The organism is Phocicoccus pinnipedialis, assembly GCF_903994035.1.
Lineage (GTDB): Bacteria > Bacillota > Bacilli > Staphylococcales > Salinicoccaceae > Phocicoccus > Phocicoccus pinnipedialis.
The window spans coordinates 1-57,671 of the sequence record NZ_CAJEWB010000010.1; the positions used below are offsets into that span (position 1 = coordinate 1).

Below are 57,671 nucleotides of genomic sequence, written 5' to 3' on the forward strand. Positions count from 1 at the left end.
ATTTAACAATAGTGTATATTATATTTAACAAATAAAGCAGAGGTGAATTATGAATCATTCCTATACAATAAATGGAGCAACAATGTATATTGGTACAGATGAATCAGCTCAAAATGAAGTGATTACTCAAATCATGGAGTCATCCGGTGAACTTTATAAAGTGAAAAAGACATCTAACAGAATAGTAATGGAAAATTGTCGTGCATATTCTTCAAATTACTCTCACAGAAAAGAAATTACCAAACATTTAACACGTATAATTTCGAAGCAACCAATTATGATAGACTTTATAGGTAGTTATATCTATTTCCCAATGTATTCTGATCGTAATCACATCAATCATTGGTTCAATATAAAATATATAGAAGATTATATTAAAGTAGGGGATATGACACGTATCTCATTTACGAATGGGACATCCATAGATATAGATGTTTCATATTACACGTTTGAAAGGCAATACATGTGTGCGTTGAAGTTGTATTACAAAGCGAATCAAAAACGGGAAAAAATTTTAGAACAAGAAAAAAATAAAGGACCAGACATGAGAAGTGTAGAAGCTGATTTAAAATTTTTAGAAGAATACAGAAGACAGCAATACATTAATTTCATGCAAAATATAGATTTAATGAAATGAACACGTAACTTAGAATAATAAAAAAGTGCCTCTCATATGAGAGGCACTTAATAACGGGTAGTAACGGATTTGAACCGTTGAAACGGGGTTACCGTTTACACGCGTTCCAGGCGTGCGCCTTCAGCCACTCGGCCAACTACCCAAATAAAAATACACATAAACGATTTAGTTTATGTGTAAGATGACCCCTACGGGATTCGAACCCGTGTTACCGCCGTGAAAGGGCGGTGTCTTAACCGCTTGACCAAGGGGCCAGAGCTCCACAGGTAGGATTCGAACCTACGACCGATCGGTTAACAGCCGATAGCTCTACCACTGAGCTACTGTGGAATAATAGAATGGAGCGGGTGAAGAGAATCGAACTCTCGACATCAGCTTGGAAGGCTGAGGTTATACCACTTAACTACACCCGCATAAAAGTAAGGGCGACTGATGGGAATCGAACCCACGAGTGCCGGAGCCACAATCCGGTGCGTTAACCACTTCGCCACAATCGCCAAAATGGTGGTTCTGGACGGAGTCGAACCGCCGACACTCTGATCTTCAGTCAGATGCTCTACCAACTGAGCTACAGAACCTAATACATGATTAACGCTTTAAATAAAAAATGGCGGTCCCGACGGGAATCGAACCCGCGATCTCCTGCGTGACAGGCAGGCATGTTAACCGCTACACCACGGGACCTAAATTGCGGGAGGCGGATTTGAACCACCGACCTTTGGGTTATGAGCCCAACGAGCTACCGAACTGCTCCATCCCGCGATAATAATAGTTAGCGTTTTTTTAACGTCTAGATAATATCTTACACAAAGATTTCAAAATTATCAAGTACTTTTTGATTATTTTTATACAAAACATATAATAATAGGGTAGATATATGTATAATAATCAAAATGAATAGTTTAAGGATGATTTTATGAAAAATGGTAATGAAGAATTTTATAAAAACGGAAGACGTCCATTCAGGAAATATCAAAAGTTAGGACTTCCAGGATTACTTGCTGTTCTAGGTATAATGCTTCTCGTTTACTTTTTTAGTGGTAATGATGAAGATGTGATTCATACTAATGATAGGCATGTTGTCAACTCCTTTGAGAAGTACGAAGTTAAACTTGATCGCCATACGGATGGCGACACAACGCAATTTATTTTTAATGGAGAGAGTCATTCATTTAGATACTTAATAATTGATACTCCAGAAATAGGTCGTAATGGGGATAAAAGTGAACCATATGCTGAAGAGGCTCTTGAGAGGGTAAAAGAAGTTCTAGGAAATGCAGAACATATATATATAGAGTTTGATAATGAAATCAAAGATAAATATGATCGATACCTAGCATATGTATATGCTGATGATGTTATGCTCAATGAGCTTCTCGTTAGAGAAGGGCTCGCGACGGTTCGTTATATTCAGCAGCCAAACGATACGTATTTAGATATTTTGAAGAAAGCAGAGAAAGAAGCAAAAGCAAATAAGCGAGGTCTTTGGTCAAATTAGAATTATAAAATTATAAATAATAGTGATTTATTTGAGAAAAATGTACATTTTTTCTCAATTAGCATTGATTAATTCTCAATTAGATGATAGTATAAATATATCAAATAAATTAATCAGCCCCCCGATTAATTAATGTTTTGAATTATATGCATCTAAAACCCATACTTATAAAAACAACATTACTCAGTAATGTTGTTTTTAAATTTTTTTATTATTAGGTCTTGAAATTTAACAGAGGACTGGTATAATAATAAATGTTGATTGAAAAATATTCCACAGTAGCTCAGTGGTAGAGCTATCGGCTGTTAACCGATCGGTCGTAGGTTCGAATCCTACCTGTGGAGCCATATATGGGAACGTACTCAAGTGGCTGAAGAGGCGCCCCTGCTAAGGGTGTAGGTCGGTTCATACCGGCGCGAGGGTTCGAATCTCTCCGTTCCCGTCACAAACCCATATGTTATCAGTGTTCAATTGAACATGTAGCATTTTGGTGGCAGTTATGAAAATAACTGCCTTATTTTTTTACTTAAATTAAAAAGACTACATATATCCTGGATAATCATATCTCTTATTACTTAACGGTAGTGAGAGATTTTTTTGTTTAACAGCGATTTATTAAAATATAAACTCTAAAATTAAAATATCGTTAGACAATAGTTTATGTAGTGATATAAAATAAGTTTTATAAATATAAAAGAAAGAGGTGTTTGTATGGTAGAGAAAAAGAAAGGTATCTTTCAAAGGATACTCGACGTCATAGAGCGTGTAGGTAATAAATTACCAGACCCGTTTGCTTTATTTGTTATTTTATCATTTATCGTCATGGTTATTTCATGGATATTTGCAAATAGAGGTGCGACTGTTATTCACCCATCTTCAGGTGAAGAGTTGCCCGTTAAAAACTTAATTTCAGGAGAAGGTCTTCAATACATACTCGAAAGTACCTTAACGAACTTCACAGGATTTGCCCCACTTGGCCTAGTACTCGCAATGATGCTCGGTATTGGATTAGCCGAAAAAGTCGGTCTTTTAGACTATGCAATCCGCAAAACAATTTTAAAGTCTCCGCCGTTCTTACTTACATATACAGTTGTGTTTGTAGGTATAATGGGTAATATCGCAAGTGATGCGGCTGTAATCATCATTCCACCACTTGGTGCACTTGTATTCTACAAAGTGGGGAGACACCCATTAGCAGGTCTTGCAGCTGGTTTCGCAGGAGCTGGTGCAGGTTTTACAGCAAACTTATTAATTGCAGGTACAGACGTTTTGCTTTCAGGTCTCACAACTGAAGCAGCAAAAATCGTTGATCCTTCATTAATCGTGTCACCGCTCGACAACTGGTATTTCAACATTGTGTCTGTATTCATGCTTACTATCATTGGCGGACTCGTTACAACACGATTTATTGAGCCACGTCTTGGAAAATACGAAGGTGGAGAAATAGACAATGAGATAGAAGAACAAGAAGATCACCCAAATGCAAAACTTGGTGTAATCCTCGTTGGTGTTTTAACACTTGTATACTGGGGTGGACTATTCGCATGGATGTTATTAGATAAAAACTCACCGCTTACGGGTGAAAATGGTAGTATCATGTCAAGCCCATTCCTATCAGGAATCGTGCCGATTATTCTACTATACTTCATCTTAATTGGTTTAACATACGGAATCACAGTAGGAAGCATTCGATCATCTAAAGATGTTACTGCAAAGATGACAGAAGCAATTCAAGAAATGGCTGGCTACATCGTATTGGTATTCGCAATTGCACAGTTCACAGCGTATTTCAACTGGTCCAACCTTGGTACATGGATTGCCGTTAACGGAGCTGAGTTCTTGAAAGATATTAACTTTACAGGGATTCCGCTTATCATTGGCTATGTCATTTTTACAGCACTTCTAAACTTCCTGATTACGTCAGGTTCAGCGAAATGGGCAATTGAAGCGCCTATTTTTGTACCGATGTTCATGCAGCTTGGATATGATCCAGCGTTTACACAAGCAGCATATCGTATAGCGGACTCGAGCATCAATATTGTAACCCCACTGTTCCCAAGCATGATTATCATCTTAGCATTTATGAAACGTTATGATAAAAATACGAGTATTGGTAGCTATATGGCGCTAATGCTTCCATATTCAATTACATTTTTACTTGCTTGGATCATACTTTTACTTGTATTTTACTTCCTAAACATACCGTTTGGACCAGGGATTTACTCGTTATTAGAAAACTCAACAAGATAGAAAATATATATTCAGCCGTAGCTTTTACGGCTGTTTTTTAAACCTTTTGTTAGGATGTAAATTGAAAGTTTGGTAAAATTCGAATTGAAGTAGTGAAGGAAGGAGAGTTAATGCTTTGGATTTAGATCTAAATTTTATTTCGATTTTAGCATTGATGTTATCAGTTGCTGCAATCTCATTCGTATTCTTTATCTATAAAGCAAAAGGGCGTGGCGAAATATTGCTTACGCAACCTTATTTAGAAATTGATGAGGTTAAAGAATTTGTAAATGATGATGGACGTAAATTAATTCAATTTAGAGTCATCAATAACAATGCAAATCCATTTCAACTTGAAGACTTCACTCTGCAAGGATACGATATGGACACAGATTTTCATTATGGAAAACCTTCAGTGGATAATCAAGGTTTAGTTGAACATGATGTTTTGTATTTAAACGTATATATTGAAGAGAAATCAGCATTCAATGCAAGACTTTTAATCAAATATACAGACTTTAATGGTGAATTGCACCATGCAGCATCCGTAAAAGTGTATGTTGAAGGTGGGGAGATTGCCCATGATGTTACAGGATCGAAATTCATATTAAGAAAAAGAACGGAGATGTTTTAAATGGAAAACGTAAGAAGTACGTATACGCTAAAAAATGGATTAGAGGTTCCTGTAGTTGGATTTGGAACTTGGAAAACACCAGATGGAGACGATGCATACAACGCAGTTCTAGAAGCATTAAAAGTAGGATATCGTCATATAGATACTGCTGCAGTCTACGGTAATGAAGAGAGTGTAGGCAAAGCAATCAAGGATTCAGGACTTGCACGTGAAGAAGTGTTCGTTACGTCTAAAGTTTGGAACACGGAGCGTGGATATGATAAAACAATGGCAGCTTTTGAAGCTTCGTTAGAAAAACTTGGCATGGATTACCTAGATCTTTACTTAATTCACTGGCCAGCAATTGAAATGCAAAACGAAGACTGGATAGAGTTAAACAAAGAATCTTGGCGTGCATTAATGGAACTTTACAAAGGTGGAAGAGTGAAGAGTATTGGTGTATCTAACTTCCAAAAGAAACATATGGAAGCATTACGTGATGCCGAAATTTTACCAATGGTTAACCAAATTGAATTCCACCCAGGTTGGTTACAAGAAGAGTCACGTGCTCTATGTAAAGAACTTGGAATTTTAGTTGAAGCATATTCTCCAAACGGAAATGGTAAATTATTAAACGATGATACTTTACTTAAAATTGCTGAAAAATATGGGAAGTCTGTTGCACAGATTTGTATTAGATGGACGTTACAACACGGCACACTTCCATTACCTAAATCAGTAACACCGCAATATATTAAAGAGAACACAGAAGTATTTGATTTTGAAATTAGTGATGAAGACATGAAGACAATCGATGAGATGGAATATCTCGTGGGCGTACCTACAGATCCAGATAACAGAGATTTCTAATAACAAAAATAAACCCCTAAATCTTAATTAGAATTAGGGGCGTTTTTATATTTAAAGAATGAAAACTATTTAGTTTTAATGATAACATCGAAAGCTTCGCTTTCCATGCCTTCTCTTGATTGTAAGTGAGTCTCTAACTCGTCGTCAATTGGGCCGTATGCAACAAATGCTTTTGTTGATTCGCCTTCTTTAACCATTGTTTCTGAAGAATCTGTGATCATGTCGGCATATTCGCTATCTTCTGGTATATCTAGTGTCATATTGTCAGTAGGATTTACACCTTCTTCAGTAACTTGTCTAACTGCGAAATCCAAGCCAAATGCTTCGGCAGCAGATGTAGGAACTGTCGCTTTATTTGTAAATTGGAATTCAGCAACGACAACTTTTGTTGGACCTGGTTCGTCTTCTCCAGATTCTTTAGCTGCAGATTTAGCCTCATCTGATGCTGGAATTTCTACCGTATCAAATTTAGAGAACTCGTAGGTACCGTATTCTCCTTCGAATGATAGATCAGTTTCTTCACCAGCAGTAACTTCTGATGTTTCAGCTTCCTTACTTACTTCTTCCGTCTTATCTTCAACACTTTTGTTAGAATCCGTATTGGTACACGCAGTTAAAACAAGAGTAGATGCAAGACCAGTCATAATGATAAATCGTTTAAAATCCATGAAATGGACCTCCTAAAAATTTAAAGTCATACAATATTATAAGCCTTTAGAATATTAATCACAAGATAAGGATACATTTAATGTACGATTAAACCGTAAATTAAGAGTCCTATAGATAAAAGAACACCAAACATTGTATTGAGTTTACCCATTGATGCCATTGCTGGAATAAGTTCTATTGGTAAATCTCCTTCTTTAAGAAGTTTCATTGTTTTACGATATTGTTTGATTGATAAAAGAGGTAATAACATAAATAATGATGCGAACAAATCAGTGAAACTCATTACAATGATAAATAAATAACACAGCAATAATAAAAAACTGACTATTTGTGTTGCACGCTGTTTACCTACAATAATTACAAATGTCTTTCGTCCACTCGCAGCATCTTTCACGCGGTCTCGTATGTTATTAAACATATTTAATAGGCCGATAGTAATTGCGACTGGTAACGAAATGATTAATGGAAAGATATTTAGTGTACCAGTATGAATAAAAAATGTAATCATGATGATAACAGTTCCCATAAATAGACCAGCAAATACTTCTCCGAATGGTGTCCAACTAATCGGAAATGGACCACCTGTATAAAAATATCCGACAGCCATTGAGATTGCACCTACAACTATAATCCACCAGCTCGAGCTGTACGCAATATAAAGACCTATAATAGCAGCGATAACATAAAAAACTACAGCATATGTCAAAACGATTTTTGGCTTCATTCCATTTCGTACGATTGCCCCAGCAATTCCAACGGAATCTTCACTATCTAAACCTCGTTTAAAGTCGTAGTATTCATTAAACATATTTGTTGCAGATTGAATTAAAAGAGTGGCAATCAACATAGAAATAAACATTGCCCATCTAATGTCTCCATAAGGAAGTGCTGTTGCAGTCCCTACGAAAATTGGTATAAAACTTGCGGTGAGTGTATGAGGGCGGGTTAAACTAATATATTTTTTATATCCAGTTAAAACTTCGGCATGTTGCATATAAATCTTCCTTTTCTATAAGTACCAGACATATTTTAACACAATTCAATTAGACAATATACAAACTCTGTCTTAAAAATGATAAAATATAAGGAATACATGAGGATTTTTGGAAAAAGGAATGTGGAAGTAATGAACGTTCAGTCTTCACAACAATTGATTGAAGATTTAACACTCGATTCAAATACACCGTATTTAGCCGTTGTGTTTTCATTAGATGGATTTAATCTTAGCGAGGCGAAAATATTGGATTACTTTAAAGAGCACAAAGGTGAACGCTATTGGTTTAAATCAAAAGAAAACGTGTTTAATAAGATCGGAATTGGATATTTAGATGGATTTACACGATCTAATTTTGACTCGGGTACGCTAGACGAATTAAAAACAACAGTTTTTCAAAAGTTACAATATATAAAATTAGATGAATCTATCGACATGAAGGCGGATCTTTTTGGGGGGATGCGTTTTGATGATAAGAAATCATCAGACGAATGGATGGATTTCGATATGGTTGGTTTTCATCTCGCAAGATGGCAATTTGACCTAGAGAAAAACGCCGGTATTTTCATCATTGAGAAAGATGAGTTAGAAAAACAAGGACTTGTTAGGTATATTTTACATACTTTAGAAGGCATCGAACGCTCTTCAGTGAAAGTACGCATTAGCAGTATTAAGAGTGAGCATGAAATTTTTCCAGAAGAGTGGAAAAACCTCGTAAAAGAAACACTTAATGTTTTAGACTCTGATTTCTTAAAAGTTGTACTATCTAGACAGTTGCTTGTTCGAATGGACGAGCATATTGATTTAAACTTCATCATCAATCGCTTATTGGATGAAGCGGGGACGTATATTGTTTATTTCGAAAGAAAGAACTCAGTGTTTGTATCAAAGACACCGGAAAAATTATTCAACGTCTTCAACAATAAGTTACTGACGAATGCGATCGCGGGTTCAATACCAAGAACCCAAGATTACAGAGTTAATGATGCAAACAAGGCCGAATTTTTAAGAGACGAGAAAAACTTGTTTGAACACATCGTCGTACGTGATTCTATTATTGAAGATATTAAAGCTTACACACACGATATAATGTATGACTACAAGCCAAGTATTATGGAGAACCGCTACATCTATCATTTATATACACCAATTGAAGCGGTGTTAAATGAAGACGCAAACCTTTTTGATGTACTATATCAGATGCACCCAACACCAGCAGTTGGAGGTCTTCCTAAGAATCTTGCGCAAGAATATATCAAAGAGCACGAATTTTATACTAGAGGTCTGTATGCTGCGCCACTTGGGTTTATCAGTGAAAATAATGACGCAGAGTTTGTAGTTGCACTCCGTTCTATGTTAATTAAAGGATCGAGTGCGACATTATTCGCAGGTGCAGGGATCGTTGAAGGCTCAGACCCAGAGCTTGAGTATGTTGAGACGACAACGAAATTTAGACCGATGTTAAATGTATTGGAGGCACTCTAATGTCACACACAGAAGCGTTAACTGAACAAGTTTTTACACTTGTTGACGAGCTTTACAAGTATGGTATGACAAGCATGGTGATTTCACCAGGTTCACGTTCTACACCAATCGCTATAGCAGCGGAACTACATCCCAAAATAACAACTTACGTCCATCCAGATGAACGTGGCGCAGCTTTCTTTGCGCTTGGTAAGATAAAAACAAGCAACAGCCCTGTTGGTGTGTTGTGTACATCAGGAACTGCAGCGGCGAACTATGTCCCAGCAGTGAGTGAAGCGGGGCTCAGTCATTTACCTCTAGTAGTGATTACGAGTGACCGTCCATATGAGTTAAGAAACGTTGGTGCACCTCAAGCAATTAATCAGACAAATATGTACGAAAATTTTGTGAGATACCATGTGGAATTTCCAATTGCTGAAGCAGGAGATGTCATAAAAAGAGAAGTGCAAAACCGTGTCTTGCAGGCAAGCATGTATTTCACTGGTGTGAATAGAGGCCCTATCGCAATTAATATTCCCATTCGGGAGCCGTTAATGCCAGATTTAACGCGAAACGATTTATTTGTTAATTCGAAAGTTGAGTTAATAGAAAACATAACGATACCAAAATCTGTAGATGAGATTTCAGGTAAAGTTCTTTTAATTATCGGTGAAACAAACGAATGTTTAGAAGAATTATCTCCATTATTCAACTATAGAAACGTCAGTACAATCATGGATCCACGTCAAAATATGAGAGTAAATCTCGATAATGTGATAACGACACATGACCTTATATTCAGTAATATTTCTAATGATAAAATCAAGAAAATTGAAACTGAGTTCGATTACATCGTAAGAGTTGGGGAACCAGTGACAAGTAAGTCGACGAATCAGTTCTTAAGTAAAGTGAAGTTACCACAAATTCTTGTGAGTGAATTTATAGATATTAAACCATTCCCAGTGACGCCGGAGAAGACATACGTTGGTAATATCACGAACCTTTTGAGTCGTTTGATTAAAGAAAGCGAAGAAGAATCAGTGCTTTTAGAGCTCGACAAAATTATTCGTGAGTTTATCAGTGAGAAAATCGTAGAGTACGATGACGAAGGTCGCTATATGTATGAAATTATAAAGAAACTTATTAATCAACAAGTATTCTTAAGTTCTTCAATGCCGATTCGTGATTTTGAACGATACGACGTTGACCGTAAACTAAAGGTTTACGCAAACCGCGGAGCAAATGGAATTGATGGTGTCGTATCAAGTGCAATGGGTGCAGCAACAGTTGCGCCAACGACGCTGATTATCGGTGATGTAGCAATGAACCATGATATAAATGGCTTGTTGCTTGCAAAGTTAGAAAATATAGATATAACTGTTATTGTGTTTAATAACAACGGCGGCAATATCTTTAGCTACTTACCACAGTATCAAGAGAAGACGCATTTTGAACGATTGTTTGGTACACCGCTAGATTTAGATTTCAAGCATGCGGCAGAGCTTTATGATTTTGAATATTACCGAGTACAATCATATAAAGATTTAACGGATGATTTATTAAACAAACAAGGTAGAGTTTTCATTGAAATCATGACAGATAGAGAAGATAATTTACACCAACATCAACATTTAAGAAAAGAAGTGGAGTTTGTTGTGCAGTCATTTGAATTATAAGTTTTTAGATCATTTTAAGGAAGAGACAGTTTTATTTTTACACGGATTTTTATCTGACCATGGTGCTTTTGATTCATTAATTCACGACTATAAAGATAAGTTTAATATTTTACTTATTGATTTACCAGGATTTGGTAAAAGTAAGAGTGTCGGTTTTGATTATACGATTGATACAATTGCAGACTGGATTATAGAAGTATTAGATGAAGTGAATCTTGAAGCAGTGCACGTTGTTGGTTATTCGATGGGGGGACGCGTTGCAGCATCGCTCCTGTATCATCACGAAGAGCGCATAGGCCGAATGGTTTTAGAGAGTACAACACTTGGTATTAATGATGAGAAGAAACGTCAAGAACGGATTGAGCTCGATGAATATAGAGCATTATCTGTTGAAGGAGATTACGAGCTGTTTTGTGAGAAGTGGTCAAACTTAGGCCTGTTTTCGTCTCAAAGAAATTTAAATGAAGATCAGAAAAAAATTCGAGATGAACTTCGCCTTAGACAAAACCCCGTTGAAGTCGCGGACAGCCTACGTAAATATGGCACTGGCACGCAAACGAACTTTTGGCCTATTATGAAATCGAATAAAAAAGTGCTCATTCTTGCTGGTGAGAGAGATGAAAAATTTGTAAGACTTGGCAATCAAATGCTTAAAATTTTTGATAATGCTACATTTATATGTATTAAAAATGTTGGGCATAACATTCATCTTGAAAATAGTGTAGAATTTAACGATAGAGTAATTAAATTTTTATTGGAGGGACAGTAATGTCACGCGTTTGGGAAACATTAAAAGAATATAAAGAAATCAAATATGAATTTTATAACGGTATCGCAAAAATCACGATTAACCGTCCGCATGTTCATAACGCATTTACCCCACTTACAGTATCAGAAATGATCGACGCAGTGAGTCGTGCGAGAGATGACCAAAGAGTTGGTGTAATTGTTTTAACAGGTGAAGGAGACAAAGCGTTCTGTTCTGGTGGGGACCAAAAAGTTCGTGGACACGGTGGATACGTGGGAGACGACAACATTCCTCGTCTAAATGTTTTAGACTTACAACGTCTAATTCGTGTCACTCCAAAGCCGGTAATTGCAATGGTTGCAGGCTGGGCGATTGGAGGAGGACATGTACTACACGTAGTATGTGACTTAACAATTGCAGCAGAGAACGCAAGATTCGGTCAAACAGGACCTAAAGTTGGTTCATTCGATGCAGGTTATGGTTCAGGATACCTTGCGCGCATCGTGGGTCATAAGAAAGCACGTGAAATTTGGTACTTATGCCGTCAATACGATGCACAAGAGGCATTAGATATGGGCTTAGTAAACACAGTTGTACCTTTAGAGGAGTTAGAAGATGAAACAGTTAAGTGGTGTGAAGAAATCATGCAACACTCACCAACTGCTCTTAGATTCCTAAAAGCTGCAATGAACGCTGACACAGATGGACTTGCTGGGTTACAGCAATTTGCTGGAGATGCAACATTACTTTATTACACAACTGATGAGGCGAAAGAGGGAAGAGATGCATTTAAAGAAAAGCGTACACCTGACTTTGATCAATTCCCTAAATTCCCATAAAACAATAATTGCCTGGACAATGCGTTCAGGCTTTTTCTTTTGAGGTGATATGATGAACTGGCTAGAAGATGCAGCAAATAAGTTTGGCAACAGAGTTGCCGTAGTTTATGCAAATGAATCCCTAACTTACAGAGAATTAAATGAATTAGCAAATCAAGATGCCATTCGTTTAGGTAAATTACCGAATAGAGTCGGCGTCTTCATGGATAATAGTTTAGATAGTTTACGATTAATACACGCACTTATGAAGCGTGGTATTGAAATCGTTGTGTTAAACACGCGTCTCACTAAATGTGAACTTGTGAAGCAACTTGTAACTGTACAAGTAGATACCGTTATATCTACGGTTGAACTAGAACTTGACAATATGTCTGTATTATTCTTTAAAGATATGAATAGTGAAGAAGTAGAGATAAACACAGCAATAGATGAGCATTCGATTTTAACAATTATGTTTACAAGCGGTACTACAGGAAATTCGAAAGCTGTGACACAATCGTATAAAAATCATTTTGCATCACATCAAAAATGTCAATATGGAATGGAGTATGATCAGTTCAGCAAATGGCTGATGGTGAATCCAATTTTCCATATTTCAGGATTCTCAATTTTAATACGTACTGTGTTATCAGGGTCCACTTTAATTATTCATAATAAGTTCAATGCAGAACAAGTCATTAATGAAATCAGAGGTAGTAGAGTAACACATACGTCATTTGTACCACTGATGTTGCGCAGAATTTTAGATGATCTGGACGTTTACCTAGACTCTCTAGAAGGTATATTAATGGGTGGCGCGAACACTACTCCTAAGTTACTTCGTGATGCAATCCAAAAAGGACTACCTGTTTATAACTCATTTGGAATGACTGAAACATGTTCACAAATTATGATGATTAAATACACGGATGACCATATTTTAGCTGGAGCGGTTGGAAAAGTGACTGATCATATTAAGGTCAAAGAAGATGGCACGTTACTTGTAAAGGGTGACAATGTGACAACTCAATATTTAAATGCGGAAATTGAGTACGAAGGTGAATATTTTAATACGGGGGATGTCGCTAGAGTAGATGATGGATATGTTTATATATTAGATCGTAGACAAGATCTTATTATAAGTGGTGGAGAAAACATCTATCCTAAAGAAATCGAAGAAATCGTGGCGAAATATATCGGAACAAGAAGTTGTGTAGTTGTAAAAAAACAAGATGACACGTGGGGCGAAGTGCCAGTACTTCTTATTGACGGTGCGCCTAATAGAATCATCGAGCATGAAATTAAAAGTCATTTTGATAGAGCGCTCGCGAGATATAAACATCCCAAAGAGATTAGATTTGTTGAATCGATCATTTACACGGACACGGGTAAGATTTCTAGGAAGCTAAATCAAGAAAAGTATATCAAATAAAAAAGCAAAGATAATTTTATCTTTGCTTACGCTTGTTTGGTGGTACTGGGTCGAATCCACCTTTATGAAGTGGGTGACATTTTGAAATGCGGATTGCAGCCATTGCTGTGCCTTTTAACGCTCCATGCTCCTCAATCGCTTCGATTGCGTAATTAGAACACGTTGGGTAGAAGCGACACGATGGTGGAGACATTGGCGAAATTTTATTTTGATAGAAACGAACGATTTTAATAAAAAAATTTTTCATAAACACCAGGCTTTCTTTAGTTAAATCTACTATAATATAAATGAAGTACATGTGCAATTTTGAGGTGTTGACATGAAAGTATTTACGGATTCATTAGGAACACGAGTGGAATTAAGATTCGATGAATCAATCGAAGCAAGACACATATTAGTGATTCCTACGTTTAATGGAAAGTATGTGTTTACAAGACATAAAAAACGTGGCGTGGAATTTCCAGGCGGTAAATTAGAGGACCGTGAGACAATATATGACGCGGTATGTCGCGAACTGTTTGAAGAAACAGGTGCAAAAGTTAAAACAATTACGTATTTAGGTACGTATACAGTGTATGATGAAGAACCATTTAACAAGGCAGCTTATAAGGTAGAAGTAGATGCTTTTATCGAAAAATGCGACTACCATGAAACGCTAGGACCAGTACTTTATGAACACCTAGAAGACATTCATGAGAAAGATAAGAGTATCCTACTGAAAGACCCATGCATACAATATTTGTATGATCAAACAAAAACGATGTAACAAAGATTCAAATCTAATCGATTTGAATCTTTGTTACTTTATAAATTAATCATAAATTAAATTTCTATACCTATATATCTAATCTTTATCACAATCAAAAAACACTCAAAATAAAAAGCCTAACTTTATAAGTTAGGCTTTCATTATTAGAATCCGCCTTTTTCTGCGAATGCTTGTGAGTCGTCTCCAAATTTCTTAAAGTTGTCTCTGAATGATTCTATTAGTTTATTTGCTATATTATCGTACGCATCTTTGTTTGCCCAAGTTTCTCTAGGGTTTAACACTTCGCTTGGTACGTCTTTAACAGAAGTAGGGATTTGTAATCCGAATGTTTCGTCAGTTACAAATTCACCGTTTTCTAAGTTACCCGAAATTGCTTCTGTTACCATGCTTCTAGTGTGTTTTAAATTCATACGCTCTCCAACGCCGTACTCTCCACCAGTCCAACCAGTGTTGACTAAGAATACATTTACGTTGTGCTCATCAATTAACTCACCAAGCTTATTAGCATAAACTGACGCGTGAAGTGGTAAGAACGGTGCACCGAAACAAGTAGAGAATACCGGTTCTGGTGAAGTTACGCCACGCTCTGTACCTGCAAGCTTAGATGTGAACCCACTTAAAAAGTGGTACATTGCTTGATCCTTGTTTAATTTAGAGATTGGAGGTAGCACTCCAAATGCATCTGCTGTTAAGAAGATAATTGTTTTTGCGTGACCTGATTTAGATGGAATAAGCGCATTTTCAATGTGCTTAAGCGGGTATGCTGCACGCGTGTTTTCTGTTAAATTTTTGTTGGTGTAGTCTGGTGAGTGTGTTTCATCTAACCATACGTTTTCTAAAACTGTACCGAATTTAATCGCACCATAGATTTCAGGTTCTTTCTCTGCAGAAAGATCGATTGCTTTCGCGTAGCATCCACCTTCGATATTGAAAACACCTTTTTTGTTCCAACCGTGTTCATCATCACCGATAAGTTCACGATTAGGGTCAGCAGATAACGTCGTTTTACCAGTTCCTGATAATCCGAAGAATAAAGCAACGTCTCCATCTTTTCCAACGTTAGCTGAACAGTGCATTGCAAGAACGTCTTGTTCTGGTAATAAGAAGTTCATAACAGAGAATATTGATTTCTTCATCTCTCCACCGTACTCAGTACCACCGATTAAAACAATACGCTCAGTAAAGTTAACAATAATGAATGTTTCTGATTTAGTACCATCTACTGCAGGGTCTGCTTTGAAAGTAGGTGCAGAAACAACTGTAAATTCTGATTCAATATCAAGTCCTTCTTCTCTTGTTGCAGGCTCGATAAATAGATCCTTTGCAAAAAGGTTGTGCCAAGCGAATTCGTTTATTACACGGATGTTTAAGCGCGTGTCTTCGTCCGCACCTGCATATCCGTTGAATATGAATAACTCTTCTCGTTCATCAAGATAGTCCACAACTTTTTTGAACAAGTTATCGAAAACTTCGCTTTCGATTGATTGGTTTACTTCTCCCCAATCTACAGTGTTTTCTGTTTTTGCATCCTTAACAATAAAGCGGTCTTTAGGGCTACGGCCAGTATATTTACCCGTTGTAACAGATAAGGCCCCTTTGTCTGTTAATTTTCCTTCGTTACGTTTAATCGAAGCCTCCACAAGTTGAGCAGTTGAAAGCTGATTGTGTGTTGTTTCTTTATTTACTAATTTTTCTATCAAGGTCGCAGTGTTTTCCATCAGAATCCTCCATAACTTTAAATGTTTCCATATATAATAGAGTATATCATAAAATCAGTGGAGTAAAAGTACGATTCATTTAATAAGTCTTGATTTATATCTATTTCTTTAGTAGGATAAATACAAGTTATCTCTTATCAAGAGTAGGTGGAGGGAACACCCCCAATGAAGCCCAGCAACCACTTTCCATTGAAAGAATGGTGCTAAAGGATGCAGAGTGTTAAAACTCTCTGAGCGATAAGAGGAAAGGTCTGCCTTTTCTCGTGTATTGAGAAAGGCTTTTTTTATTGCTTGTCGAGATAGCTAATATTATTCTAAAGGAGTTTTTTTAATGGAACGTAAATTATTTACGTCAGAATCTGTAACAGAAGGACATCCAGACAAAATTGCTGACCAAATTTCAGATGCAATATTAGATGCGATTATTAGTGAAGATAAAAATGCACGTGTAGCCTGTGAGACTGTAGTTAACACAGGACTCGCTTTAATTGTTGGTGAAATTACAACAAGTACATACGTGGATATTCCAAAAATCGTGAGAAATACGGTTAAAGAAATTGGTTATACAGATGCGAAATATGGATATGACTACAAAACGATGTCAGTATTAACTGGTATCGATGAGCAATCACCTGATATTGCTCAAGGTGTAGACCAATCAATCGAATCTAAAAATAGTAAAAAAAGCTCTACAGGTGCAGGGGACCAAGGTTTAATGTTCGGTTATGCAACAAACGAAACAGAAACATTTATGCCACTTCCAATTCACCTTGCACACAAATTATCAAAGCGTTTAACAGAAGTTCGTAAAGAAGGTACGTTAGATTACTTACGTCCAGATGGTAAAACACAAGTGACAGTTGAGTATGATGAGAATCATAAACCAGTCCGCGTAGATACAATTCTTATTTCTACTCAGCACCATGAAAGAATTGAAAGAGAAGAAATCGAAAAAGACCTATATGAACATGTAATTAGTGCAGTTGTTCCAGGAGAATTAATTGATGAAAACACAAAATACTTTATTAACCCAACGGGCCGCTTTGTTATCGGTGGACCACAAGGAGATGCGGGTCTTACTGGTCGTAAAATAATCGTAGATACTTACGGAGGATACGCACGTCACGGTGGAGGGGCATTCAGTGGTAAAGACCCAACAAAAGTAGACCGCTCAGCAGCATATGCTGCACGTTACATTGCAAAAAATATTGTAGCAGCTGGTATTGCAGCTCAATGTGAAATCCAACTCGCTTATGCAATTGGTGTAGCACAACCAGTATCCATTACTGTGGACACGTTTGGTACAAGTATTGTAGAGGAAGCGAAGGTTGTTGAAGCAATCCGTGAAACATTCGATTTATCACCAGATGGCATCATTGAATCATTAGATTTATTACGCCCGATCTACAAACAAACAGCAAGTTACGGACACTTTGGACGCAACGATATCGAGCTTCCATGGGAAAACACAAACAAAGTGGACGCATTAAAAAGCTATTTAAACGTTTAATTTAGACGGGATTTTGGTATAATTAATGTATTGAAAAGAAGAAATGAGTGAGTATTTATGTCAACAGAAATCTTCACAAATCCATTTTTCATTGCAGTTTCTGCGTTGTTATTAATTCTATTAATTCTATTTTTAATTTACTACGTAAAGCACCGCAACGAAGTGAAACAGGTTGAAGATCGTTATACGAAAGAACGTAATGATATCGTCTCTAAGTACGAAAAAGAGGAAGAAGAAGCAAGACTTTCACATAAAAAAGAAATTTCAGAAATGAACGAACGTTATGTAACTGATACAACGCTTTTAAACAATAAGTTATCTAGTGTACAGCAATTTACTGTAGACCAAGGTGAATACTTAACTGATCTTCTTTTACTGAACTTTAAAAATAAGTTAGTGACCGAAGAGAGAATTAGAGAGTCGGATATGTATATTTTGTCTAACATCTATCTTCCATCAAGAAACTATACGAATACTCGTAAGATTGATCATTTAGTACTAACGAGAACAGGTCTTTACTTAATCGATTCGAAGTATTGGAGAGGGCACATTTTACACGGTATGACTGAAGATCAATTCGACGAAATTCCATATCTAGAAGGAATCTTCCAACTACTTGATTTAGATGAAAGACAAGAACAGACATTAATTTTTGAAAAAGATGACGACAAAAAAGTATCTGTGAACTACTATAATGAGACGATTGAAGAGACTAAGCTTACGGCGGAAAAATTACGTAATGTATTAAAACTTCAGTTTGATGTTGTACCAATTATTTACTTTAATCCAAAAGATAATGGTGGTCATACGATTATGAACTACTCAACGGACTCATCGGCTAAAGTATTAGTTGGACCAGAACAATTAGAAGAATACTTTAATAAACATGTATTCCAAGGACGTTTCCAATATACGGTTAAAGACCTGGATGAAATAGCGGATCGCTTACTAAGCTTAAATCCGTAACATATAAAAAAGGCTATCTCTTTAAAAGAGATAGCTTTTTTTCATAATATTTATTTAACTGTGTTTAAGGTTAATATCCGGACGTTTTTCTCAATGTTTGTTTGCATTCTAACTATAATGTTAAACCACTGGTTTCAAACTTTAGAATATGCCACCAATGATCATACCGAGCGCAAATAAGATGAGGGTAAAGAAAAATGTTTGACCTGTATATTTTAAAAATCTACTGAAATCTTTATCTTCTAATAATCTAAATTGATGTAGGGCAAATGTTGAGAATGTCGTGAAACCACCTAAAAATCCAGCAGTAACAAGTGTGTAAATACTGCTGTTTAAGAGAAAAATCTGGGCAGCGACACCCATCAGGAAAGCTCCTGTGTAGTTTACAAATTTTATACCGTTCGTGCCAAACTTACTATTACCATCCATTATCTCACTAACCATATCACGCGCAATCGCACCGATTCCTGCAGCAATTATTGTCAGAAACATATTACTCATATTTCTTTCCTCCTATCTTAGCACCGAGGTAAACCATGATGAGTCCGCCTAACATATTTAATGCAAGATAAATAACAAAGAATAAGAATTGGCTCGTATAAAGACCGAAATACAGCTCCATCGTGAGTGCAGAAAACGACGTAAACGTTCCGAGCAATCCTGTGATAAATAGAAACTGTGCGTTTTTGCTTTTAAGTTTCATATAGGCAAGTCCTATAAAGAAAGAACCAGCCATGTTTACAATAAACGTACTAGATAAGTAGGGAAGATTAATTCCCATCATCCCGTAATTCATGATCATTCTGAGGGAAGCACCGATAATGGCACCTATAAATATAAGTAGATATCGATTATTTATGAGAGTCACTCCTAACAAATAAAGGTGTGCAAACTTTGCACACCTTCTAATTCCATTTGTTTAATTATTTACGCTTACGTAAGAAGAGTGCGCCAAGAAGTGATAGTGCAGCAACTGCGCCGTATTGGAATCTCTTGCTTGTAGTGACTGATTTCACTACTAGATTAATATTTTGTGGTCTTTCCGCTATTCTTCTCATGAAGTATGCGTACCAGTCTGGACCATATGGGAGATAAACGCAGAAGTTATAACCTTCTTTAACAAGCTCGTGTTGATATTCTGTTCTAAAGCCATATAACATTTGGAATTCAAACTTGTCATTGCTAATGTTGTTTTCTTTAACAAATGCTTTAACTTTATTGATGATGTTATGGTCATGGGTTGCAATAGATGTGAATCCAGTTCCATTAGTTAGATGTGCTTTAATGAGTTCAAAGAAGCTTTTATCGATATCTGTTTTGTCTTGATACGCAATGTTTCCTGGTTCTTTGTATGCACCCTTAACTATACGAAGTCTAACATCTTTATATTTTAATACGTCTTGTGGACTATCAAAAAGATACGCTTGAATAACCGTACCAACGTTATCGTATTCTTTTAAAAGCTCGTCGAGAATCTTCATAGTCTCGACTTTCTTTGGATAGCTCTCCATGTCTAGGTTAACAAACATGTTTGCTTCTTTAGCAGCCTTCATTATTTCACGAATGTTTTCTAAAGCAAAATCGTAATCAATGTTTAGTCCTATCTGAGTTAATTTTACAGAAAGGTGTGCATTGATTTTTGCTTGATTTGAAGCTTTAATCATTTCAATGATTTTGTCTTTTTCTATATTTGCTTCAGAACGTTCTGTAATGAATTCACCTAAGTTATCGAAAGTCACGCTCATTCCTTTATTGTTTAATTCTTGGATTTTCTTAACTGCGTCTTCTGTTGTGATTCCACCAACCACTTTTTGAGCACCAAATCTTAACCCCATTTGTTTAGATGCATCGTTGATTGGTTTAATCTCTGATAACTTGATAAATAAATCTCTTAATACTGGCATTACTACTTCCTCCAATAGCTTAATAATCGCTTTTTTTACCCTTTGTAATGTGGAATGTGATTCACATAAGTCTCATTAATTCGCTTCATTTCTAACTTGTCTTCATCGGTTAATTCTCGTATGACTCGCGCGGGTCTTCCGAAAGCGAGTGTATTTGGTGGAATTTCGGTTCTGCCTGTAACTAAAGAACCTGCACCAACATAAGCACCTTCGTGAATGATTGCGCCGTCTAGTACTGTTGAGTCCATACCAACTAGAGCACCTTTTTTAACTGTACAACTATGAAGAGTAACTCTATGTCCAATTGTGACGTTATCCTCAAGAGTAAGTGGCATATCAGGAGACTGGTGTATAACTGTAAGATCTTGGATATTAGTATAATCTCCGATACGAACGGGTGCTATATCCCCTCGAATACAAGTTCCGAACCAAACAGAACTATGTTGACCTATTTCTACGTCCCCAATTATTGTAGCATTAGGTGCTATAAAAGCACTACTATGAATTTTAGGAACATGACCTCTATAGTCAATTATCATTTGACATCGAACTCCTTACACAATACTGTTATACTTAACTTTATCATATCAAATTTACTTTAATTTGTAAGGAGAAAAATATATGTGGAAATGGGAGACAGACTTAACTCCTAAAGGTGCCGTTGTAATTGTACATGACATGATGGAACACCATGAATACTATTTGAAGCTAATCAGTGATCTAAATAAGCAAGGATATCATTGTTTGATGGGGGATTTGCCTGGTGCAGGCCAGACGACTCGTATCAATAAAGGTCACATTAAATCATTCAGTCAATATACAGAACGTATAAAAGAGTGGGTGGACATCGTTGAAGAATACGGACTTCCTACTTTTGTGATTGGGCAAGGATTAGGCGCTTTAATTGTATTAGAGTTGATGAGAAAAGAAGCGACTAACATAGATGGTGCAGTTCTATTAAATCCGTTGCTCACATTTAAACAATCATTTATGAACCGTAAAAATCTTCTCAAATCAAGTATTCGAATGACGAGTGATGAAGCAAGGTTTAAACTCGGTTTTGATGAGCAAAGTTTTACAACAGATAAAAACTATTTAGAACACTACCAATCGGATGATCTTCTGGTGCGTGAAGTGAGCTACAGTTGGTATCAAAGTGTATTACTTGAAATGAAAGAAATGCGAGAGAATATTGATGAAGTTAAAGATACCCCTGTTCTTGTGATGTATAGTGAGGAAAACGACATCATAGATGTCAGACAATCAATGAGATTGATGAGACAACTCAGAATGAGTTATTATTATTCTGTAAAATTATCTGATGTTGAGCATAGCATCTTCCAGCGTGAAGATACAGAGACACCACTATATTATCTTATGAGATTTTTAGATGATCAGTTATTTTACATTGGATATAACATAAAAGGATGAATCAAATGATTCATCCTTTTATTTTTTCTCAATCACAATTAGGAAAGGCGCATTATTTTTTTGGTTAATAAATTGGTACTGCAATACATTGAACTGTTTTTGATCAAGTTCTGATACATACTTAAGAAGAGCGTCTCTTTCAATCTTTCCATTATCATGACCGTGATACACAGTGATGATGATTCTTCCTCTCTTTGCTAACAACTCAGTAATACTGCTAATTGCGCTAAGTGTTGTTTCGGGCAGAGTAGTGATGTTCTTATCTCCACTAGGTAAATATCCCAAGTTAAAAAACGCGACTTTTACTGTGTCTTGTACATAATTTTTAACATTTTCATGGCCGTCTAAAATGAGTTCAACCTCAGTTGTGGCGATACTTGAGAGATTATTTTTCGTCGATTCGATTGCGGTCTCTTGAATATCGAACCCATAGATCTTCTTAAGTTTATTTAATTTCGATAAGAAGACGGTATCATGACCGTTTCCGAGCGTCGCATCAATGGCGATATCTCCCGGTTCTAGTATCTCTGATGCATATTTTTTACCAGCTTCTAAAACGCTATCTAACATTTTAAATTCTCCTACAAAATTTAATATTCGGACTACTTTAAAACCTATATATATCTATTATACATTCGCCTATAATTAATTCATTAATATATGGGGGGTCACATCATGTTAAATATGCCTAAGAAAGTTTGGGTACTCGTTATTGGTATGGCAATAAATTTTATAGGAATGAGTTTCCTATGGCCGATGCATACAATTTTTATGTCCAAATATCTCGGTCAATCGCTTACCACTGCGGGAATAGTTTTAATGCTTAACTCGTTACTTACTATGGTAGGGAGCATGTATGGAGGCCGTTTATTCGATAAAGTAGGCGGATACAAAACAGTGATGACCGGTGCAATCATCACATTTGTCTCACTTGTAGGACTAGTTTTACTTCATGATTGGCCGTTTTATGCAGTATTTATGATATTAAATGGCTTAGGTAATGGTATGATTACGCCAGCAATTTTTGCGATGGCAGGTGTCGTGTGGCCTGAAGGTGGTCGTAAAACATTTAATGCTATATATCTAGCGCAGAATTTAGGGGTATCTATCGGTACAGCAGTAGCTGGTTTTATTGCAGAAGTGAATATCGAGTTTATATTCTATGGTAACTTGATTTTATTCGTCGTGTTTTTAGTGATTGCATCCACTCAATTTAAATATGATGGAAGAGATAAAGTTACAGCAACGATGCCTGAAACGATTCAGCTCAATACTGAAAGACAAAAAAGATATTTCTACGCACTTCTTACAATTTGTGTGATGTTCTTCCTTGCATGGACCGGTTATGTTCAGTGGATTACAACGCTATCTACTTATATTCAGTCACTGGATATTTCTCTTAGCCAATATGGTTTGATTTGGACAGTAAATGGTTTACTCATTGTTCTTGGACAACCTGTTATTGCACCGATTATTCGACGCTTCTATGACAACTTAAAAATTCAAATGTACATCGGACTATCACTTATGATTGTGTCGTTTATCTTTACAGCATTCCAATCATCGTTTACAGGATTTTTAGTCGGTATGATGATCTTAACGTTTGGTGAAATGTTTGTGTGGCCAGCTGTTCCAACGATTGCGAACCAGCTTGCACCAATTGGTAAGCAAGGGGCTTATCAAGGTATTGTAAATTCAACAGCGACCCTAGGACGTGCGATTGGACCATTAATAGGTGGTATTACTGTAGATTTATTCAATATGAGAGTATTATTTATATTAATCGTAGGCATACTGATCATCGGATATTACTTTATTGCGATATTCGATAGAAATATTAAGGGTGAATTAAATGAAGGCGGTAAAGCAGTTCACAGCGGGTAATTATGAAATAGAATCTAAGGACGGCGCAATTATTTGGATAAAAAGAACAGAGAACAATCCAACAGATGACACGGACGAAGTCATTGAGGAATGCGCCAAACAGCTCAATGAATATTTTGAGGGGAAGAGAAGAGCGTTCGACTTTCCGATTAACTATGACTACGGAACGCCGTTTCAACAAGAAGTATGGGATGCGTTAAGACAAATTCCTTATGGGGAAGTTATTTCGTATAAAGAACTTGCTAAACGAGTTCGAACAGAGAAACACTCAAGAGCAGTGGCTAACGCAAATGGTAAGAACCCATTGTCAATCATAGTACCATGTCATAGAGTCATTGAATCATCGGGTGGACTTGGTGGATATAGCTCTGGACTAGACATGAAACGTCATCTTTTAAATCTAGAAGATATTGAGTTGCAAAAGTAGTATTATTAACTTATAATTACTGAATAGGAAGTAGTAACTTTAAAGAAACTTTTAGAGAGTTAGTGGTCGGTGCAAACTAACAGTGAAATTAAGTGAACTTGTCCAATTAAAATTAAAATCTTATCAATGAAGTTGCACTTATTTAAAGTGAATGCGGGTGGTACCGCGGTCTATAGATCGTCCCATTGTCTTTTTGACAATGGGATTTTTTATTTTTATATAGGAGGAAAATAGTATGTCATTTAACCATCGTGAAATTGAAAAGAAATGGCAAGCGTACTGGGACGAAAACAAAACGTTCAAAACAGATGACGCTGACTTTAACAAAGAAAAGTTTTATGTTTTAGACATGTTCCCATATCCGTCAGGAGCCGGGCTACACGTTGGACATCCAAAAGGATACACAGCGACTGATATTATCGCACGCTATAAGCGAATGAAAGGTTACAACGTAATGCACCCAATGGGGTGGGACGCATTTGGATTACCTGCTGAGCAATACGCAATTGACACGGGTAACGATATCCATGAGTTTAACCAGTTAAATATTGATAACTTTAGACGTCAAATTAAAGAACTCGGGCTTTCATATGACTGGGATCGTGAAGTAGATACGACAGATCCAAGCTACTACAAGTGGACACAATGGATCTTTTTAAAACTCTATGAAAAAGGTCTCGCTTATGTCGATGAAGTACCTGTGAACTGGTGTGAAGCACTTGGAACTGTGCTTGCGAATGAAGAAGTTATTGACGGATTATCTGAGCGTGGTGGACACCCAGTTGTGCGTAAACCGATGAGGCAGTGGATTTTAAGAATCACTGAGTATGCTGAGCGTTTACTAGAAGATTTAGAAGACCTTGATTGGCCAGAGTCATTAAAAGATATGCAGCGTAACTGGATTGGTAAATCTGAAGGTGCGAACATCGATTTCAAAATTGAAGATACAGATAAATCATTTACAGCATTTACAACGCGTCCCGACACAATTTACGGGGCAACATACGCTGTACTTGCTCCAGAGCACAAATTAGTTGAAGAAATTACAACTGACGCACAACGTGCTGAAGTTTTAGCGTATATAGAAAAGGCTGCTCATAAATCAGATCTTGAGCGTACTGAACTGCAAAAAGACAAAACGGGTGTATGGACAGGTGCATTTGCAATTAACCCATTCAACGGTGAAAAGATGCCTGTTTTCGTTGCAGACTACGTTCTTGTAAGCTACGGTACAGGTGCGATCATGGCAGTTCCAGCTCACGATGACCGTGACTATGAATTTGCTAATAAATACGATCTACCAATTAAACGCGTTGTTGAAGGTGGAGAAGAACTTCCATATGTTGGAGAAGGCCCACACATAAACTCTGGCGAACTTAACGGATTAGACAAAGAAGCAGCAATCGAAAAAGCAATCGAAATTATGGAAGAAAACAATTTCGGCGAGAAGAAAACAACCTATAAATTACGTGACTGGCTATTCTCAAGACAGAGATACTGGGGTGAACCAATTCCAATCATTCATTGGGAAGACGGCACAACAACGGCGCTTGACGAGAGCGAGTTGCCTCTTAAACTACCAGTAATGACAGAAATCAAACCATCAGGCACAGGAGAATCACCACTTGCAAACAACGAAGAGTGGGTGAACGTTGTACGTCAAGACGGTGTCAAAGGACGTCGTGAAACGAATACAATGCCACAATGGGCAGGATCATGTTGGTACTACCTTAGATTTATTGACCCACATAACGATGAAGCGCTTGCTGATAAATTCAAGCTAGAGAACTGGCTACCAGTTGATCTATACATCGGTGGAGCGGAGCACGCAGTACTTCACTTACTATATGCACGTTTTTGGCATAAGTTCCTTTACGACATAGGAGTAGTCCCGACAAAAGAGCCATTCCAAAAACTCTTTAACCAAGGGATGATTCTAGGTGAAGGTAATGAAAAAATGTCTAAGTCTAAAGGTAACGTAGTAAACCCAGATGACATCAACCAAACACATGGTGCAGACACATTACGCCTATACGAAATGTTCATGGGACCACTTGATGCCTCGGTAGCCTGGACTACAAACGGCGTAGATGGATCACGTCGTTTCCTTGATCGTGTTTGGAGACTAATCATTGACGAACAAGGGAATGTTAAACCTTCAATTGTAGAGGAAGAAACAAAAGAACTCGAAAAATCTTACAATTTGATGGTTAAGAAGGTCACAGAAGACTTCGAGAACTTACACTTCAACACAGCAATCTCAGCGATGATGGTGTTCGTAAACGATGCTTATAAACAGGATAAAATAAATATCGATTATGTAAGAGGACTGGTACAAATGTTATCTCCAGTCGTTCCACATATTGCTGAAGAACTTTGGAGCAAACTTGGTGGCACAGATACAGTCACTTACGAAGCGTGGCCAATTTATGATGAAGATAAGACTAAAGACGATGAAGTAGAAATTTTAGTTCAAGTTTTAGGAAAACCAAAAGCAAGAATTATGATGGCTGCGGATTTATCTAAAGAAGAAGTAGAAGAAATTGCATTTAACCACGAGGATGTTAAAGCAGAAATCGAAGGAAAGACAGTGCGCAAAGTCATTGTCGTACCAGGCAAACTTGTTAACATCGTTGCAAACTAAACAGATAAAAGACACGCACCCGCCTGGGTTAAGGTTAAACTTAACCCAGGCGGGTGCTCTTTTGTTTTAATTGTTTTATATCTGATCTTGGCACTAAAAATTTCAAAATAAATTAGCAACAATGCAGACCTGCAACGTGCCCAGTGACAAGTGCACTCGTAATATTATATCCACCTGTATATCCATGAATATCAAGGACTTCCCCCGCAAAATGTAGTCCTTTCACTATTTTACTTTCCATAGTCTTTGGTGTGATCTCTTTTAAGTTCACGCCGCCTCCCGTTACAAACGACTTTTCAATTGATTGTGTTCCGTTCACCGTAAACCTAAATGATTTCAAGAAATCTATGATTTTTCTTTTATCTTCATTGCTTAAATTATGGCCATTAGTTGTTTCATTAATACCTAAATGGTGAACCATAAAGTCAATGAGACGTTGCTGACCAAGTGGTTTTAAAATATTTTTAATAGACTTGTCTTTATTTTCTTTAACAAGTTTGTCGAGTTCTTCTAACAATTCACCAGCAGTTTTTTCCGGATAAAAATCAATCATCATAGTGATATCGTCTCGATTCTGTGATTCTTGCTCTTTCAAAACAAACTGTGAACACCGTAGTGCAGCAGGACCACTGACACCAAAATGTGTAAAAATCATATCCATCTGATGCGTGATTCTAGGCTTACCATTCTTCTTTAAAACAGATAGAGCAATGTCTTTCAATGACAAACCTTTAAGTATTTCATTCTTAATAAACGGTTCATCTGAGCATATCGACACTTCCGTTGGGAATAATTTGGTCACTGAGTGACCACACGATTTAGCAAATTTATGTCCGTCTCCAGTTGAGCCAGTCTTCGGCACACTACGCCCACCAGTAGTCACGATCACATTTTCAGCATACATCATCTCACCTGACTCTAAACGAACGCCTTTAATAGTACCGTCTTCGACGACAATCGATTCCACAACCGTGTTAAAGCGGATGTCGACATTGTTTTTATCTAATTCATCTAAAAAGACTTGAAGTACATCTTTCGCTTTATTCGAAACAGGAAACATACGACCGTGATCCTCTTCCTTCAATTTCACACCACGTGACTCAATAAACTCAATAATATCCTCGTTATCGAATACAGAGAAAGGACCATATAAAAACTTACCATTTCCTGGAATGTGTTTAATGATTTCCTCATAAGGCAAACGGTTCGTCACGTTACATCGACCTCCACCGGATATTAAAAGCTTGCGTCCAAGGTTTTTGTTCTTCTCTATTAAAATTGTTTCTTTTTTATTTTTACTTGCAGTGACAGCAGCCATTAAACCGCTTACTCCGCCACCTATTACAACAGTGTGTACCATATGAATCTTCCTTAAAGTTTTAAATTAGTTACATTTCTATTATAATATAGCTTAGTAATTAATAGGTAAGAAGGTATAAACATGTCTGAAAAAAATAAAATGTATCGTGGAACCTTGTTCTTAACAGTTTCCACATTTATTTCTCAGCTGCTCGGAATGCTTTACATCATTCCGTTTTACGGCATCATGGGTGGCGAGGAAAACTTAGCATTGTACGGGTATGCGTATACGCCGTACACAATAATGCTATCCGTCGCATCAGCTGGGGTACCGGGTGCGGTATCTAAGTTCGTAGCGAAATACAATGCGCTCGGAGCATTTAAAACATCTGAGAAACTGTACAAGTCCAGTCTTGTCGTGATGGTTACAAGTGGATTTTTAGTGTTTGGATTATTATGGTTTTTAGCACCATTAATCGCAGACATCCAACTGATTGCACAATCTGACACAGAAGTAGCATGGAACAAAGAAGATATAACCAATATTATTCGTGTGATTTCATTCGCAGTAATCGTCGTTCCTTTCATGGCAACTTGGCGTGGTATCTTCCAAGGTTTTGAAAGCTTTGGTCCAACAAGTGTATCCGGAGTTGTTGAGCAGATCGTTCGTATCACAATTCTTTTAGGTGGATCATTTGTTGCAATCAAAGTATTAGGTGGAAGTATCCAGTTAGGTAACCAAGTGGCAGTATTCGCAGCATTTATTGCTGCAATCTCAGCGGCTCTTGTATTATTCTTCTTCTGGAGAAAAAGAAAACCGCAGATTAATAAACAAGTTGAAAGTGATAATACTGGTATTCGCTTGTCATACAAAACGATGTACAAAGAAATTATTACTTACGCTGTTCCTTTCATCGTCATAGGTATTACTTTCCCAATGACGATGTTCATTGACCAGTTGACTCACAACAACGCACTTTCGATTGCTGGTGTAGCAGAGGAATATCGTGATGCTTGGTTCGGTATGTTAAATATCACGACACAAAAACTCGTGATGATTCCAGTCGGCCTTGCGAGTGCATTTGCAATATCTATACTGCCTTTCATTACAAAGAGCTTCCAACAGAAACGTTTTGATGATTTAGAGAACCAAGTGAGCTCAATGGTAGTTATGCAGATGTTTTTTGTTATTCCAGCAGCAATCGGAATGATGATTCTTGCAGCACCACTATACACAGCGTTCTATAGCTTTAACGAAATGGGAATTAAAATATTAACGTTTTACGCACCTGTATGTATCATTATTTCACTCTTTAGTATGACAGCGTCAATTGTACAGGGAATCGACAAACAGAACTTAACAGTTTTTGTAGTTTTATCAGTACTTTTAACAAAAGGATTATTAAATATTCCAATGATTACGAAGTTTTACACGGTAGGAGCAGTGATGTCGACTATCATCGCACTCTTCATTGGGGTAATTCTGAATTTTATTATCATCAAGAAATACGGCAAGTTCCATTTCAGAAAAATTATGAGTACACTTGTTGACATATTCCTTTACGGAATTGTGATGCTACTTGCGGTTGAAATCGTATATTTAATCTTCATGATGAACTTCGACGTTACAAACAGGGCTGTATCAGTTGCATTACTGGCAGTAGCAGTGCCTGTAGGAGTTATTGTGTACTTCATACTCGCATTTAAATCAGGACTTGCGGATAAAATACTGGGAGAACGCGCAAACGCAATTAGGCGTCGCGTGAAATTCCTATGAGATTAGACAAATTTTTATCTCATGCAGGATTCGGTTCACGTAAAGAGGTAGCTAGGCTTATTAAAGAAAAACGAATTACAGTTGATGACAAAGTTGTTAAAGATCGCAATTTAAAGGTAAATGATAACAACACGGTAACCGTCGACGGTAATATCGTTATTTTGGAAGAGTGGATATATTTTCTACTTAACAAGCCGAAAGGTGTTATATCAAGTACAGAAGAAGGTCCAACAAAGACCGTTATAGACATCATTCACCATCCACAGAGTGATGAGTTGTTTCCAGTCGGTCGTCTAGATAAAGATACGACAGGATTTTTACTCATTACCAATGACGGAAAGCTATCGTATCAACTCTTGAATCCGAAAAAAGATATTTTTAAGACGTATAAATGTACGTTAAAAAACCCAGTGAGTGAAAGTGACTTGGTTAAACTCGAAACAGGAATTCCGTTGAAAGAATTCACGACGAAACCAGCTAAAGCTGAAAAGATTAGTGACAAGGTCGTTCATCTATCGATTAGTGAAGGTAAATTCCATCAAGTTAAACGCATGTTTAGATATTTAGGAAACGAAGTTATAGAACTTGAACGCATATCATTTGGTGGCATGGCACTAAATTCCTCATTAAATTACGGTGAATACCGTCGATTAACAGAAGAAGAGCTCGAATTTTTAAAAAAATTAATTTAATATGTTTATTAAATGCACATATTTGGGTATATAACCTTTAAGTCACAAATTATTAAAAACTTTAAGAGGTGCATTTATTATGAAGAATTTTTTTAAAAATGTTGTTAAAGTCGGTGCGTTATTTGCAGTAGGCTTAGGAGTTAAAAAGTTATCTGAAAATAGAGAAGCTGTGAAACAAGAATTGGAAAAAGCGAAAAATGATCCAAAAGGATATGCGAAGTCAGTTCAATCTATGGCTACTCAAAAAGCTGAAGAAGTATCTGAACAAGCTAAATCTGAAGTTGAAAAAGCGAAAAACGATCCAAAAGGCTATGCTGAAGACGTTAAATCAAAAGCTGTCGACAAAGCTAAATATGTTCAAGCTGATGCTAAAACAAAAGCTGAAGAGTTCAAAGCAAACGCTACTGCAGAATTCGAAAATTTAAAACAACAAGGTAAAGTAAAAGTAGAAGAAGCTAAAGCTAAAGTAGATAAAGTAAAAGACAAATCTGATGACACTTATACGACACCAGATACTGATGTTAACCTAAATGAAAAAGTGGAAAAACAAACACTTGCCAATGAGGGTGGATTAACAGAAGGTGAAGTAAAAAAAGTTCAGGAGAAAGCATTAGATGCAGATGTTGACGTAGTTGACGATCAAGCCAATAAAGACGAAAACTACAATGTCCACGTTGTAACAGATGACAAATAATATAATATGGTATTGAAAAACAAGCAGATTATCTGCTTGTTTTTTTGTGTTCAAATAGACGTTTTTGTATAATTGGTATAAATGGACAAAGTAAAGGAGATAATTATGGACTTTAGAAGTATCGTAAAAGAATATGAACCAAAGATTATGGAAGACCTGTTTGGACTGTTATCTATCGATAGTGTGAGAACAGAAGGTACAAAAGATGCACCAGTAGGGCAAGGGCCTAAAGATGCGCTTCTTTACATGTTGTCACTAGGTGAGCGTGATGGCATGGTAACGAAAATTGTAGACAACTTAGCAGGACACATCGAACTCGGTGAAGGTAAAGATCTATTTGGTATATTAGGGCACGTAGACGTTGTACCAGCAGGCAGCGGTTGGGACACTGATCCATTTACTCCTGAAGTAAAAGACGGTTACATAATTGCACGTGGTGTTCAAGATGATAAAGGACCAACAATCGCAGCATACTATGCAATGAAGATTCTAAAAGATCTAGATCTAGAGTTAAACCAAAGAGTCAGACTGATCATTGGTACAGACGAAGAATCTGATTGGGAATGTACTAAAGTCTATTTCAAAAATGAAGAAATGCCAGGTGCAGGGTTTGCTCCAGATGCTGAATTTCCACTTATTTATGGTGAAAAAGGAATGACGACGTTTGACCTTGTTTTTAAATCTGATATCGAACCAATCGGTGATCATGTTCTTATATCGATAGATTCAGGTGAGAGATACAATATGGTTCCAGAAAGTGCTCAAGCTGTATTGAAATCAACACACGTTGAAGATATCGTGAATACATTTAAAAACTATCTCAATAATACTGGAGAAAAGGGTGATTTTGAAGTAAAAGATAACGAAGTGTCTATAACAATGTATGGTAAAAGTGCGCATGGTTCTACCCCTAGAGAAGGTGTGAACGCAGCAATGCTCTTGAACAATTTCCTTAAAACAATCACTATTGATGATCGTGCTTTAAAATTTATCGCATTTGGCGATCACTTTATTGTTGATAATTATGACGGAAAGCAATTTGGCATTAACTACACACACAACGAAATGGGCGAATCTAGTGTAAATACAGGTGTTGTAAAGTACGCATATGACGGAGAGAGCTACTATGGTGTGAACCTACGTTATCCTGTAGGACTTGATTTCAAAGCAGCACTTGAAGGATTTAAAAAGAAATTAGATATTCATCACTTTGAAGTAGAAAACTTAACACACATGGTGCCACATTATGTTGATAAAAATGATCCATTAGTTAAGACATTGCTCGCATCTTATCGTAAATACACAGATGACGACACAGAGCCATTTACAATCGGTGGTGGAACCTACGCACGTGTTATGGAACGTGGAGTTGCATTTGGTGCGATGTTTAAAGATAGTCTAGACACTATGCATCAGAAGAATGAGCGCATGAAAGTTGAAGAACTTCTATTAGCGACAACGATTTACCTAGAGGCGCTCTTCAGAATATTAGTTCGAGGTGGAAACAATGAAGATTAGTTATTACAATGGTGAATTTTTAGAAGACGATCAGGTTGCAGTTGACTATAATGACCGTGCGGTTTATTTCGGAGACGGTGTTTACGAAGTAGTACGTATTTATGACAACGAAATTTTTACATTTGAAGAACACTTAGAGCGCTTAGTTAATTCAGCGAAAGAAATTCGTATTAAGATCGATAAAGATGAAATCAGACATATCATGATCCAGATGAAAGAGAAAAATAAGCTACCAAACGCTGCACTGTATATCCAGGTATCACGTGGTATTGAAGGACGTACACACTTATTCCCCAAAGAAGGTGTGAAGCCAGTCGTTTTATCTTTTATTAACAAAATTGAACGACCTGTAGATGCGATGAGAGAAGGCGTTAAAGTAGTAACGAGAGATGATTATAGATGGCTGAAATGTCACATCAAATCACTGAACTTATTATCAAACACACTTTTAAAACAAGAAGCGAAAGATAGTGGGGCGACAGAAGCAATTCTGCACCGCGATGGTAGGGTGACAGAAGGAACATCAACAAACGTATTCGCAATCAAAGATGGTGTGCTGCACACGCATGAAGCGAACAACTTAATTCTTAACGGAATTACGAGACAATACGTGATTAAGCTTGCTCAAGCACTCGATATTCCTGTTAAAGAAGAAGCGTTTACAGTAGACTTTCTTAAAGAGGCAGACGAGGTGTTCATTACCTCAACAACTCAAGAAATCACGCCTGTGATATCGGTAGATGAAGTAAATATTGGTGACGGTATAGCGGGAGAAGTTACGAAAAAACTTCAAGATGCATTTGAAAAGGGTATTTAACAAGAACATACATTCGATTAACGATAATTAACGTTTATTAACGTATGTTTAAACTTGTAAAAATAAATGTATGTAGAGTAGATGAGTACGCATTAACATATGTTTTATAAAACTATTCTTTTTTAGCCCTTGAATTAAAGTTAGAAAGACTATAATATTTATATACGAACACAAAAATTGCGCTAATTTTTTGAGATTTTAGCGCACTTTTTTTCTTTAAACGAAAGTAAGAGAGGTGAACACGGTGGACCATTTTTATCAACTGGGCTGGACGCTCGATCCAATAGGTGGGTCTTCAAAGTCAGCGTACAAAGCCGAAATTGATGGCGACAAATTTTTCTTAAAACGCAATACGAGTCCTTTTATTACGACATTATCGGTAGAAGGAATTGTACCCCAACTAGTCTGGACTAAGAGAATAGAAACAGGCGAAGTTGTCACTGCGCAACATTGGAAAAATGGTCGTGAACTTAAGAAAACTGAAATGAACTCTAGCCGTGTTGCACGACTTATGAATAAAATTCATTCCTCAAATAAGTTGTTAAATACACTTGAACAGCTTGGTATGAAACCAATGCTACCTGAACTTTTACTTGATAAAATTCAAACTTCTCTCTCACCAAAAGTGAATGCTCACCATATTGTCCGTTCGTCAATTAAGTACTTAGAAAACAAAGTACCTCAGATTGATGCGGAATTTTGTCGAGTGTGCCATGGGGACGTTAACCATCACAACTGGTTATTAAGTGATGAAGACGAACTCTACTTAGTTGACTGGGAAGGTGCAATGATTGCTGATCCAGCGATTGACCTAGGCATGGTGCTCTATACTTATGTAGATTTTTCAGAATGGGATGAGTGGTTATCTAAATATGGTAGACCACTTAATTTTGATTTGCGTCAGCGTATGAAGTGGTACACGCTTGTTCAAGGAATCACTATGGTTCAATGGTATGAGGATAGAAAACGATTCAGAGAAATGAATGAATGGATTCTTTTCCTAAATGATGTTTTAAATAAAGATAAATTCGTATAAGAGGTAAATACATTGAGAATGAGAAATAAGCCTTGGGCGATTGATTATTTAAATGAACACGCCCATATTGTGGATACTGAAGGAAAGTATACTAAAAACATCAGTGCATTTTTTGATAAAGAACAGCCTATTCATCTAGAAATAGGAACAGGCATGGGAACTTTCATTACAACACTCGCAGAACGCCATCCGGACATTAACTTTGTTGGTGTAGAGGTCGCAAAAGATGTTTTAATCCGCGTATTAGAAAAAGTCATAGAAAAAAATCTGACGAACGTGAGATTATTATTATTTGATGCAACAACACTGACAGATTACTTTAATCCACAAGAAATTGACAGAGTGTATTTAAACTTCTCGGATCCGTGGCCAAAAAATCGTCATGCAAAAAGAAGATTAACACACGAAAACTTCTTGAAACAGTACGAAGTGATTTTGAAGGATGACGGAGATTTGCAGTTCAAGACAGACAATCGCGGATTATTCGAGTTCAGTCTGATCTCGATGAACCAGTATAGTATGGACTTTAATGAAATCAACTTGGACGTACACGCAAACGAGCCAGAAGACAATATAAGAACAGAGTATGAAAATAAATTTTCAGCACTTGGAAACAAAATATATCTAATTAACGTAAACTTTAAATAAGTTGGATGGACACCCCTCAAGCAGAGCCTGAGGGGTGTTTTTGTGTGCGGTATAATTCTGCTTTTTCAAAACATGATGATGATCTTTTCGTTCATAATCTCTATTTCATTTAACATGAAAACCTTTACCTGATGATGCAAATATTTTAATTTGATTTTAAGTTAATGTAGAACTTTGGTAAAATAAAAAGAAATGAAAGATTTGGGGTGCCTGAATGACAAAGTTTAATTTTGATGAGGTAACTTCAAGAGAAGGTACGTGCAGTATTCAATATGACGCGACCGAGCTTATCTTCGGTAAGAAAGATCTCGCGCCATTCTGGATTGCTGACATGGACATCAAAACTCCTGAGGCTATCAGAGAAGCATTAAAAAAACGTATTGATAATGGTATTTTTGGATATACATTATGGCAAACGGACTGTTTCTACGAGCCGATTAAAAAGTGGTGGTCTGAGCGCCACAATGTAGAGTTACATAACGATGACATTCAATACGCAACGAGCGTGCTGTTTGCTGTTGCAGCTGTCTTAAAATCAAAAACAGAGCCTGGTGACGCTGTCATGCTAACTGTACCAACATATAATTCATTTGTTGGGCTTTTAGAAGAAAACGATTTAAAGAGAGTAGAGTGTGAGCTTGATTTAAAAGATGGTCAGTATTCTCTCGATATAGATGTCTTCAGAAAAACAATCGAAGATAATGATGTGAAAGTTTACATTCACTGCAACCCACACAACCCAACCGGTCTAATCTGGACTAAAGAACAACAAGATGAAATGATGCAGATCTGTGAAGAGAATAATGTGTACTTTATCAGTGATGAGATACATAAGGATTTTGTCCGTCCCAAAGAATTGTTCTACTCAGTTGCGAACTTAATTAATAAATATGAGAAATCTATAGTGATTACTGGATTAGGTAAATCATTTAACTTAGCAAGTCTTCCATTTGCATATACAGTTTCTAAAGACTATGAGATACAAGAATCAATCACTAAATTAATGGAACAGCTGCATTGTGGGACTGTTTCATCTCTAGCATTAATCGCATTAGAAACAGCTTATAACGAATGTGGAGAGTGGATGGATGCTTTAAACGACTATATCCATGACAATCTTGTGTATGTAAAATCTTATATCGATGAAAACCTAAGCGAATATATGTCACTTGAAGTTCCGAAGGCAACATACTTAGCTTGGATTGATTTCAGTAAATCTGGATTCGTCGGTGAAGAAGTTCAGAGAGCATTAATTGATGTTGGTGGACTCGCAATCAGCCCTGGAGACTTATATTTAGATCCAGGTCATACACACGTTCGGTTTAACGTAGGATTCAGAAGAGAACTTATTGAAGATGCAATGAAGCGAATCGAAAAGTCATTCAAATACTTAGAAGCGTATAATTAAAAACATGGAGATTACTGAATAGTAATCTCCATGATTTCCCCTGTATATTTGTTAGCAAGGAAGTTATACTTTTGTGTCTCATCATTCTGTTCGACATGTAGCACACCACTGATTACATTTGGTTCAAGACCAAAGCGTTCAGCTTGGTTGTAGTCAAACGATACAAAAGAAATACCGTCAAATTGCATGTACAAGTTGTTTAATACTTTTTCAGTATTTATTGTACGATAAGTGACAAACCATAACACTGCTGGAACAACAAATATTACACTGATTAAAATAGACCAAAAAACACGTTTAGACATAGTTTAGCCTCCTTCGTTTTTAGTCTACCATAATCTAAAATAAATATAAATTTACGAGGTGCAATTTTAATGAATTTAACAGACAAAACTTTAGAACGCATGAAAACATTAACTGAACTCCATGGTGCTCCTGGGTTCGAAGATCTTGTAAGAGACTATTTAAGAAAAGAGTTTGAAGCACTTGGTGCAGAAATAATAAGCGACGGACTCGGTGGCATTTTTGCAGTAAAAAAATCTAAAAATGAAGATGCTCCAGTTACGATGATTGCAGCGCATATGGACGAAGTTGGATTTATGGTTACAGATATCCAAGACAACGGTCTGATTAAATTCATCCCGCTTGGTGGTTGGTCAACAGATGTTTTATTAAGTCAAAAAATGAAATTAAGGACTAAAGAAAATAAAGAAATTACTGGAGTTATCGGTTCGGTACCTGTTCACTTCCGTCGTGGCGATAACAAAACAACAGAAATTAAAGATATGTTATTTGATGTTGGTGCTGACTCTAAAGAAGAGGTGCTCGAGATGGGTATCGAACTTGGAGACTCAATCGTACCTGATGTTAAATTTGAAATCATGGAAAACTCTAAGAAGTTACTCGCAAAAGCATGGGATAACAGATACGGTTGTTTAATTGCATTAGAAGTACTAGAAGAATTAAAAGACACAGAACTGGACTGTCATTTATATGTAGGTGCGAATGTTCAAGAGGAAGTTGGACTTCGCGGTGCAAAGGTGAGCTCTAACTTAATAAAACCAGACGTTGCATTCGTCGTAGACTGCTCTCCAGCAAACGACATGATGGGGAAGAAGAACGATACAGGACAATTAGGAAAAGGAACGCTTATTAGAATCATGGACCGCACAATGATTCTGCGTAAAAACATGCGTGACTTCTTACTTGAAACGGCAAACAAACATAAAGTGAACTATCAATATTACACGTCACCAGGTGGAACGGATGCAGGTAGCATCCATGTATCAAATGACGGTGTACCTTCTGCAGTAGTAGGAATTTGCTCAAGATACATCCACACAAGTCATTCAATCATTAACTATGAAGATTATCTAAACGCAAAAACATTACTTATAGAGTTGGTTAAAGATGTGGATTCTAAGAAAGTAGAAGAATTAAGAGGATAATAGATGATGAAAAACCTACTCAACAGGTGGTTTATTGACGGCATGAGTTTCATGGCGCTTGGACTATTTTCTTCACTCATAATTGGTTTGATACTGAAGACAATCGGACAATATATAGAAGTGTTCAGTGCACTTACGGACATCGGAGAACTTGCGATGTCACTTGCGGGAGCTGCCATAGGGGCTGCTATTGCGGTGGGGTTAAAAAGTCCACCACTCATCATATTTTCATCAGTAATTGTTGGACAAGCTGCCTACATTGAAGGTGGTGTTGCTGGCGCATACATTACAATGATTTTAATTATTGAGATAGCAAGACTTTACCAGAAGAGAACGCCAATTGATATTTTGGTTAGTCCTTTCTTAACAATCGTGAGCGGGGTATACATAGGTAAATTCTTTGGACCATATGTTTCAAAGTTCATGAGTCAAATTGGAGAATTCATTAATTTTGCCACAACACAAAACCCATTCTTAATGGGAATGCTCGTTGCGGTTGTATTTGGTGTGGTACTAACCGCGCCTATCTCTAGTGCTGGACTTGCAATCATGTTGGACATCAGCGGACTTGCAGCGGGTGCTGCAGTTATTGGTTGTTGTTGTCACATGGTTGGACTCGCTGTAACGGGGTACAAGGATAACGGTGTCTCAGGGCTCTTATCAATAGGTGTTGGTACTTCAATGTTGCAAGTAGCTAACATCATACGTAATCCATTTATCATCTTACCTCCTACAATCGCGAGTGCGATTATCGCACCGATCATGGCGGTGTTTTGGCCGATGGAAAACAACAGCGCTGGTGCAGGTATGGGAACGAGTGGCTTCGTTGGTCAAATTATGGCCATAGAGTCTATGGGTCCCGGTACTAAAACGTGGATATTAATAGCAATATTTCATATAATATTACCAGCAGTGGTCACATATATTCTTTATAGAGTTCTTTATACGTACCGTTTAATTAAAGATGGTGACCAAAAGCTTAACTTAGGTAGCTAATGAGCGGAGGATTTAAATGAATGTAGTACAGTTGAAAGACTTGATACTCGAAAAATTAAATGAGCATACTCTCGATTACAACGAGAAATTTGATAGAAAACAGGAAACTCTACGAATAGAACGTAAAGACAATCGTGAGGGTGTAAATATAGAGCTCAATAAATTATTAAACAAGGTTACAAAGGATAAAAAATTCCTAGATGAAGTGGTATACTATATAACTGAAACTTTAAAACGCATGGGGGAAGAAGAAAGTAGTCGTGAGATTACTAAGCATGTTTTTCCAGTAGTTAGAAGTACTAGTTTTCCTAAAGAAATGAAAACAGGCACGAAATTCATTATTGAAGCACATACTGCAGAGACAAACATTTACTATGCATTCGACTTTGGTACAGGATACGAGTTACTAGGCGAAGATAGTCTTGAAAAATATGAACTCACAGAAGAAACATTAAAGTTTCATGCGTTTAAAAACTTAAGCCATTTACCAATCGAAATGAAGATGGAAACAGTTCAAGAGAACGACTTTTATTTCATTAGTCATAAAGATGGATATGATGCATCAAGAATTCTAAACAAAGGGTTCCTAGATGATATGCATAAAAAAATTTTGGGAGAAATGATGATTGGCCTACCACACCAAGACGTACTGATTATTGCAGACGTTAAGAACGAAGTAGGTTATGACATACTTGCTCAGATGATGATGCAGTACTTCGCAGAAGGACTGACACCGATCACGAGTTTATCATTCTCTTATAGAGATAAGAAATTAGAACCAGTGTTTATTTTAGGAAAAGCACGTGATTACAATAAGTATAAAGGTGGAAAATAATGAGACTGACTTACAATAAAAACCATGTGGGAGATGTACTTTTAGTTACATTGAAAGGTGCAAATGACCCTGAATACATACATCTTGATGGTGTAACATTAATCAAAGATAACGGTGAAATAGTTGGCCTTAATATTTTTGATGCGAGTGAGAAATTCAGTGAAGACACTTTAAATTCTGAATTAAGTAATGAAGCGACTGTATCTGAAATTAATAGCGTATTAAAAAAAGCAGGGGCAGAGACAATTGAGCCAGACCTAAGCCCGAAATTTGTAGTTGGATATGTTTTAACTCGTGAAGATCATCCAGATGCAACACGTTTAAATGTTACAACTGTAGACGTAGGTGATGAGACATTACAAATTGTTTGTGGTGCGAAAAACGTGGACAAAGGTCAAAAAGTTGTAGTAGCAAAACCAGGTGCAATCATGCAAAATGGATTATATATCAAACCATCTGAACTACGTGGTGTAGAATCAAACGGTATGATCTGTTCTAAGCGTGAATTAGGACTTCCACAAGATGAAGATGGAATTTATGTATTACCTGAAACTTACAATGTAGGCGATGAATTTAAAGCAGAATAGGTGAGTGAAATGCGTCGAAATAGACCGAACAGAGATCGTCAATTTAATAGTGAAAATGTAGATAATTTACGTCAACGTGAAAGTTTTCCGTTCCCATTTGAAGTGGACGGAGACACAGGAGAAAAAATAGATTTTACTAAAACTGACTCTGTGAGACGTAGGTCTAGTCAAGATGGAAAAACGAAGAGCAACACGCCACAAGACACTTTTTATGAGAGAAGAAAAATAAAGCGTCCGACTAGTCATACCATCACAAAGGCACGACGCGTTCCTTCTGCAATTTATGGAACAAAAAATCCTCACCAAAAAGAGCAAGACCCTAAAGAAATTTATGGAGAAAAGTTTAAAAACTATAACTCCAGTCTTGTAGAATCTATCGTGCGTAAGAGAAAAGAACGTGAGAAACGTGAGTTAGAACGTCAAAAGCGTTTAAGAAAACTTGGACATACGTATAAGTTATCAAGTTCAATTGCACCACTCAATCAAACGAATCAATCCGACGAAGATAATAAAGAAATTCTCGTTCAGGTTGAAAAAGAAAATAATGAAATACCGCTGCCATTTAAAGCGGATCTTTCAAACAGAGATAAGAGACGTGGTCCTTCAATTACACTTCCGCCAATCAACATGCTTGGTAAGGAACAAGATATGTCATTTCTTAAGTACAATACGGATGATTTTCGTGCAATCAATGAAATTCTTGATACTGTTGGAGTGGAAGGTCGTGCAACGGTCTTTGAGTCCAATGGAGTGATTGGTCGTTATGGTATCAAGCTCGAACCTAATTTTAAACTGACACATATAGATGAAGTTAAGAGAGAATTAGAAGCTATTTTAGAAATTCCCAATGTACGTATCTACTCTCAAGTGCTCGGAAACCATAATATTGCGATTGAGTTTCCTATTAAAGAGTCATATCCCATCTACTTTAAATCTGTATTTATGAACTCGGGTTTAAAGCTACGAAAGAATGACTTTAAATTTGTGCTCGGTAAAACTGTGGACAATAAAATCTTCGGTTATGAATTACGTAAAGCAGGGCATGTCTTGATTTATGGAAATGCGGATGGCAAATCTAACGTAATAGACAGTGTATTAATCTCTATGCTGATGAATCATACAACGAATGAATTCCAATTCAAAATTTTTTCAGAAACATTAGCGTTTAAACATTATGAAAAATTACCTCAACATATAGGAAATATTCAGTCTGTTCTAGGAAATAGTGCGCTACATGATATAATAGATGAGTTGAATAAAAGGAATATTCAATTTAGGCGTGCGCACGTGAGAAACATACAGAGCTTTAACACACGTGTGAAGAATGAATCTAAAAAGAGCACTATTATTGTTTATATTGATAATGTGGCTGATTTATTCGAAAGTAACAATATTGAAGCAATGCGCGCAGTCGTACAAATTCTTAAGCAAGGTAAGGCACTGGGAATTCATTTAATCTTGAATCACGACCGAACTGATGTTGGAATTAGATACGAGCTCTTACATATGTTACAAACGAAGATTTCATATTATGACGAGAAATCAACTGTAATTGATGGGGCAGATAAGCTTATAAAAGGTAACGATGTGCTTGTTACTATTCCTACATCTAATAGACCTGTTAGGCTTAATTTAGCGATTGCTGAAGAACGGATGAAACAAGATATAATTGATTATATTTCTAAAACAGATGATGAAGGATAGGTGTAATTGTGGAGAGATTTCATTTCATCGGTATTAAAGGTGCTGGAATGAGTGCGCTCGCACAAGTTTTGTTCGACCTTGGACATGAAGTACAAGGTTCTGACATAACGGGCGAAGTCTTTACTGAATACCAATTGAGAAAGAAAGGCATAAAGATTCTTCCTTTCGATAAAAATAATATAGAAGAAGGCTTCACTTATATTGCGGGGAATGCCTTTAAAGATGACCATGAAGAAATTAGAGAAGCGTTAAATAAAGGATATAAGGTAATTCGCTACCATATCTTCTTAGCTGAGTTTATGAGTAAATTTACATCGATTGCCGTTACAGGGTCACACGGTAAAACATCTACTACTGGGCTTTTATCACACGTTATGAACGGTGATAAAAAGACGACGTACTTAATTGGAGACGGTACGGGATTTGGGGAAGTAGGATCTGAATACTTCGCTTTTGAATCATGCGAATACAGACGACACTTCTTAGCATACCATCCAGATTATGCAATCATTACTAATATCGACTTTGACCATCCGGACTATTTCCAGGATATCCACGATGTTGTTTCAGCATTTCGTGAGATGGGTGCTCAGGTAAAAAAAGCAGTGATTGCGTATGGTGGTGACCAGTATATCCAGGATATTGTTCTTGATGTACCAATCTACACTTACGGAATCGAAGGTGATTACGTTGTAACAGCTAAAAACGTTGAAGTTTTAAACAAAGGTACGCAATTTGACTTGTATATTAAAGGTGAGTACATTGATACTATGCTCATTCCTATGTTCGGTGATCATCTCATTTTAAACTCATTAGCAGTGCTTACTGTATGTTATTTAGAAGGACTAAACTTTGAGAATATTAAAGATGCATTTATGACATATAAAGGAGTTAAAAGACGATTCTCTGAGACGATGCTTCATAACTACATTATTGTTGATGACTATGCACATCACCCTAAAGAAATTGAAGCAACTCTTGAAACTGCACGTAAAAAGTATAAAGATAAAAAAATTGTATCGGTATTCCAACCGCATACGTTTTCTAGAACTGAGAAGTTCTTGAATGAATTTGCAGAGAGTTTATCTAAATCAGATAAAGCATATATCGTAAATATTTTTGGCTCCGCTCGGGAGCAAGCGGGCAATTTATCTAGTATAGACTTAGTTAATTTAATACCTGATGCTGAATTGTTGACTGAAAGTGATTTACAAGACCTTGATAAGCATGAGGATTCTGTAATTATCTTCATGGGAGCAGGGGATATTCAGAAGTATGAGAAGCGCTTTACAGAACTTATTTCATAGACATCAAAATTGTATGTTTAATAACCTCGTATTTAGGTTAATAAATAGTATACACATTTAAGAATAGCGGAGGCGTTAATATGGATTGGAGTATGATTGGATGGATTGCACTTGCAGTTGCAGCAGTAGGTTTTTTAGTACTATGCATTGCACTGTCAGTTGTGTTATTCTCAGTTAAGAAGAATTTAGACTATGTAGCAGATACTTTAAATGGTCTTGATGGTCAGGTACAAGGGATTACGCGTGAGTCAACAGACTTATTGCACAAAGGTAACCGCTTAGTTGAAGACGTACAAGGCAAAGTAGAGAAATTAAACTCTGTTGTAGATGCAGTTCAAGGTGTTGGCTATTCAGTTCAAAACTTAAACTCATCTGTTGATAGAGTGACAAACTCAATCACTACAAATATTTCTCAAAATGAAGATCAAATATCACAAGTTGTACAATGGTCAAACGTTGCAATGGAAATCGCAGACAAGTGGAACCAGCGTCAACGTCAAAACAAAACTGTTAAATCACGTTATTAAGAAGTAAAGGTCGGGATATTCGATGGAACGATATAATCGAGATTTACACACTCATGGTATTGATGAATATAATGAGTATAAAGATACGAGTTCAACAGGAAGAGACTTCTCTTTCGGTTTACTACTTGGTATCGTAGTTGGAACAGTGGCAGGTTTAGTCTTTGCTCCGAAATCAGGACAAGCATTACGTGAGGATTTTAGTGATCCTGTAGGCATGTTTGAAGATGGCAAAGAAAAGCTTGTAGATAGCATTAAACAGAAAAAAGCAGAATTTGAAGAAGTGAGTCGTATTAAAAAAATGGACGACGATACACTTGAATTGCAAAAAGCTGCAATTAGAAGTGAAGCACATGACTCAAACGTCATTGATATGTCGAAGCTATAAAAATTCAGCCACGTGCTGAATTTTTTTTGTGACAAATATGTAAATATTGATAAATATACTATGAAATCTGTTATTATATATATTAACCGTTTTCATAGAGGAGGGAAAAAAGTGGCAATTACAATTTATGACGTTGCAAGAGAAGCAAATGTTTCCATGGCAACTGTATCACGAGTACTAAATGGTAACCCAAACGTAAAACCAGATACGAGAAGAAGAGTTAAAGAAGTGATTAAGCGCCTTAACTATAAGCCGAACGCAGTAGCGCGAGGTCTAGCGAGTAAGAAAACTAAAACAATTGGCGTAATTATTCCAGACGTATCTGATTTATACTATTCAGCAATCCTTAAAGGACTGGAAGACATATCAGAAATGTATCAATATCAAATCATTATTTCTAACACAGATAATGATGGTAATAAAGAATTAAAAGCATTTGAAACGCTCTCATCAAACCAGGTAGACGGAATTATATTATTGGGTGGATCACTAGACGAAGCAACACATGAAGTTATTGAACAATATGATAATCCAATTGTAATGTGTGGATACTCTAAACGTGAAACGATGTCTACTGTAAACATCAACTACCCTGACGCGATTGGAGAAGTAGTACGTGGTATGATTGATCGAGGTAGAAAACAATTTGTGTATGTGAAGAGTGGCTATCACAGCTTCTTAGAGGATGCACTCGGTGAAAGAATTCAAAAAGAATTAGAAGAGAATGGCGTAAATACGAAAGTGGATACTTATAATGCTGTGACATATGAGGAAGGCATTGAACTATACGAGAGACTTGTAGGATCAGACGTTGACGCAGTGATTTCAATCTCAGATGAAGTAGCAGGCGGAATCTTGCACGGAACATTAGACCATAATGTTGAAGTACCGAAAGATTTAGAAGTATTAAGTTGTTCGAATACGAGAATCGCATACATGATGAGACCACAACTTTCAACAATAGCAGTACCACTATATGACATCGGTGCCGTAGGGATGAGACTCCTTACAAAACTGATGAACAAAGAAGAAACAGAAATTACACACGTAGAACTACCATACAAAATTAACTATTCAGAAACGACACTCTAAGCAAGCGCTTGGGGTGTTTTTTTATGTAGAAAAATACGAGTCGGATTTGCACATATAAAAAAGAGTAGGGAAGATTCCTACTCTAAATACATTAATATTCGATCCAAGACTAACTGATTTTTTTCTGTGATTTCTGGTCGTCTTGGTATCTCCATATAGTCGCTTAGATCATCTTCCCAGTTTTCTGGGAACTCTAGCTTCGACAATGGTTTATATTCACTTAAAAATTCTTCTGGTAATCGTCCCTTCGGTGCCTCAATATTATTCATTGCTAACCATACTTGTGCCCACGAACGTGGTACAACTTGCCATATGTTATATCCACCGCCACCTAACGCCAGCCACTTTCCATGCGCATATTTATCCGCAATATCATTCACAAATCTAGGTATTTCTTCATAACTTTTCGATGTCAGTGATAAGTGAGTCATTGGATCTCTATAATGTGCATCGACACCGTTTACACTTACAATAATATCCGGTTGGAATATTTCTGCAGTTCTTTCAAGACTTTCCTTAAACACCTCTAAATATGAATCATCTTCTGTGAACGCATCTACTGGTAAATTCACACTAAACCCAAATCCATTATCTACACCACGCTCTGTCACTAGTCCTGTTCCAGGGAATAAGTAACGGCCTGTTTCATGAATCGAGTATGTCATAATATCTTTATTATCATAAAACGTAAACTGTACACCGTCTCCGTGATGCGCGTCTGTATCAATATATAAAACACGTTGGTTAAATTTTTGTCTTAAGTATTCACATGCAATTGCTGCATCGTTATAAACACAGAAACCACTCGCTTTTCCAGTGAATCCATGGTGGAGCCCACCTGCAAGAGACGTCACTTTCTTCGCGCGCCCATTCATAATAAGGTCTACCGCACGTAATGTCGCTCCCACAAGCATACTGCATTTTTCATGCATATTCTCAAACTGTGGTGTGTCTTCCGTATTTAAACCAAAGTTTATTAGCTCTTCTTCTGATAATTCAAAATGACCTGCACGTTTTACTGCTTCAACAAAATCTTCCGTATGTACGAGTTTAATTTCATCTTCAGTTGCTACTCTCGGGCCAACAATATCGCTATCATTTAAGAATCCTGCTGATTTCAATAAATCGGTCGTCATCTTAAGACGCATTTGGTTAAACGGATGCGTGTCATTAAAGCGATATTTTAACAATTCTTCGCTATACACATATAATGGTTTCATAATTTATTCCATCCTATATGGGTTAACGACGTCAAAGCCCTTATCAACAAGTGCTTCGATTACTCGTTGCGGATTCATCGCATTAATCTTTAAAACGACAACCTTATGATTCGGTTTTTCTCTATTATCATAAATTGTAATCGATACAATTCGTGTGTTTAACTCCTTCATTGTGTGACCAATATCATGAACAATTCCAGGCTTATCAAATACATCAATTTCAATAATTGAACCTGGATGTTTCATTCCTGTGATTTCAATAAAAGCAGACATTATGTCTGTTTGAGTCACAATCCCTATGAGTTTTCTATTTTTAACAACAGGTACTGCACCTAAATCAAACTGGTGGAAATCCACAGCTAATTCCTCTACGAAGTCATATTCACTCGTCGAGATGATGTTCTTTTTCATGATTTCTTTTAAATCATGATCCATCGTAACATTTGTTTCTTTTGAAAGAATTGAAGGTAATGCCAAGTTAATGTCTTTGTCAGTCACTAGACCAACAACATGTCTTTCATCATCAACGATGGGGATATGTCTAATATTGTATGCGTTCATCATTGTAATAGCAGATTCTATTGTGTCTGTTTCTTTAAGTGTTTTTACGTTTTCAGTCATTACTGTTTTAACTAACATAGAATGAGTATCTCCTTTAAATTTAAACTAGAAAAAGAATCTATTTTTGAATCTTATATGGTCAAAAATCATCATTTTTTCATTATCGATATTTTTACCAATACGCGCCATTAGCGTATTAGCTGGATGACTTGTAATCTCAGGATCATTCGTTTGATACACTTCGAATCCTGCCTTCGCCATGAGTCTAACCATAATATCTTTATATTCATAAACACTGAGATTCGTATTTTTAAGATCCCAATGCCAATAATACTCAGTCGTCAGCGTGATGTAGTTTTCCATCTGAACATCTTTAACAGACAACATTAACATTTTTGACGCAAGGCGGGCACCACGATGTTTTTTTGCCACTTCAACTGCACCGAGTTCAAGTATAAAGGGATGATTTCCTTCGCTCCATCGTTCAAATTCGTCAGGGAAGTGGAATGTCACGTAACCGACGATGTGACCATCAATTTGTGCAACGATGATTCGTCCTTCTTCGAGCTCGGAAATTTCAACTAGAGCTTCAAACTGATCTTTTGGTCTTCTAAAGGCAGTTAAGTCAGAATCAAAGGAATAAGTTTTGAGGATTTTAGGAGAAACTGGACCTTCAATAATATACTCATAACCATTGATATCATAGGATTCTTTAAAGTAACTTTTAGGATGAATCAAAAACTCACCTCGTAAATAAATTAATTATTTTGATAATGTTTTCATTTTCATTATATAATAGTTTTATACAAAACCAAAGCATACACAGGAGTGATTCAATGGAACACGAAATCTACAAAGCGGTTGATCAGAATCCGAATATGAAAAATTACGATGAGACAGTCAAAAACTTTTCATGGGACGACATCGAGAAAAACTTTTCTTGGTCTGAAACAGGAAAAGTTAACATTGCTTATGAGGCAATTGATCGTCATGTAGATGAAGGTTACGGCGACAAGGTTGCGTTACATTACCGCGATGATAACGGAACGCGTTCATTTACTTTCAAAGAAATGAAAGAGTTTTCAAATAAAGCAGCTAACGTTTTTAAAGCGCATGACATAAAAAAAGGAGACCGCGTGTTTATCTTTATGCCACGCTCACCAGAGTTATACTTTGCGCTACTCGGTGCCGTTAAAATAGGCGCTATAGTCGGACCTTTATTTGAAGCATTCATGGAAAAGGCAGTATCAGATAGATTAACTGACTCAGAAGCACAAGCTGTTGTAACAACAACGGACTTACTTCCGAGAATTCCAGTTGCTGATATCGATACGTTAGAGCACGTATTTGTAGTAGGTGACCACGAAGAAGGAGACAAGATTGTTGACTTCACACAAGAAATTGAAAAAGCAACTGATGAATTAGAAATTGAATGGGTAGACCGCGAAGACGGACTAATCTTGCACTACACTAGTGGTTCAACAGGTGCACCTAAGGGTGTATTACACGTTCATAACGTGATGGTACAACAATTTATTTCTGCAAAATATGTATTAGACATGAAAGAAGATGACGTATACTGGTGTACAGCTGACCCAGGTTGGGTAACTGGTACTGCATATGGTATCTTCGGACCATGGCTGAACCGTGTAACAAACGTCGTAGTGGGTGGAAGATTCTCACCTGACGCGTGGTATGGTGCATTACAAGATCTTAAAGTTACGATTTGGTACTCGGCTCCAACAGCATTCAGAATGCTTATGGGTGCGGGTGACGAAGAGGTTAAAAAGTATGACCTTTCAAACTTAAGACATATGCTTTCAGTAGGTGAGCCACTAAACCCTGAGGTTATTAAGTGGGCAGACAAAGTGTTTAACTTAAGAATTCATGATACGTGGTGGATGACCGAAACAGGTGCTCATATGATTGTTAACTTCCCATCAATGGATATTAAAGCTGGAGCAATGGGTAAACCACTTCCAGGTATCGAAGCATCAATCATTGATGATAATGGGAATGAATTACCACCAATGCGCATGGGCAACTTAGCCATGAAAGCACCATGGCCAGCGATGATGAGACAAATTTGGGGTAACAGAGAGAAGTATGAGTCATACTTTATTGGTGATTGGTATGTATCAGGGGATTCGGCATACGTTGACGATGATGGATACTTCTTCTTCCAAGGACGTGTGGATGACGTTATCATGACAGCAGGTGAGCGTGTCGGACCATTCGAAATCGAATCTAAACTAATTGAACACGAAGCAGTACAAGAAGCGGGGGTTATCGGTAAACCAGATCCAATCCGTGGTGAAATCGTTAAAGCATTCATCGCGTTACGTGAAGGATACGAGCCAACAGACGAACTAAAAGAAGAAATTAGAAACTTCGTTAAACTTGGTCTTGCGGCACACGCAGCACCTAGAGAAATAGAATTTAAGGATAAACTTCCAAAAACACGTAGTGGTAAAATTATGAGACGTGTACTTAAGGCATGGGAATTAAACCTTGACGCTGGAGACCTATCTTCAATGGACAATGATTAATAAAACTTCTAGTAAAGATAAAGACACGCGTGTCTTTATCTTTTTTTGTGCAAAACATACAATATGCCTAAAACTTTTGATTATAAAACCGTTTTCTATGGTCTAAAATATACAACTATGCAATAATAGGGATTGAAGATAGCTTTATCTAACATAGACTTTAGGAGATGAAAGAATGGCACATTTAACTGACCAGGAGATTGCTTCAAAAGCAACGATCCGTCCAATTGGTGAAATCGCAGAGAAAGCAGGCATTCCAGACGAGGCGCTTGAACTTTATGGTAAATATAAAGCAAAAGTAGATATCAAGAACCTTGATGGAAACGCGGATGACTCTAAACTCGTTCTTGTAACTGCAATGAACCCAACTCCAGCAGGAGAAGGTAAATCAACAGTTACTGTAGGATTAGCAGATGCGTTTAACCAATTAGATCAGAAGGTTATGGTAGCATTACGTGAGCCTTCACTCGGACCTGTAATGGGTATCAAAGGTGGAGCAACAGGTGGTGGATACGCACAAGTATTACCAATGGAGGAAATCAACTTACACTTCAACGGTGACTTACACGCGATCACTGCTGCAAACAACACACTTTCTGCTCTTATCGACAACCATATTCATCAAGGAAACGAATTGAACATTGACCAAAGACGTATTACTTGGAAACGTGTTGTTGACATTAACGACCGTGAACTAAGAAACGTAGTGGTTGGTCTTGGTGGACCTACTCAAGGAGTCCCACGACAAGATGGATTCGACATCACAGTGGCAAGTGAAATCATGGCAGTTCTATGTCTAGCAACTGACTTAATGGACCTTAAAGAAAGAATAGGTAAAATTGTGTTTGGTTACACGTTCGACAAGAAACCTGTAACTGTTGGAGAGCTTGGTGTAGAAGGTGCGCTTACTTTACTTCTTAAAGAAGCAATTAAACCAAACTTAGTACAAACAATGGAAGGCACTCCAGCACTTATTCACGGTGGACCTTTCGCAAACATTGCACACGGTTGTAACTCAATCATTGCGACAAACACTGCACGTAAACTTTCAGACATCGTTGTAACAGAATGTGGATTCGGTTCTGACTTAGGTGGAGAGAAGTTTATGGACATTAAAGCACGCTTTGGTGGATTCAAGCCAGACGCGATCGTTTTAGTAGCAACAATTCGTGCATTAAAAATGAACGGTGGAGTAGCGAAAACTGAATTAGGTAATGAAAACGTTGAAGCGCTTAAATCAGGTATTGTGAACTTAGAGAAGCATATCGAAAACGCACGTAAATTCGGTGTAGAACCAGTTGTTGCTTTAAATGACTTTGTAACAGATTCTGATGCAGAAAGAAACTTTGTATTAGACTGGTGTAAAGAGCGCAATGTTAAAGTTGCTTTAACTCAAGTGTGGGAAAAAGGCGGCAAGGGTGGAATTGACCTTGCTAAAGAAGTACTTGCAGCACTTGAAACAGAAAATAACTTTAAGCACCTATATGAAGATGAGCTCCCAATCGCTGAGAAAATCGAAAAAATTGTGACTGAAGTTTACGGCGGAGACGGCGTAATCTTTACAGATAAAGCGAAGAGACAACTTAAGGAGATTGAGGATAATGGTTGGGGTCACTTCCCAGTATGTATGGCGAAAACGCAATACTCATTATCAGATGATCCGAAAAAATTAGGTAGACCAACTGGATTCACAGTTACAGTACGTGAATTAATCGCGAAGACTGGAGCAGGATTCGTAGTAGCACTTACTGGTGATATTATGACAATGCCAGGACTTCCAAAAGTACCATCAGCGAATGCGATGGACGTTAAAGAAGACGGTACGTCAACTGGTTTATTCTAAAACTCAAAAAGCATACTTCCTTGAAGTATGCTTTTTTCTAAAATTAAGAGGTAATTATGAAGATTAGAAGCAGAAAGTTATTGTACTCATATGCGGCACTGTTGTTTGTCCTAGGGTTCATCTTTGTCTATATGGTAAACAAAGAACGCCTCATCGTTTTTACGTTCCTAGCAGGTGCATTTATCCTACTAATGGTCATCTACGAAGAATGGACGAGATACGTGCTTAGAAAGAATGACAAGAAGTAGAGTATTATTTTATAAGTAAGGACATGCTGTGCGCATGTCCTTTTTTTTATATACACTCTTAATATGATAAAGAATAAGAATCAAAAATAAAACTCTGAAATTCAAAAGTTTGGTGCATTTATGTCAATTTAGAAAGACTTTCTGAAACATGAGCTAACAGAACACTGAGTTTGATAAAATCTTGACTAATCAAAGCCGCATGAGTGACTCAATAGGGCTCAATACATTATTTCAACTTCTCATATGCGCCAATCGTAACAGACATGTCGTAATAAGCTGCGCCTACTGACTTGAATATTGTGATATCCGTGTCGCGACGGTCAATTTCTTTATCTAACATATCTTTTAATGCGACAGGTGTATCCCAAGAAAAGTCCCCAGCCTCGACTGCATGAATGAATTCTCCTGCTTCGATTTTTACAGCATCCAAATCATCAAATATGACATGGCTCGCTACCTTAATTGATTCTTCATTAATTTCCCTCATATGAGGCATATAAGTTCCTAATCCATTAATATGTGTACCTGGCTTCACAAAATTATGATCAAATACAGCTTTAGTACTATTTGTTGCTGTATTAATAATATCAGATACTTCTGTTAAATCATTAACGTTATCTGCGATTTCAATTTTTACGGTTACTCCAAATGCAATTAGCTGATCTTTGAATGAATGTGCTTTTTCTTCAGTTCTATTAAATAGAACGATTCTTTCAATATCTCTTACTTCTAACACACCAAGTGCTTGTTCAAACGCCATTCCACCAGTTCCAATGACCCCTAAAACTTTCGCATCTTTGCGTGCTTGAATGTCTGTCGAAAGGCCAGTCATTGCGCCTGTGCGGAGTCTAGTGAGGTATGATGCTTCAAGTGTTGCAACGTTCTGTCCGGATTCTAGTTCAGTGATCACTGAAACAGCTTGAGTGGCAGGCATGTTTTTATCTTTATTATTGGGAAAAATTGAAATTATTTTTATGGTTGAGTAGAGTGACTCCACATCAGCCGATGGCATATAGAGCATCACATTATCATCACTTACTGGAATGACCGTACGCTCTGGTGTTTTGACCTTACCATCATTAATGCGAAGCAGTGTGTTTTTGACATCATTCATCGCATCTGACATTGAATAAACATCCATAATTTGTTTGTCAGAGTAAAATTTCATTCTATCCATCCTAACTTAGTTAATATCAGCAGAGTCTCTATTCTTATTTGCAACAGTTAATACTGCAATAAATGAGATTACTGCAAGTACCATGATGTAGAGTGCGACAGGTAACCATGAGTTATTAAACTCACTCATCAAGAATTCAGCAACCATTGGTGCTGTACCACCAGCAACCGCAGCTCCAATTTGGTAACCTAAAGTAACACCAGTGTATCGTATTTCTTTAGAGAAGACTTCAGAGAACATGGTTCCAAGAACCGCTGTAATTGGTGACCAAATGATTGATAGACCTATAATTGTTGCTAAGAGCAACATGAACGTTGAACCTGTTTGTAGTAGTAAAAAGTATGGGATCATGTATAAAAACATGAATGCAACTCCAGTTAGGTACAAGTTTCTACGTCCAACCTTGTCAGATAGAGCTCCCATAAACGGAATAAGCAGGGTAGTGAGTATTGCACTTGTCATTACGACTAGCATCACTGTACTGAATGAAAATCCAAGTGTGACTGTTGCATAACTAACAATGAACGTACCGAAGATATAGAATGGCGCTGTTTCTATGAACTTCGCACAGCTCGTCACAATAACTTCTTTCCAGTGCTTCTTAAATGTATCTACGATGGGTAATGCTGGAACTTTGCCTTGAGCTACCGTTTCTTTAAAGTCAGGTGTTTCATCTAAATCTTTACGAATCCACAGACCGAATAATACTAAGAATGCACTTAAAATGAATGGAATTCTCCAACCAAAGCTAGCGAATGCTTCTTCAGATAAAACAGCTGTCATCGTATAGAACGATAGTGATCCAAGAACCATCCCGATTGTTACCCCCATCTGAGGTACAGAACCAAAGAACCCACGTTTTTCTTTAGGTGCATACTCAGTTGCTAATAGTAATGCACCTCCCCATTCTCCACTAATACCGAGTCCTTGAACCAGTCTAAAGAAGAGTAGGAGTAGTGGAGCAAATATTCCAATTTGATTATATGTAGGAAGTAAACCAATGCCAACTGTAGCTACACCCATAAGTGTTAAAGTCAGCACTAGTGTTTTTTTTCGACCAATTTTGTCACCAATATGACTGAAGATAACGCCTCCAAAAGGTCGAATAAAGAATGATAAGGCTAATCCAAAGTATGCAATCATTCGTGATAATGCTGCATTATCAGACACGAAATACTGAGTGCTAAAGATAGTTGAAGCGACTGATGCATATAAGAAGAAGTCGAACCATTCAATTGAAGATCCTACAAGACTTGCGGTTAAAACTTTACGCTGTGTTTTCTTATCCATTAACATTAACTCCTTTTACCATTAATATTTTAAATATAAACGCTTTCATCCGAAAAAACAATCCAACAATTTATTAAACCTTTAAAGATATGGATAATATTGAAATAGATATTGCCTTTATAATCACAAAAAAACGGAAAACTTAAGTTTTCCGTTTTTAAATCTAATCATCTTTATCTTTACTACTTGATGATGTCTTTGGTTTTGGTATATTGACACGTACTGTTTTACCGATTCGGTAATTTTCATCATAGGATCTCTTCACAGTACCTTGTAAGTCTGATTCTGATAATTTATTATCGAAGTTTGCACCATTTCTGTCTAATACTGATTGGTCATTTAAACCGCTCTTCTTACTAAATTTTGTATCATCGGCTACCAATCCACTAATGACTTTGTCTTCAGTGTCTTTACAGTCATCTTTTAGAGACATAAGCATTCCACAGAACTCTTCAGTCTTAACGGATGCTGGCTTCTTATAATCAGTACCATATCCCATTAATTCAGGGTTCGTGTTTTGAAGTGCGTCTGCTAAGTTTCTCCAGTTGTAGATCGTTAAATGGTCATCATCATCAGTACTATACACTTGTGGAATATTACGGTCATAACCCATCCAAATTCCTAACGTTACCTTAGGATTGTAAGCGACCATCCACGAGTCAATGAACTGTTCGGATGTACCCGTCTTAGTTGCCCAAGGGTACGCATCTTCGATTTGTTTATAGTAATCTCTAATATGATACGCAGATCCTGTTCTAAATGTCTCTTGAAGCATATCTGTCATCAGGTAAGCAGTTGAGTTTTTCCAAACACGTTTCTTTTCATTTTCATGCTCATAAATCACATTGCCCTTAGGGTCTGTGATTTTAGCAATCATATAGCTGTCTGACATTGTACCGTCATTCGCAAATGATGAGAAGGCATTGACATTTTCTTCGACTGTTAAGTTGTTCACACCAAGTGGTAGGGATGGGATACCAATACCATTTTCATCAAATAGTGAATTTGTTAGTGGAATTTCCATTTTATCTAAATACGCTTTAGGATTATTTAGACGTACTTCTGACCAAAGTCTAAGCGTACTTAAGTTGTAAGAGTTTGTTAATGCATGTTTTACAGATATTAATCCAAAGTCTTTTTTATCATAGTTTTCAGGTGAGTAGCTTGTTCCTGAAACAGGGTTATAAATTGAGAACTTCTTATCTAGAATTACCGTGTCAGGTACAATTAAGCCACGGTCTATACCTGGGCCATAGACAGCGAGTGGTTTCATAGTCGATCCAGACATTCTTGAGGTTTGTGTCGCGTGGTTCACTTCTGACTTATTGTAATCACGTCCACCAATGAATCCTAGAATCGCTCCTGAATCGTTGTCTTTTAAGACGGCGCCAACTTCATGTTGGAATGTCTGATTTTTTTCGTCTCCTGTTGAGTCAACAGAGTCATATATACTACGGTCACCATAATATGAAAAATTAACGTTCTTAACGTCTTGCATTGTATCGTAAATATCTTTGTTAATCGTAGTCTCTATTTGATATCCGTTGTTTCTTAACGCATCATTTGCTTGTTGAGTGTACTTTTGGTTTAAGAGTGGAGTGAGATCCACATCTTCTTTAGACACATCATCTTTTTCAGCTAAGATATATTTTAATACTTGAACGGAACGACGTTCAATTTCGTCTGTTAAAAATGGATATTTCTGGTTAGGAACCGATACTTCCTTTGTTAATTTACCAAATAAATCATAATCTACCGCTTCATTATATTCTTCTTTATTAATGACGCCTTCTAGTAGCATACGATCTAATACATACAACTGCCTATTCTTTCCATATTGTAATTCTTCTTCTGATTTTACTTCACCACTTTGAGTGAATGGTGTGTATGCATATGGATTTTGTGGAAGTCCTGCAATAAATGCAGATTCTGCAATATTTAAATCTTTCGCATCTTTACCAAAGATACCTTTTGCAGCACTTTGTATACCTGCAATATTTTGTCCATTCGCATTACGTCCGAATGAAACAGCATTTAAGTAGCTTTCTAAGATTTGTTCCTTCGATAGTAATTTTTCAACTTTGAATGCGAGCAGGAGTTCCGAAGCTTTACGTGAAAATGTTGGATCATTGGTTAGCAGTTGATTTTTAACTAACTGCTGAGTCAGTGTTGAACCACCTGTACCAGATTCACTAGCTGTAAGTTCTTGTAAAGAAGCACGTAGAAATGCTTTAGGAACCACGCCGTTGTGCTCATAAAAGTTTTCATCCTCTGTAGCAATAAGAGCTTTCACAACGTTTTCTGGCATATCTTCATATGAAATAGATTCACGAATTAAATCAGATTTTAAAGTACCAAGGTTCTCACCCGAGGCAAAAGTAACGTTTGTACTCTCAGTAATCTGAGTTAACTGTGTATTAATTTCTTCGCTTGTATAATTCACGTCATCATTAACGAGCGCAGCAAAATAACCAAGCCCTATACTAAAAAACAGAATACCGACTAATGAAAAAGCTAAGAACGTAAATAGGAAAACGTTCCAGATTGTATCGTAAGTCGTATTAAATATAAATCTGAAGGGATGGTCAGTTTCTTTAAAGCGTCGTCCAATTGTTTTAAAACGCTCTTTAAATGTATTTCCATGAATTTTATTTTTCTTATTTTCATCATATGTGAATAGCTTTTTAAGGCTATGCACAATGCTTTTTTTCTTTTTCATTTCAACCTCCCAGTTCCTTGAATTATATCATAATTGAGCAAAAATCATACAGTTAAGTACTACTTGAGAGAACTTTGTATTTGACAAAATCATTCAAGAAATATATGATTATTAAGAATTTAATATAATGAACGAGCAAGAGAAGTAATGACGATACTTTGTTCAAGAGAATGTACGGGTGGTGCGAGTGCATACAAAGAACGTTTATGAATACACTTGCATTTTACGCGTTCTTTCTTAATGAGTAAAATAGTTTGGTGGTACCGTGTCCCGCACCCATACGTCTAGTATGGGTGTTTTTTTATATTAAATTTTAATAGATAAATAATAATACTAAAGGAGATTTTTGGATGAGTGAATTAATCAAAGATTTAAAGTGGCGTGGGCTGTTAT

General features: G+C 36.9%; 55 protein-coding genes, 10 tRNA genes, 1 riboswitch and 1 other annotated feature (1 of these 67 running past the window's edge). Of the genes, 40 read left to right on the plus strand and 25 right to left on the minus strand.

Annotated features, from left to right (window positions below):
* Positions 1-49: 49 nt before the first annotated feature.
* Positions 50-637, plus strand: coding sequence for a competence protein ComK (locus tag H9D55_RS04235; protein ID WP_186077173.1), 588 nt, complete (start codon positions 50-52; stop codon positions 635-637).
* 54 nt (positions 638-691) lie between these two features.
* On the opposite strand, the gene H9D55_RS04240 is transcribed toward H9D55_RS04235, so the two are convergent.
* The 8 genes from H9D55_RS04240 to H9D55_RS04275 all read right to left on the minus strand — a co-directional run bounded on the left by H9D55_RS04240 (position 692) and on the right by H9D55_RS04275 (position 1,399).
* Positions 692-779: transfer RNA gene (locus H9D55_RS04240), tRNA-Ser, on the minus strand.
* A gap of 40 nt (positions 780-819) precedes the next feature.
* Positions 820-891, minus strand: a tRNA-Glu gene (locus H9D55_RS04245).
* Positions 892-895: 4 nt separating this feature from the next.
* A tRNA-Asn gene (locus H9D55_RS04250) sits at positions 896-967 on the minus strand.
* Between the two features lie 9 nt (positions 968-976).
* A tRNA-Gly gene (locus H9D55_RS04255) sits at positions 977-1,050 on the minus strand.
* Between the two features lie 11 nt (positions 1,051-1,061).
* Positions 1,062-1,134: transfer RNA gene (locus H9D55_RS04260), tRNA-His, on the minus strand.
* A 5-nt stretch (positions 1,135-1,139) separates the two neighbouring features.
* Positions 1,140-1,215: transfer RNA gene (locus H9D55_RS04265), tRNA-Phe, on the minus strand.
* A gap of 30 nt (positions 1,216-1,245) precedes the next feature.
* Positions 1,246-1,321 (minus strand) — tRNA-Asp (locus H9D55_RS04270).
* A gap of 4 nt (positions 1,322-1,325) precedes the next feature.
* A tRNA-Met gene (locus tag H9D55_RS04275) sits at positions 1,326-1,399 on the minus strand.
* 154 nt (positions 1,400-1,553) lie between these two features.
* Here H9D55_RS04275 and H9D55_RS04280 point away from each other — a divergent pair.
* The 6 genes from H9D55_RS04280 (at position 1,554) to H9D55_RS04305 (ending at position 5,847) form a co-directional block, all read left to right on the plus strand.
* Positions 1,554-2,135: a thermonuclease family protein gene (locus H9D55_RS04280; protein ID WP_186077175.1), complete on the plus strand. Its 582-nt coding sequence runs from the start codon at positions 1,554-1,556 to the stop codon at positions 2,133-2,135.
* A 272-nt stretch (positions 2,136-2,407) separates the two neighbouring features.
* Positions 2,408-2,482: transfer RNA gene (locus H9D55_RS04285), tRNA-Asn, on the plus strand.
* Between the two features lie 5 nt (positions 2,483-2,487).
* Positions 2,488-2,577: transfer RNA gene (locus H9D55_RS04290), tRNA-Ser, on the plus strand.
* A 269-nt stretch (positions 2,578-2,846) separates the two neighbouring features.
* Positions 2,847-4,385, plus strand: a complete 1,539-nt coding sequence (locus H9D55_RS04295) for an AbgT family transporter (RefSeq protein ID WP_186077177.1) — start codon at positions 2,847-2,849, stop codon at positions 4,383-4,385.
* A 115-nt stretch (positions 4,386-4,500) separates the two neighbouring features.
* The gene (locus H9D55_RS04300; protein ID WP_186077179.1) at positions 4,501-4,998 is read left to right on the plus strand and encodes a hypothetical protein; all 498 of its coding nucleotides are present in this window, start codon (positions 4,501-4,503) and stop codon (positions 4,996-4,998) included.
* The gene (locus H9D55_RS04305; protein WP_186077180.1) at positions 4,999-5,847 is read left to right on the plus strand and encodes an aldo/keto reductase; all 849 of its coding nucleotides are present in this window, start codon (positions 4,999-5,001) and stop codon (positions 5,845-5,847) included. It abuts the gene before it with no gap.
* A 65-nt stretch (positions 5,848-5,912) separates the two neighbouring features.
* Here the strand turns inward: H9D55_RS04305 and H9D55_RS04310 are convergent, their stop codons facing one another.
* Both H9D55_RS04310 and H9D55_RS04315 read right to left on the minus strand, forming a co-directional pair.
* On the minus strand, positions 5,913-6,515 hold the full coding sequence (locus H9D55_RS04310; protein WP_186077182.1) for a DUF5067 domain-containing protein: 603 nt from the start codon (positions 6,513-6,515) through the stop codon (positions 5,913-5,915).
* A 77-nt stretch (positions 6,516-6,592) separates the two neighbouring features.
* Positions 6,593-7,510, minus strand: coding sequence for a 1,4-dihydroxy-2-naphthoate polyprenyltransferase (locus tag H9D55_RS04315; protein ID WP_186077183.1), 918 nt, complete (start codon positions 7,508-7,510; stop codon positions 6,593-6,595).
* 132 nt (positions 7,511-7,642) lie between these two features.
* Here H9D55_RS04315 and H9D55_RS04320 point away from each other — a divergent pair, with 132 nt between their 5' ends.
* From H9D55_RS04320 to menE, 5 genes are read left to right on the plus strand one after another with little or no spacing between them, the layout of a single operon-like run.
* A complete protein-coding gene (locus H9D55_RS04320) occupies positions 7,643-8,995 on the plus strand; it encodes an isochorismate synthase (protein WP_208454731.1) in 1,353 nt (450 codons plus the stop codon).
* Positions 8,995-10,650: a 2-succinyl-5-enolpyruvyl-6-hydroxy-3-cyclohexene-1-carboxylic-acid synthase gene (gene menD / locus H9D55_RS04325; RefSeq protein WP_186077187.1), complete on the plus strand. Its 1,656-nt coding sequence runs from the start codon at positions 8,995-8,997 to the stop codon at positions 10,648-10,650. Before H9D55_RS04320 ends, menD begins: the two co-directional genes overlap by 1 nt.
* A complete protein-coding gene (gene menH / locus H9D55_RS04330; RefSeq protein ID WP_186077189.1) occupies positions 10,640-11,419 on the plus strand; it encodes a 2-succinyl-6-hydroxy-2,4-cyclohexadiene-1-carboxylate synthase in 780 nt (259 codons plus the stop codon). Before menD ends, menH begins: the two co-directional genes overlap by 11 nt.
* On the plus strand, positions 11,419-12,237 hold the full coding sequence (menB, locus tag H9D55_RS04335) for a 1,4-dihydroxy-2-naphthoyl-CoA synthase (RefSeq protein ID WP_186077191.1): 819 nt from the start codon (positions 11,419-11,421) through the stop codon (positions 12,235-12,237). The genes menH and menB overlap by 1 nt, the downstream gene beginning before the upstream one ends.
* A 52-nt stretch (positions 12,238-12,289) precedes the next feature.
* The gene (gene menE, locus H9D55_RS04340; protein WP_235963107.1) at positions 12,290-13,648 is read left to right on the plus strand and encodes an o-succinylbenzoate--CoA ligase; all 1,359 of its coding nucleotides are present in this window, start codon (positions 12,290-12,292) and stop codon (positions 13,646-13,648) included.
* A 16-nt stretch (positions 13,649-13,664) separates the two neighbouring features.
* Here the strand turns inward: menE and yidD are convergent, their stop codons facing one another.
* On the minus strand, positions 13,665-13,895 hold the full coding sequence (gene yidD, locus H9D55_RS04345; protein WP_186077196.1) for a membrane protein insertion efficiency factor YidD: 231 nt from the start codon (positions 13,893-13,895) through the stop codon (positions 13,665-13,667).
* A gap of 72 nt (positions 13,896-13,967) precedes the next feature.
* On the opposite strand from yidD, the gene H9D55_RS04350 reads away from it, so the two are divergent.
* Complete coding sequence (locus tag H9D55_RS04350; RefSeq protein ID WP_186077198.1) at positions 13,968-14,414, plus strand: NUDIX domain-containing protein; 447 nt, start codon at positions 13,968-13,970, stop codon at positions 14,412-14,414.
* 146 nt (positions 14,415-14,560) lie between these two features.
* On the opposite strand, the gene pckA is transcribed toward H9D55_RS04350, so the two are convergent.
* Positions 14,561-16,135 (minus strand): phosphoenolpyruvate carboxykinase (ATP), encoded by a 1,575-nt coding sequence (gene pckA / locus H9D55_RS04355; RefSeq protein WP_186077200.1) that lies wholly within the window; start codon positions 16,133-16,135, stop codon positions 14,561-14,563.
* Positions 16,136-16,266: 131 nt separating this feature from the next.
* A riboswitch (SAM riboswitch) is annotated at positions 16,267-16,379 on the plus strand.
* Positions 16,380-16,466: 87 nt separating this feature from the next.
* On the opposite strand from pckA, the gene metK reads away from it, so the two are divergent.
* Complete coding sequence (metK, locus tag H9D55_RS04360) at positions 16,467-17,645, plus strand: methionine adenosyltransferase (RefSeq protein WP_186077202.1); 1,179 nt, start codon at positions 16,467-16,469, stop codon at positions 17,643-17,645.
* A 57-nt stretch (positions 17,646-17,702) separates the two neighbouring features.
* Positions 17,703-18,611, plus strand: coding sequence for a nuclease-related domain-containing protein (locus H9D55_RS04365; RefSeq protein ID WP_186077204.1), 909 nt, complete (start codon positions 17,703-17,705; stop codon positions 18,609-18,611).
* Positions 18,612-18,752: 141 nt separating this feature from the next.
* On the opposite strand, the gene H9D55_RS04370 is transcribed toward H9D55_RS04365, so the two are convergent.
* The 4 genes from H9D55_RS04370 to H9D55_RS04385 are packed head-to-tail and all read right to left on the minus strand — an operon-like array spanning position 18,753 to position 21,054.
* On the minus strand, positions 18,753-19,112 hold the full coding sequence (locus H9D55_RS04370) for a fluoride efflux transporter FluC (RefSeq protein WP_186077206.1): 360 nt from the start codon (positions 19,110-19,112) through the stop codon (positions 18,753-18,755).
* Entirely contained in the window at positions 19,105-19,479 is a 375-nt protein-coding gene (locus tag H9D55_RS04375; RefSeq protein WP_186077208.1) for a fluoride efflux transporter FluC, read from the minus strand. The genes H9D55_RS04370 and H9D55_RS04375 overlap by 8 nt, the downstream gene beginning before the upstream one ends.
* A 55-nt stretch (positions 19,480-19,534) precedes the next feature.
* The gene (locus tag H9D55_RS04380) at positions 19,535-20,515 is read right to left on the minus strand and encodes a proline dehydrogenase family protein (protein ID WP_186077210.1); all 981 of its coding nucleotides are present in this window, start codon (positions 20,513-20,515) and stop codon (positions 19,535-19,537) included.
* Positions 20,516-20,550: 35 nt separating this feature from the next.
* Positions 20,551-21,054 carry a gamma carbonic anhydrase gene (locus tag H9D55_RS04385; protein ID WP_186077212.1) on the minus strand — a complete coding sequence of 168 codons (504 nt, stop codon included), beginning with the start codon at positions 21,052-21,054 and terminating at the stop codon, positions 20,551-20,553.
* An 82-nt stretch (positions 21,055-21,136) separates the two neighbouring features.
* On the opposite strand from H9D55_RS04385, the gene H9D55_RS04390 reads away from it, so the two are divergent.
* Positions 21,137-21,946, plus strand: a complete 810-nt coding sequence (locus H9D55_RS04390; protein ID WP_186077214.1) for an alpha/beta hydrolase — start codon at positions 21,137-21,139, stop codon at positions 21,944-21,946.
* An 18-nt stretch (positions 21,947-21,964) separates the two neighbouring features.
* Here the strand turns inward: H9D55_RS04390 and H9D55_RS04395 are convergent, their stop codons facing one another.
* Entirely contained in the window at positions 21,965-22,516 is a 552-nt protein-coding gene (locus H9D55_RS04395) for a tRNA (mnm(5)s(2)U34)-methyltransferase (RefSeq protein ID WP_186077216.1), read from the minus strand.
* A 105-nt stretch (positions 22,517-22,621) separates the two neighbouring features.
* On the opposite strand from H9D55_RS04395, the gene H9D55_RS04400 reads away from it, so the two are divergent.
* The 3 genes from H9D55_RS04400 (at position 22,622) to leuS (ending at position 26,901) form a co-directional block, all read left to right on the plus strand.
* The gene (locus tag H9D55_RS04400) at positions 22,622-23,830 is read left to right on the plus strand and encodes an MDR family MFS transporter (protein ID WP_186077217.1); all 1,209 of its coding nucleotides are present in this window, start codon (positions 22,622-22,624) and stop codon (positions 23,828-23,830) included.
* Positions 23,799-24,257, plus strand: coding sequence for a methylated-DNA--[protein]-cysteine S-methyltransferase (locus H9D55_RS04405; RefSeq protein ID WP_186077219.1), 459 nt, complete (start codon positions 23,799-23,801; stop codon positions 24,255-24,257). Before H9D55_RS04400 ends, H9D55_RS04405 begins: the two co-directional genes overlap by 32 nt.
* 10 nt (positions 24,258-24,267) lie before the next feature.
* Positions 24,268-24,445, plus strand: a binding site (T-box leader).
* A gap of 47 nt (positions 24,446-24,492) precedes the next feature.
* Positions 24,493-26,901 (plus strand): leucine--tRNA ligase, encoded by a 2,409-nt coding sequence (leuS, locus tag H9D55_RS04410; RefSeq protein ID WP_186077221.1) that lies wholly within the window; start codon positions 24,493-24,495, stop codon positions 26,899-26,901.
* 112 nt (positions 26,902-27,013) lie between these two features.
* On the opposite strand, the gene H9D55_RS04415 is transcribed toward leuS, so the two are convergent.
* Positions 27,014-28,261, minus strand: coding sequence for a BaiN/RdsA family NAD(P)/FAD-dependent oxidoreductase (locus H9D55_RS04415; RefSeq protein WP_186077223.1), 1,248 nt, complete (start codon positions 28,259-28,261; stop codon positions 27,014-27,016).
* 81 nt (positions 28,262-28,342) lie between these two features.
* Between H9D55_RS04415 and H9D55_RS04420 the strand changes: the two genes are divergently transcribed.
* From H9D55_RS04420 to H9D55_RS04455, 8 genes are all read left to right on the plus strand, one after another.
* On the plus strand, positions 28,343-29,977 hold the full coding sequence (locus H9D55_RS04420; protein WP_186077225.1) for a putative polysaccharide biosynthesis protein: 1,635 nt from the start codon (positions 28,343-28,345) through the stop codon (positions 29,975-29,977).
* On the plus strand, positions 29,974-30,669 hold the full coding sequence (locus tag H9D55_RS04425; protein ID WP_186077227.1) for a pseudouridine synthase: 696 nt from the start codon (positions 29,974-29,976) through the stop codon (positions 30,667-30,669). Before H9D55_RS04420 ends, H9D55_RS04425 begins: the two co-directional genes overlap by 4 nt.
* Positions 30,670-30,748: 79 nt before the next feature.
* The gene (locus tag H9D55_RS04430) at positions 30,749-31,363 is read left to right on the plus strand and encodes a hypothetical protein (RefSeq protein ID WP_186077229.1); all 615 of its coding nucleotides are present in this window, start codon (positions 30,749-30,751) and stop codon (positions 31,361-31,363) included.
* Between the two features lie 105 nt (positions 31,364-31,468).
* A complete protein-coding gene (pepV, locus tag H9D55_RS04435) occupies positions 31,469-32,881 on the plus strand; it encodes a dipeptidase PepV (RefSeq protein ID WP_186077231.1) in 1,413 nt (470 codons plus the stop codon).
* Positions 32,871-33,698, plus strand: coding sequence for a D-amino-acid transaminase (gene dat / locus H9D55_RS04440; RefSeq protein ID WP_186077233.1), 828 nt, complete (start codon positions 32,871-32,873; stop codon positions 33,696-33,698). The genes pepV and dat overlap by 11 nt, the downstream gene beginning before the upstream one ends.
* Before the next feature lie 244 nt (positions 33,699-33,942).
* Positions 33,943-34,734 (plus strand): phosphotransferase family protein, encoded by a 792-nt coding sequence (locus H9D55_RS04445; protein WP_186077235.1) that lies wholly within the window; start codon positions 33,943-33,945, stop codon positions 34,732-34,734.
* A 12-nt stretch (positions 34,735-34,746) separates the two neighbouring features.
* Entirely contained in the window at positions 34,747-35,382 is a 636-nt protein-coding gene (gene trmB, locus H9D55_RS04450) for a tRNA (guanosine(46)-N7)-methyltransferase TrmB (RefSeq protein ID WP_186077237.1), read from the plus strand.
* 214 nt (positions 35,383-35,596) lie between these two features.
* Positions 35,597-36,790: a MalY/PatB family protein gene (locus tag H9D55_RS04455; protein WP_186077239.1), complete on the plus strand. Its 1,194-nt coding sequence runs from the start codon at positions 35,597-35,599 to the stop codon at positions 36,788-36,790.
* An 11-nt stretch (positions 36,791-36,801) separates the two neighbouring features.
* Here H9D55_RS04455 and H9D55_RS04460 read toward each other — a convergent pair whose 3' ends face one another.
* On the minus strand, positions 36,802-37,095 hold the full coding sequence (locus H9D55_RS04460) for a hypothetical protein (protein WP_186077241.1): 294 nt from the start codon (positions 37,093-37,095) through the stop codon (positions 36,802-36,804).
* Between the two features lie 69 nt (positions 37,096-37,164).
* On the opposite strand from H9D55_RS04460, the gene H9D55_RS04465 reads away from it, so the two are divergent.
* From H9D55_RS04465 to H9D55_RS04505, 9 genes are all read left to right on the plus strand, one after another.
* Positions 37,165-38,238, plus strand: a complete 1,074-nt coding sequence (locus tag H9D55_RS04465) for a M42 family metallopeptidase (RefSeq protein ID WP_186077243.1) — start codon at positions 37,165-37,167, stop codon at positions 38,236-38,238.
* A 6-nt stretch (positions 38,239-38,244) separates the two neighbouring features.
* Positions 38,245-39,234, plus strand: a complete 990-nt coding sequence (locus H9D55_RS04470; protein ID WP_186078173.1) for a PTS transporter subunit IIC — start codon at positions 38,245-38,247, stop codon at positions 39,232-39,234.
* Positions 39,235-39,250: 16 nt separating this feature from the next.
* Complete coding sequence (locus H9D55_RS04475) at positions 39,251-40,069, plus strand: DUF1444 family protein (protein WP_235963109.1); 819 nt, start codon at positions 39,251-39,253, stop codon at positions 40,067-40,069.
* A complete protein-coding gene (gene ytpR / locus H9D55_RS04480; RefSeq protein ID WP_186077245.1) occupies positions 40,069-40,656 on the plus strand; it encodes a YtpR family tRNA-binding protein in 588 nt (195 codons plus the stop codon). The genes H9D55_RS04475 and ytpR overlap by 1 nt, the downstream gene beginning before the upstream one ends.
* Before the next feature lie 9 nt (positions 40,657-40,665).
* Positions 40,666-42,360: a DNA translocase FtsK gene (locus H9D55_RS04485; RefSeq protein WP_186077247.1), complete on the plus strand. Its 1,695-nt coding sequence runs from the start codon at positions 40,666-40,668 to the stop codon at positions 42,358-42,360.
* Between the two features lie 8 nt (positions 42,361-42,368).
* Entirely contained in the window at positions 42,369-43,667 is a 1,299-nt protein-coding gene (murC, locus tag H9D55_RS04490) for a UDP-N-acetylmuramate--L-alanine ligase (RefSeq protein WP_186077249.1), read from the plus strand.
* Between the two features lie 80 nt (positions 43,668-43,747).
* Entirely contained in the window at positions 43,748-44,194 is a 447-nt protein-coding gene (locus H9D55_RS04495) for a DUF948 domain-containing protein (RefSeq protein WP_186077251.1), read from the plus strand.
* A gap of 22 nt (positions 44,195-44,216) precedes the next feature.
* Positions 44,217-44,579, plus strand: coding sequence for a YtxH domain-containing protein (locus tag H9D55_RS04500; protein WP_186077252.1), 363 nt, complete (start codon positions 44,217-44,219; stop codon positions 44,577-44,579).
* A 111-nt stretch (positions 44,580-44,690) separates the two neighbouring features.
* Positions 44,691-45,671, plus strand: coding sequence for a LacI family DNA-binding transcriptional regulator (locus H9D55_RS04505; RefSeq protein WP_186077254.1), 981 nt, complete (start codon positions 44,691-44,693; stop codon positions 45,669-45,671).
* Between the two features lie 77 nt (positions 45,672-45,748).
* Here H9D55_RS04505 and H9D55_RS04510 read toward each other — a convergent pair whose 3' ends face one another.
* The 3 genes from H9D55_RS04510 to H9D55_RS04520 are packed head-to-tail and all read right to left on the minus strand — an operon-like array spanning position 45,749 to position 48,190.
* Positions 45,749-46,891 carry an acetoin utilization protein AcuC gene (locus tag H9D55_RS04510; RefSeq protein WP_186077256.1) on the minus strand — a complete coding sequence of 381 codons (1,143 nt, stop codon included), beginning with the start codon at positions 46,889-46,891 and terminating at the stop codon, positions 45,749-45,751.
* Between the two features lie 3 nt (positions 46,892-46,894).
* Complete coding sequence (locus tag H9D55_RS04515) at positions 46,895-47,530, minus strand: CBS and ACT domain-containing protein (protein ID WP_186077258.1); 636 nt, start codon at positions 47,528-47,530, stop codon at positions 46,895-46,897.
* Between the two features lie 27 nt (positions 47,531-47,557).
* On the minus strand, positions 47,558-48,190 hold the full coding sequence (locus H9D55_RS04520) for a GNAT family N-acetyltransferase (RefSeq protein ID WP_186077260.1): 633 nt from the start codon (positions 48,188-48,190) through the stop codon (positions 47,558-47,560).
* A gap of 98 nt (positions 48,191-48,288) precedes the next feature.
* Here H9D55_RS04520 and acsA point away from each other — a divergent pair, with 98 nt between their 5' ends.
* The 3 genes from acsA to H9D55_RS04535 all read left to right on the plus strand — a co-directional run bounded on the left by acsA (position 48,289) and on the right by H9D55_RS04535 (position 52,092).
* Complete coding sequence (gene acsA / locus H9D55_RS04525) at positions 48,289-50,001, plus strand: acetate--CoA ligase (RefSeq protein WP_186077262.1); 1,713 nt, start codon at positions 48,289-48,291, stop codon at positions 49,999-50,001.
* Between the two features lie 175 nt (positions 50,002-50,176).
* Positions 50,177-51,844, plus strand: coding sequence for a formate--tetrahydrofolate ligase (locus H9D55_RS04530; protein WP_186077264.1), 1,668 nt, complete (start codon positions 50,177-50,179; stop codon positions 51,842-51,844).
* Positions 51,845-51,900: 56 nt separating this feature from the next.
* Positions 51,901-52,092, plus strand: coding sequence for a hypothetical protein (locus H9D55_RS04535; RefSeq protein ID WP_186077266.1), 192 nt, complete (start codon positions 51,901-51,903; stop codon positions 52,090-52,092).
* A 226-nt stretch (positions 52,093-52,318) separates the two neighbouring features.
* Here the strand turns inward: H9D55_RS04535 and H9D55_RS04540 are convergent, their stop codons facing one another.
* The 3 genes from H9D55_RS04540 to H9D55_RS04550 form a co-directional block, all read right to left on the minus strand.
* Entirely contained in the window at positions 52,319-53,260 is a 942-nt protein-coding gene (locus H9D55_RS04540; protein ID WP_186077268.1) for an ornithine cyclodeaminase family protein, read from the minus strand.
* A gap of 15 nt (positions 53,261-53,275) precedes the next feature.
* Entirely contained in the window at positions 53,276-54,559 is a 1,284-nt protein-coding gene (locus H9D55_RS04545; RefSeq protein ID WP_186077270.1) for an MFS transporter, read from the minus strand.
* Positions 54,560-54,722: 163 nt separating this feature from the next.
* Positions 54,723-57,278: a transglycosylase domain-containing protein gene (locus tag H9D55_RS04550; protein ID WP_186077272.1), complete on the minus strand. Its 2,556-nt coding sequence runs from the start codon at positions 57,276-57,278 to the stop codon at positions 54,723-54,725.
* Positions 57,279-57,628: 350 nt separating this feature from the next.
* On the opposite strand from H9D55_RS04550, the gene tyrS reads away from it, so the two are divergent.
* Positions 57,629-57,671: the 5' portion of a tyrosine--tRNA ligase gene (gene tyrS / locus H9D55_RS04555; RefSeq protein ID WP_186077274.1), read on the plus strand. 1,223 nt of this gene lie beyond the right edge of the window; 43 of the gene's 1,266 nt are visible here — the first part of the coding sequence; the start codon lies at positions 57,629-57,631; its stop codon lies off the right edge, out of view.

Excerpts from the sequence above, each read along its gene's own strand:
- H9D55_RS04235 (WP_186077173.1), top strand. The coding sequence starts at position 50 with ATGAATCATTCCTATACAATAAATGGAGCAACAATGTATATTGGTACA.
- H9D55_RS04280 (WP_186077175.1), top strand. The coding sequence starts at position 1,554 with ATGAAAAATGGTAATGAAGAATTTTATAAAAACGGAAGACGTCCATTC.
- H9D55_RS04295 (WP_186077177.1), top strand. The coding sequence starts at position 2,847 with ATGGTAGAGAAAAAGAAAGGTATCTTTCAAAGGATACTCGACGTCATA.
- H9D55_RS04305 (WP_186077180.1), top strand. The coding sequence starts at position 4,999 with ATGGAAAACGTAAGAAGTACGTATACGCTAAAAAATGGATTAGAGGTT.
- H9D55_RS04310 (WP_186077182.1), bottom strand. The coding sequence starts at position 6,515 with ATGGATTTTAAACGATTTATCATTATGACTGGTCTTGCATCTACTCTT.
- H9D55_RS04315 (WP_186077183.1), bottom strand. The coding sequence starts at position 7,510 with ATGCAACATGCCGAAGTTTTAACTGGATATAAAAAATATATTAGTTTA.
- H9D55_RS04320 (WP_208454731.1), top strand. The coding sequence starts at position 7,643 with ATGAACGTTCAGTCTTCACAACAATTGATTGAAGATTTAACACTCGAT.
- menD (WP_186077187.1), top strand. The coding sequence starts at position 8,995 with ATGTCACACACAGAAGCGTTAACTGAACAAGTTTTTACACTTGTTGAC.
- menB (WP_186077191.1), top strand. The coding sequence starts at position 11,419 with ATGTCACGCGTTTGGGAAACATTAAAAGAATATAAAGAAATCAAATAT.
- menE (WP_235963107.1), top strand. The coding sequence starts at position 12,290 with ATGAACTGGCTAGAAGATGCAGCAAATAAGTTTGGCAACAGAGTTGCC.
- yidD (WP_186077196.1), bottom strand. The coding sequence starts at position 13,895 with ATGAAAAATTTTTTTATTAAAATCGTTCGTTTCTATCAAAATAAAATT.
- H9D55_RS04350 (WP_186077198.1), top strand. The coding sequence starts at position 13,968 with ATGAAAGTATTTACGGATTCATTAGGAACACGAGTGGAATTAAGATTC.
- pckA (WP_186077200.1), bottom strand. The coding sequence starts at position 16,135 with ATGGAAAACACTGCGACCTTGATAGAAAAATTAGTAAATAAAGAAACA.
- metK (WP_186077202.1), top strand. The coding sequence starts at position 16,467 with ATGGAACGTAAATTATTTACGTCAGAATCTGTAACAGAAGGACATCCA.
- H9D55_RS04365 (WP_186077204.1), top strand. The coding sequence starts at position 17,703 with ATGTCAACAGAAATCTTCACAAATCCATTTTTCATTGCAGTTTCTGCG.
- H9D55_RS04370 (WP_186077206.1), bottom strand. The coding sequence starts at position 19,112 with ATGAGTAATATGTTTCTGACAATAATTGCTGCAGGAATCGGTGCGATT.
- H9D55_RS04380 (WP_186077210.1), bottom strand. The coding sequence starts at position 20,515 with ATGCCAGTATTAAGAGATTTATTTATCAAGTTATCAGAGATTAAACCA.
- H9D55_RS04385 (WP_186077212.1), bottom strand. The coding sequence starts at position 21,054 with ATGATAATTGACTATAGAGGTCATGTTCCTAAAATTCATAGTAGTGCT.
- H9D55_RS04390 (WP_186077214.1), top strand. The coding sequence starts at position 21,137 with ATGTGGAAATGGGAGACAGACTTAACTCCTAAAGGTGCCGTTGTAATT.
- H9D55_RS04395 (WP_186077216.1), bottom strand. The coding sequence starts at position 22,516 with ATGTTAGATAGCGTTTTAGAAGCTGGTAAAAAATATGCATCAGAGATA.
- H9D55_RS04400 (WP_186077217.1), top strand. The coding sequence starts at position 22,622 with ATGTTAAATATGCCTAAGAAAGTTTGGGTACTCGTTATTGGTATGGCA.
- H9D55_RS04405 (WP_186077219.1), top strand. The coding sequence starts at position 23,799 with ATGAAGGCGGTAAAGCAGTTCACAGCGGGTAATTATGAAATAGAATCT.
- leuS (WP_186077221.1), top strand. The coding sequence starts at position 24,493 with ATGTCATTTAACCATCGTGAAATTGAAAAGAAATGGCAAGCGTACTGG.
- H9D55_RS04415 (WP_186077223.1), bottom strand. The coding sequence starts at position 28,261 with ATGGTACACACTGTTGTAATAGGTGGCGGAGTAAGCGGTTTAATGGCT.
- H9D55_RS04420 (WP_186077225.1), top strand. The coding sequence starts at position 28,343 with ATGTCTGAAAAAAATAAAATGTATCGTGGAACCTTGTTCTTAACAGTT.
- H9D55_RS04425 (WP_186077227.1), top strand. The coding sequence starts at position 29,974 with ATGAGATTAGACAAATTTTTATCTCATGCAGGATTCGGTTCACGTAAA.
- H9D55_RS04430 (WP_186077229.1), top strand. The coding sequence starts at position 30,749 with ATGAAGAATTTTTTTAAAAATGTTGTTAAAGTCGGTGCGTTATTTGCA.
- pepV (WP_186077231.1), top strand. The coding sequence starts at position 31,469 with ATGGACTTTAGAAGTATCGTAAAAGAATATGAACCAAAGATTATGGAA.
- dat (WP_186077233.1), top strand. The coding sequence starts at position 32,871 with ATGAAGATTAGTTATTACAATGGTGAATTTTTAGAAGACGATCAGGTT.
- H9D55_RS04455 (WP_186077239.1), top strand. The coding sequence starts at position 35,597 with ATGACAAAGTTTAATTTTGATGAGGTAACTTCAAGAGAAGGTACGTGC.
- H9D55_RS04460 (WP_186077241.1), bottom strand. The coding sequence starts at position 37,095 with ATGTCTAAACGTGTTTTTTGGTCTATTTTAATCAGTGTAATATTTGTT.
- H9D55_RS04465 (WP_186077243.1), top strand. The coding sequence starts at position 37,165 with ATGAATTTAACAGACAAAACTTTAGAACGCATGAAAACATTAACTGAA.
- H9D55_RS04470 (WP_186078173.1), top strand. The coding sequence starts at position 38,245 with ATGAAAAACCTACTCAACAGGTGGTTTATTGACGGCATGAGTTTCATG.
- H9D55_RS04475 (WP_235963109.1), top strand. The coding sequence starts at position 39,251 with ATGAATGTAGTACAGTTGAAAGACTTGATACTCGAAAAATTAAATGAG.
- ytpR (WP_186077245.1), top strand. The coding sequence starts at position 40,069 with ATGAGACTGACTTACAATAAAAACCATGTGGGAGATGTACTTTTAGTT.
- H9D55_RS04485 (WP_186077247.1), top strand. The coding sequence starts at position 40,666 with ATGCGTCGAAATAGACCGAACAGAGATCGTCAATTTAATAGTGAAAAT.
- H9D55_RS04495 (WP_186077251.1), top strand. The coding sequence starts at position 43,748 with ATGGATTGGAGTATGATTGGATGGATTGCACTTGCAGTTGCAGCAGTA.
- H9D55_RS04500 (WP_186077252.1), top strand. The coding sequence starts at position 44,217 with ATGGAACGATATAATCGAGATTTACACACTCATGGTATTGATGAATAT.
- H9D55_RS04510 (WP_186077256.1), bottom strand. The coding sequence starts at position 46,891 with ATGAAACCATTATATGTGTATAGCGAAGAATTGTTAAAATATCGCTTT.
- H9D55_RS04515 (WP_186077258.1), bottom strand. The coding sequence starts at position 47,530 with ATGTTAGTTAAAACAGTAATGACTGAAAACGTAAAAACACTTAAAGAA.
- acsA (WP_186077262.1), top strand. The coding sequence starts at position 48,289 with ATGGAACACGAAATCTACAAAGCGGTTGATCAGAATCCGAATATGAAA.
- H9D55_RS04530 (WP_186077264.1), top strand. The coding sequence starts at position 50,177 with ATGGCACATTTAACTGACCAGGAGATTGCTTCAAAAGCAACGATCCGT.
- H9D55_RS04535 (WP_186077266.1), top strand. The coding sequence starts at position 51,901 with ATGAAGATTAGAAGCAGAAAGTTATTGTACTCATATGCGGCACTGTTG.
- H9D55_RS04540 (WP_186077268.1), bottom strand. The coding sequence starts at position 53,260 with ATGAAATTTTACTCTGACAAACAAATTATGGATGTTTATTCAATGTCA.
- H9D55_RS04545 (WP_186077270.1), bottom strand. The coding sequence starts at position 54,559 with ATGGATAAGAAAACACAGCGTAAAGTTTTAACCGCAAGTCTTGTAGGA.
- H9D55_RS04550 (WP_186077272.1), bottom strand. The coding sequence starts at position 57,278 with ATGAAAAAGAAAAAAAGCATTGTGCATAGCCTTAAAAAGCTATTCACA.